The sequence below is a fragment of the Campylobacter concisus genome, assembly GCF_902460675.1.
Lineage (GTDB): Bacteria > Campylobacterota > Campylobacteria > Campylobacterales > Campylobacteraceae > Campylobacter_A > Campylobacter_A concisus_AJ.
Genome location: NZ_CABPUQ010000001.1, coordinates 1,322,693 through 1,380,363 on the forward strand (window position 1 = coordinate 1,322,693; position 57,671 = coordinate 1,380,363).

The 57,671-nt window shown below is 40.2% G+C and carries 49 protein-coding genes, 2 tRNA genes and 3 rRNA genes; 19 read left to right on the forward strand and 35 right to left on the reverse strand.

Annotation, left to right across the window (positions count from 1 at the left end):
- Nucleotides 1–271: 271 nt before the first annotated feature.
- From rrf to F3G88_RS06475, 10 genes are all read right to left on the reverse strand, one after another.
- Nucleotides 272–390, reverse strand: a 5S ribosomal RNA gene (gene rrf / locus F3G88_RS06430).
- 132 nt (nt 391–522) lie between these two features.
- Nucleotides 523–3,426, reverse strand: a 23S ribosomal RNA gene (locus tag F3G88_RS06435).
- 325 nt (nt 3,427–3,751) lie between these two features.
- Nucleotides 3,752–3,827, reverse strand: a tRNA-Ala gene (locus F3G88_RS06440).
- Nucleotides 3,828–3,839: 12 nt separating this feature from the next.
- Nucleotides 3,840–3,916: transfer RNA gene (locus F3G88_RS06445), tRNA-Ile, on the reverse strand.
- 94 nt (nt 3,917–4,010) lie between these two features.
- A 16S ribosomal RNA gene (locus F3G88_RS06450) occupies nt 4,011–5,521 on the reverse strand.
- The 16S, 23S and 5S rRNA genes sit together here with 2 tRNA genes alongside, the layout of an rRNA operon.
- A gap of 335 nt (nt 5,522–5,856) precedes the next feature.
- Nucleotides 5,857–7,197 (reverse strand): DUF945 family protein, encoded by a 1,341-nt coding sequence (locus tag F3G88_RS06455; RefSeq protein ID WP_103574312.1) that lies wholly within the window; start codon nt 7,195–7,197, stop codon nt 5,857–5,859.
- Nucleotides 7,194–7,760, reverse strand: a complete 567-nt coding sequence (locus F3G88_RS06460) for a DedA family protein (RefSeq protein WP_180999972.1) — start codon at nt 7,758–7,760, stop codon at nt 7,194–7,196. Before F3G88_RS06460 ends, F3G88_RS06455 begins: the two co-directional genes overlap by 4 nt.
- Nucleotides 7,760–8,356 carry a lipid-binding SYLF domain-containing protein gene (locus F3G88_RS06465; RefSeq protein WP_149715677.1) on the reverse strand — a complete coding sequence of 199 codons (597 nt, stop codon included), beginning with the start codon at nt 8,354–8,356 and terminating at the stop codon, nt 7,760–7,762. The genes F3G88_RS06460 and F3G88_RS06465 overlap by 1 nt, the downstream gene beginning before the upstream one ends.
- Nucleotides 8,357–8,365: 9 nt before the next feature.
- Complete coding sequence (gene rny / locus F3G88_RS06470) at nt 8,366–9,919, reverse strand: ribonuclease Y (RefSeq protein WP_149715678.1); 1,554 nt, start codon at nt 9,917–9,919, stop codon at nt 8,366–8,368.
- Nucleotides 9,840–10,484, reverse strand: a complete 645-nt coding sequence (locus F3G88_RS06475) for a 5-formyltetrahydrofolate cyclo-ligase (protein ID WP_149715679.1) — start codon at nt 10,482–10,484, stop codon at nt 9,840–9,842. The genes rny and F3G88_RS06475 overlap by 80 nt, the downstream gene beginning before the upstream one ends.
- A 49-nt stretch (nt 10,485–10,533) precedes the next feature.
- On the opposite strand from F3G88_RS06475, the gene F3G88_RS06480 reads away from it, so the two are divergent.
- The 5 genes from F3G88_RS06480 to F3G88_RS06500 are packed head-to-tail and all read left to right on the forward strand — an operon-like array spanning nt 10,534 to nt 14,806.
- On the forward strand, nt 10,534–11,169 hold the full coding sequence (locus F3G88_RS06480) for a TlpA family protein disulfide reductase (RefSeq protein WP_149715680.1): 636 nt from the start codon (nt 10,534–10,536) through the stop codon (nt 11,167–11,169).
- Entirely contained in the window at nt 11,169–12,035 is an 867-nt protein-coding gene (gene ftsY / locus F3G88_RS06485; protein ID WP_149705532.1) for a signal recognition particle-docking protein FtsY, read from the forward strand. The genes F3G88_RS06480 and ftsY overlap by 1 nt, the downstream gene beginning before the upstream one ends.
- On the forward strand, nt 12,028–12,390 hold the full coding sequence (locus F3G88_RS06490; RefSeq protein WP_107929358.1) for a VanZ family protein: 363 nt from the start codon (nt 12,028–12,030) through the stop codon (nt 12,388–12,390). Before ftsY ends, F3G88_RS06490 begins: the two co-directional genes overlap by 8 nt.
- Nucleotides 12,365–13,705, forward strand: coding sequence for a DNA repair protein RadA (radA, locus tag F3G88_RS06495; RefSeq protein ID WP_107929359.1), 1,341 nt, complete (start codon nt 12,365–12,367; stop codon nt 13,703–13,705). Before F3G88_RS06490 ends, radA begins: the two co-directional genes overlap by 26 nt.
- A 57-nt stretch (nt 13,706–13,762) precedes the next feature.
- Nucleotides 13,763–14,806: a Cj0814 family flagellar-dependent secreted protein gene (locus F3G88_RS06500; RefSeq protein ID WP_149715681.1), complete on the forward strand. Its 1,044-nt coding sequence runs from the start codon at nt 13,763–13,765 to the stop codon at nt 14,804–14,806.
- Nucleotides 14,807–14,841: 35 nt separating this feature from the next.
- On the opposite strand, the gene F3G88_RS06505 is transcribed toward F3G88_RS06500, so the two are convergent.
- The 4 genes from F3G88_RS06505 to fliL all read right to left on the reverse strand — a co-directional run bounded on the left by F3G88_RS06505 (nt 14,842) and on the right by fliL (nt 17,487).
- Nucleotides 14,842–15,654 carry a cell surface protein gene (locus F3G88_RS06505; RefSeq protein ID WP_149715682.1) on the reverse strand — a complete coding sequence of 271 codons (813 nt, stop codon included), beginning with the start codon at nt 15,652–15,654 and terminating at the stop codon, nt 14,842–14,844.
- Nucleotides 15,655–15,664: 10 nt separating this feature from the next.
- A complete protein-coding gene (locus F3G88_RS10475; RefSeq protein WP_149715683.1) occupies nt 15,665–16,468 on the reverse strand; it encodes a Cj0814-related protein in 804 nt (267 codons plus the stop codon).
- A gap of 141 nt (nt 16,469–16,609) precedes the next feature.
- Nucleotides 16,610–16,954, reverse strand: a complete 345-nt coding sequence (gene acpS / locus F3G88_RS06515; RefSeq protein ID WP_149715684.1) for a holo-ACP synthase — start codon at nt 16,952–16,954, stop codon at nt 16,610–16,612.
- On the reverse strand, nt 16,951–17,487 hold the full coding sequence (gene fliL / locus F3G88_RS06520) for a flagellar basal body-associated protein FliL (RefSeq protein WP_002942267.1): 537 nt from the start codon (nt 17,485–17,487) through the stop codon (nt 16,951–16,953). The genes acpS and fliL overlap by 4 nt, the downstream gene beginning before the upstream one ends.
- Before the next feature lie 58 nt (nt 17,488–17,545).
- Between fliL and ybaK the strand changes: the two genes are divergently transcribed.
- Nucleotides 17,546–18,028: a Cys-tRNA(Pro) deacylase gene (ybaK, locus tag F3G88_RS06525; RefSeq protein WP_107805035.1), complete on the forward strand. Its 483-nt coding sequence runs from the start codon at nt 17,546–17,548 to the stop codon at nt 18,026–18,028.
- Here the strand turns inward: ybaK and F3G88_RS06530 are convergent.
- Both F3G88_RS06530 and F3G88_RS06535 read right to left on the reverse strand, forming a co-directional pair.
- Nucleotides 18,017–19,003, reverse strand: a complete 987-nt coding sequence (locus tag F3G88_RS06530; RefSeq protein ID WP_149715685.1) for an SAM-dependent methyltransferase — start codon at nt 19,001–19,003, stop codon at nt 18,017–18,019. The two genes, ybaK and F3G88_RS06530, sit on opposite strands and share 12 nt — an antisense overlap.
- Nucleotides 19,000–19,608, reverse strand: coding sequence for a trimeric intracellular cation channel family protein (locus F3G88_RS06535; protein ID WP_107715132.1), 609 nt, complete (start codon nt 19,606–19,608; stop codon nt 19,000–19,002). The genes F3G88_RS06530 and F3G88_RS06535 overlap by 4 nt, the downstream gene beginning before the upstream one ends.
- 117 nt (nt 19,609–19,725) lie before the next feature.
- On the opposite strand from F3G88_RS06535, the gene F3G88_RS06540 reads away from it, so the two are divergent.
- Entirely contained in the window at nt 19,726–20,391 is a 666-nt protein-coding gene (locus tag F3G88_RS06540) for a lipid-binding SYLF domain-containing protein (RefSeq protein WP_149715686.1), read from the forward strand.
- A 106-nt stretch (nt 20,392–20,497) separates the two neighbouring features.
- Here the strand turns inward: F3G88_RS06540 and F3G88_RS06545 are convergent, their stop codons facing one another.
- Nucleotides 20,498–20,707: a hypothetical protein gene (locus F3G88_RS06545; protein WP_002942234.1), complete on the reverse strand. Its 210-nt coding sequence runs from the start codon at nt 20,705–20,707 to the stop codon at nt 20,498–20,500.
- Nucleotides 20,708–20,857: 150 nt separating this feature from the next.
- Between F3G88_RS06545 and F3G88_RS06550 the strand changes: the two genes are divergently transcribed.
- From F3G88_RS06550 to modD, 10 genes are all read left to right on the forward strand, one after another.
- A complete protein-coding gene (locus F3G88_RS06550; protein ID WP_103574295.1) occupies nt 20,858–21,304 on the forward strand; it encodes a Fur family transcriptional regulator in 447 nt (148 codons plus the stop codon).
- 102 nt (nt 21,305–21,406) lie between these two features.
- Entirely contained in the window at nt 21,407–21,730 is a 324-nt protein-coding gene (locus F3G88_RS06555; RefSeq protein WP_002942231.1) for an HMA2 domain-containing protein, read from the forward strand.
- Nucleotides 21,723–22,373: a ferritin-like domain-containing protein gene (locus F3G88_RS06560; protein WP_149715687.1), complete on the forward strand. Its 651-nt coding sequence runs from the start codon at nt 21,723–21,725 to the stop codon at nt 22,371–22,373. Before F3G88_RS06555 ends, F3G88_RS06560 begins: the two co-directional genes overlap by 8 nt.
- 31 nt (nt 22,374–22,404) lie before the next feature.
- Entirely contained in the window at nt 22,405–22,716 is a 312-nt protein-coding gene (locus tag F3G88_RS06565) for a hypothetical protein (RefSeq protein ID WP_223228741.1), read from the forward strand.
- 9 nt (nt 22,717–22,725) lie between these two features.
- Nucleotides 22,726–23,040 carry a magnetosome protein MamC family protein gene (locus F3G88_RS06570; RefSeq protein WP_012001863.1) on the forward strand — a complete coding sequence of 105 codons (315 nt, stop codon included), beginning with the start codon at nt 22,726–22,728 and terminating at the stop codon, nt 23,038–23,040.
- Complete coding sequence (locus tag F3G88_RS06575) at nt 23,040–23,360, forward strand: YtxH domain-containing protein (RefSeq protein ID WP_188117463.1); 321 nt, start codon at nt 23,040–23,042, stop codon at nt 23,358–23,360. Before F3G88_RS06570 ends, F3G88_RS06575 begins: the two co-directional genes overlap by 1 nt.
- Nucleotides 23,329–25,419, forward strand: coding sequence for a heavy metal translocating P-type ATPase (locus tag F3G88_RS06580; RefSeq protein ID WP_411160865.1), 2,091 nt, complete (start codon nt 23,329–23,331; stop codon nt 25,417–25,419). The genes F3G88_RS06575 and F3G88_RS06580 overlap by 32 nt, the downstream gene beginning before the upstream one ends.
- A gap of 14 nt (nt 25,420–25,433) precedes the next feature.
- Entirely contained in the window at nt 25,434–26,897 is a 1,464-nt protein-coding gene (locus F3G88_RS06585; protein WP_149715688.1) for an alanine/glycine:cation symporter family protein, read from the forward strand.
- A gap of 11 nt (nt 26,898–26,908) precedes the next feature.
- The gene (locus F3G88_RS06590; protein ID WP_149715689.1) at nt 26,909–27,166 is read left to right on the forward strand and encodes a helicase; all 258 of its coding nucleotides are present in this window, start codon (nt 26,909–26,911) and stop codon (nt 27,164–27,166) included.
- A 1-nt stretch (nt 27,167) separates the two neighbouring features.
- The gene (gene modD, locus F3G88_RS06595; RefSeq protein WP_149715690.1) at nt 27,168–28,001 is read left to right on the forward strand and encodes a ModD protein; all 834 of its coding nucleotides are present in this window, start codon (nt 27,168–27,170) and stop codon (nt 27,999–28,001) included.
- Nucleotides 28,002–28,817: 816 nt separating this feature from the next.
- On the opposite strand, the gene F3G88_RS10855 is transcribed toward modD, so the two are convergent.
- The 7 genes from F3G88_RS10855 to F3G88_RS06630 all read right to left on the reverse strand — a co-directional run bounded on the left by F3G88_RS10855 (nt 28,818) and on the right by F3G88_RS06630 (nt 37,324).
- Nucleotides 28,818–30,785, reverse strand: a complete 1,968-nt coding sequence (locus F3G88_RS10855; protein WP_149715691.1) for a methyl-accepting chemotaxis protein — start codon at nt 30,783–30,785, stop codon at nt 28,818–28,820.
- Nucleotides 30,786–31,063: 278 nt separating this feature from the next.
- Nucleotides 31,064–33,631 carry a molybdopterin-dependent oxidoreductase gene (locus tag F3G88_RS06605; RefSeq protein ID WP_149715692.1) on the reverse strand — a complete coding sequence of 856 codons (2,568 nt, stop codon included), beginning with the start codon at nt 33,629–33,631 and terminating at the stop codon, nt 31,064–31,066.
- A gap of 9 nt (nt 33,632–33,640) precedes the next feature.
- The gene (locus F3G88_RS06610) at nt 33,641–34,216 is read right to left on the reverse strand and encodes a cytochrome c (RefSeq protein ID WP_002942837.1); all 576 of its coding nucleotides are present in this window, start codon (nt 34,214–34,216) and stop codon (nt 33,641–33,643) included.
- A 100-nt stretch (nt 34,217–34,316) separates the two neighbouring features.
- A complete protein-coding gene (locus F3G88_RS06615; protein ID WP_149715693.1) occupies nt 34,317–34,739 on the reverse strand; it encodes an EamA family transporter in 423 nt (140 codons plus the stop codon).
- A 51-nt stretch (nt 34,740–34,790) separates the two neighbouring features.
- Entirely contained in the window at nt 34,791–35,714 is a 924-nt protein-coding gene (locus F3G88_RS06620) for a Dyp-type peroxidase (protein WP_149715694.1), read from the reverse strand.
- Nucleotides 35,715–35,737: 23 nt separating this feature from the next.
- Nucleotides 35,738–36,433: a DUF4230 domain-containing protein gene (locus tag F3G88_RS06625; RefSeq protein WP_103596562.1), complete on the reverse strand. Its 696-nt coding sequence runs from the start codon at nt 36,431–36,433 to the stop codon at nt 35,738–35,740.
- A gap of 57 nt (nt 36,434–36,490) precedes the next feature.
- Nucleotides 36,491–37,324 (reverse strand): MBL fold metallo-hydrolase, encoded by an 834-nt coding sequence (locus F3G88_RS06630; protein WP_149715695.1) that lies wholly within the window; start codon nt 37,322–37,324, stop codon nt 36,491–36,493.
- Nucleotides 37,325–37,624: 300 nt separating this feature from the next.
- On the opposite strand from F3G88_RS06630, the gene F3G88_RS06635 reads away from it, so the two are divergent.
- The gene (locus F3G88_RS06635; protein WP_149715696.1) at nt 37,625–40,816 is read left to right on the forward strand and encodes a S8 family peptidase; all 3,192 of its coding nucleotides are present in this window, start codon (nt 37,625–37,627) and stop codon (nt 40,814–40,816) included.
- 42 nt (nt 40,817–40,858) lie between these two features.
- On the opposite strand, the gene ilvA is transcribed toward F3G88_RS06635, so the two are convergent.
- From ilvA to F3G88_RS06665, 6 genes are read right to left on the reverse strand one after another with little or no spacing between them, the layout of a single operon-like run.
- Nucleotides 40,859–42,070 (reverse strand): threonine ammonia-lyase, encoded by a 1,212-nt coding sequence (gene ilvA, locus F3G88_RS06640; protein WP_009293964.1) that lies wholly within the window; start codon nt 42,068–42,070, stop codon nt 40,859–40,861.
- Between the two features lie 14 nt (nt 42,071–42,084).
- Nucleotides 42,085–43,194 (reverse strand): tRNA (uridine(54)-C5)-methyltransferase TrmA, encoded by a 1,110-nt coding sequence (gene trmA / locus F3G88_RS06645; RefSeq protein WP_149715697.1) that lies wholly within the window; start codon nt 43,192–43,194, stop codon nt 42,085–42,087.
- A 2-nt stretch (nt 43,195–43,196) separates the two neighbouring features.
- Nucleotides 43,197–44,900, reverse strand: a complete 1,704-nt coding sequence (locus F3G88_RS06650; protein WP_021093054.1) for a Na+/H+ antiporter NhaC family protein — start codon at nt 44,898–44,900, stop codon at nt 43,197–43,199.
- Between the two features lie 9 nt (nt 44,901–44,909).
- Nucleotides 44,910–45,656 carry an SDR family NAD(P)-dependent oxidoreductase gene (locus F3G88_RS06655; protein WP_103587367.1) on the reverse strand — a complete coding sequence of 249 codons (747 nt, stop codon included), beginning with the start codon at nt 45,654–45,656 and terminating at the stop codon, nt 44,910–44,912.
- Between the two features lie 8 nt (nt 45,657–45,664).
- Entirely contained in the window at nt 45,665–46,876 is a 1,212-nt protein-coding gene (locus tag F3G88_RS06660; protein ID WP_149715698.1) for an ankyrin repeat domain-containing protein, read from the reverse strand.
- A gap of 36 nt (nt 46,877–46,912) precedes the next feature.
- Nucleotides 46,913–49,498, reverse strand: a complete 2,586-nt coding sequence (locus F3G88_RS06665) for a bifunctional aconitate hydratase 2/2-methylisocitrate dehydratase (RefSeq protein WP_149715699.1) — start codon at nt 49,496–49,498, stop codon at nt 46,913–46,915.
- 122 nt (nt 49,499–49,620) lie between these two features.
- Here F3G88_RS06665 and F3G88_RS06670 point away from each other — a divergent pair, with 122 nt between their 5' ends.
- On the forward strand, nt 49,621–50,079 hold the full coding sequence (locus F3G88_RS06670) for a methylated-DNA--[protein]-cysteine S-methyltransferase (protein WP_048809828.1): 459 nt from the start codon (nt 49,621–49,623) through the stop codon (nt 50,077–50,079).
- A gap of 36 nt (nt 50,080–50,115) precedes the next feature.
- Here the strand turns inward: F3G88_RS06670 and F3G88_RS06675 are convergent, their stop codons facing one another.
- Genes F3G88_RS06675 through F3G88_RS06695 form a run of 5 tightly spaced genes read right to left on the reverse strand, consistent with a single transcriptional unit; the run spans nt 50,116 to nt 57,234 of the window.
- Nucleotides 50,116–53,211: a type I restriction endonuclease subunit R gene (locus tag F3G88_RS06675; protein ID WP_149715700.1), complete on the reverse strand. Its 3,096-nt coding sequence runs from the start codon at nt 53,209–53,211 to the stop codon at nt 50,116–50,118.
- A 10-nt stretch (nt 53,212–53,221) separates the two neighbouring features.
- The gene (locus tag F3G88_RS06680; RefSeq protein WP_149715701.1) at nt 53,222–54,478 is read right to left on the reverse strand and encodes a restriction endonuclease subunit S; all 1,257 of its coding nucleotides are present in this window, start codon (nt 54,476–54,478) and stop codon (nt 53,222–53,224) included.
- Nucleotides 54,475–54,660: a hypothetical protein gene (locus F3G88_RS06685; RefSeq protein ID WP_149715702.1), complete on the reverse strand. Its 186-nt coding sequence runs from the start codon at nt 54,658–54,660 to the stop codon at nt 54,475–54,477. Before F3G88_RS06685 ends, F3G88_RS06680 begins: the two co-directional genes overlap by 4 nt.
- Complete coding sequence (locus tag F3G88_RS06690; RefSeq protein ID WP_149715703.1) at nt 54,657–56,210, reverse strand: type I restriction-modification system subunit M; 1,554 nt, start codon at nt 56,208–56,210, stop codon at nt 54,657–54,659. Before F3G88_RS06690 ends, F3G88_RS06685 begins: the two co-directional genes overlap by 4 nt.
- 10 nt (nt 56,211–56,220) lie before the next feature.
- Nucleotides 56,221–57,234, reverse strand: coding sequence for a bifunctional 3,4-dihydroxy-2-butanone 4-phosphate synthase/GTP cyclohydrolase II (locus F3G88_RS06695; protein ID WP_149715704.1), 1,014 nt, complete (start codon nt 57,232–57,234; stop codon nt 56,221–56,223).
- Between the last annotated feature and the right edge of the window lie 437 nt (nt 57,235–57,671).

Below are 57,671 nucleotides of genomic sequence, written 5' to 3' on the forward strand. Positions count from 1 at the left end.
CTTAACTAAACAAGCCACTTTATATCGCATTCGACCTTATAGTACTAAGTAGTTTAAGCTTTGGGTTTTCAAACTTCATAACTCATTTAATAAAGAATAAAAACATTGTTAAAATTCCAAAAAAATTTATATCAAATTTTATCAAGACATATACATTGGGGCTTTAATATAAAAAAATTAATCATTCATAACACTTATTTTGCACTCAACAGAAAGTAACAATAATAAAAACTAGGATTAAAAATATAAGAACCAAGCAGATAAACAACAAAGCCCGCAACGACCTACTTTTCCAACATCCCAGTAAGGGAGAGTATCATCAGCCAGGACGAGCTTAGCTTCTTGGTTCGAGATGGAGCAAGGCGTTTCCTCGTCTGTATAGTCACGGGCAGTGTTAAATAAAAGATATATTAGCAAATCTCTTATTTAACACTACTAGATAAAGTTAAAAGTCATAAACAAAGTTTTATAAAAACATATCTTATTAAGTTTTTACCCTTAACAAGGAAGTGATGCTTATTAAAAGATAAGCAGACGAGCTATTAGTACTGGTCAGCTAAAGGACTTTCATCCATTACACACCCAGCCTATCAAACACATAGTCTATATGAGCTCTTAAAAGAAGATTCATCTTGGAGTTGGCTTCCTGCTTAGATGCTTTCAGCAGTTATCACATCCCAACATAGCTACCGAGCGGTGCCCTTGGCAGGACAACTCGTACACCAGTGGTTGGTTCGACCCGGTCCTCTCGTACTAGGGTCAACTCTCCTCAATCTTCTTGCGCCCACGGCAGATAGGGACCGAACTGTCTCACGACGTTCTGAACCCAGCTCGCGTACCGCTTTAAATGGCGAACAGCCATACCCTTGGGACCTGCTCCAGCCCCAGGATGCGATGAGCCGACATCGAGGTGCCAAACCTCCCCGTCGATGTGAGCTCTTGGGGGAGATCAGCCTGTTATCCCCGGGGTACCTTTTATCCTTTGAGCGATGGCCCTTCCACACAGAACCACCGGATCACTAAGACCGACTTTCGTCTCTGCTTGACGTGTATGTCTCGCAGTTAAGCTGGCTTATACCTTTATACTCTACGAACGATTTCCAACCGTTCTGAGCCAACCTTTGTAAGCCTCCGTTACATTTTGGGAGGCGACCGCCCCAGTCAAACTACCCACCAGACATTGTCCTACTTGAGGATAACTCAAGCTAGTTAGCTATCAGAATAAAAAAGAGCGGTATCTCAACAATGGCTCACCATAAACTGGCGTCTATGGATCAAAGCCTCCCGCCTATCCTGCACATTTTTATCCCAATAGCAGTGTCAAGCTGTAGTAAAGGTCCACGGGGTCTTTCCGTCTTGCCGCGGGTAGGAGGAATTTTCACCTCCACTACAATTTCACTGGATCCCTCTTCGAGACAGCTCCCATCTCGTTACGCCATTCATGCAGGTCGATATTTAATCGACAAGGAATTTCGCTACCTTAGGACCGTTATAGTTACGGCCGCCGTTTACTCGGGCTTCGATCAAACGCTTCGCAGAGCTAACGTCATCAATTAACCTTCGAGCACCGGGCAGGCGTCACACCCTATACATCCTCTTACGAGTTAGCAGAGTGCTGTGTTTTTGGTAAACAGTCGGGAGGGACTCTTTGTTGTAACCTTCAATGCTTACGGAGTAAATCCTTCACAAAGTTAGGCACACCTTATACCGAAGATACGGTGCTATTTTGCAGAGTTCCTTGAAGAGAGTTCTTCCACGCGCCTTAGAATACTCATCCCACCCACCTGTGTCGGTTTACGGTACGGGCAACTATAACTAAACTTAGAAACTTTTCTTGGCTCGACAGTATCAAGAATATACGATCTATTCCGAAGAATTTCACGCACCCACTTGCCTCAGCTTAAAGGAATTCGGATTTGCCTGAATTCCAACCTACACACATGGACCAGCTATTCCATCAGCTGGCTCCTCTAACTCTAAGCGTCCTTCCATCGCACATTATAGTTGGCATTGGAATATTAACCAATTTTCCATCGCATACCCCTTTCGGACTTTGCTTAGGACCCGGCTAACCCTACGATGACGAGCATCGCGTAGGAAACCTTGGGTTTACGGCGTTGGGGATTCTCACCCCAATTATCGCTACTCATGCCTGCATGCTCACTTGTATTCGCTCCAGCACTCCTTACCGGTATACCTTCAACGCAAATACAACGCTCTCCTACCACTTAGTAAAACTAAGTCTAAAGCTTCGGTACTCATTTTAGCCCCGTTATATTTTCCGCGCAGAATCACTAGACCAGTGAGCTATTACGCTTTCTTTAAAGGATGGCTGCTTCTAAGCCAACCTCCTGGTTGTTTAAGTAACTCCACATCGTTTTCCACTTAAATGAGATTTAGGGACCTTAGCTGTTAGTCTGGGTTGTTCCCCTCTCGACGACGGATTTTATCACTCGCCGCCTGACTGCCATGATTACACACTAGGTATTCGGAGTTTGATAGGGTTTGGTACATTGGTGTATGCCCTAGCCCATTCAGTGCTCTACCCCCTAGTGTTACTACATGACGCTATACCTAAATATATTTCGGAGAGAACCAGCTATCACGATGTTTGATTGGCCTTTCACCCCTATCCACAAGTCATCCCATAGCTTTTCAACGCTAGCGGGTTCGGTCCTCCACCGGCTCTTACACCGGTTTCAACCTGCTCATGGATAGATCACATCGTTTCGGGTCTGCAACGTCTGACTAAATGCCCTATTAAGACTCGCTTTCGCTACGGCTCCGGGTTTCCTTAACCTTGCCAGACATCACAACTCGCAGGCTCATTATGCAAAAGGCAGTCCATCACCCTGATAAATCATAGGGCTCTGAATGATTGTAAGCAAATGGTTTCAGGTTCTATTTCACTCTGATCACCTCAGTTCTTTTCACCTTTCCCTCACGGTACTTGTGCACTATCGGTCTAGTAGTAGTATTTAGGGTTGGATAGTGGTCTACCCAGCTTCAGACAGAATATCACGTGTTCCGCCCTACTCAGGATACTGCTAAGTAAAACAAAGCTTTCATATACGGGGGTATCACCCTCTGTGCCTAACCTTTCCAGGTCGTTCTATTAGCTAAGTTTAGTCTATATTGCAGTCCTACAACCCCACTAGTAAACTAGTGGTTTGCCCTCTTACGCGTTCGCTCGCCGCTACTAGCGTAATCTCTTTTGATTTCTTTTCCTGAGGGTACTAAGATGTTTCAATTCCCCTCGTTTGCTCCGTTATACGGTAACTAATATCTCTATTAGTTGGGTTGCCCCATTCAGAAATTCCCGGATCAAAGCCCCTTGACGGCTCCCCGAGACTTATCGCAGCCTGGCACGTCTTTCATCGCCTCTACTAGCCAAGGCATCCACCACTTGCTCTTTGTAGCTTACCTTTTCTATATTAGATTATTCTAATTCGCATCACTTCCTTGTTAAAGATAACTTTATGTTACTACATTTAAATTCTAGCTCTCAAGACGGAAAGCATTGACTACTATTTAGATAAGTTTTAAATCCTAAATAGATTGTGATGTCAAACTTTTGCAATAAATGCAAAGAAAATAGAAATTTAAATCTTTAACAAGTCCTGTAAAATTGTTTTTAAAACTTGCTTGTGACTATTAACAATATTAATTAAAAGAACATTTAGACAAAAGTCTAATTAGAAAGTTTAAATTTAAACTTTCTAATTAGACTTAATGTAGTTAAACTATTTTATGGTGGAGAATAGCGGGATCGAACCGCTGACCTCCTGCGTGCAAAGCAGGCGCTCTCCCAGCTGAGCTAATTCCCCAATTAAATTCTCTGGTGGGCCTAACAAGACTTGAACTTGTGACCTCACCCTTATCAGGGGTGCACTCTAACCAGCTGAGCTATAGGCCCCTATAGGTCTATCAATCTTTCAAAACTAAACAAGGATGATTGAGAATATCTTTCTTATAGATATCTTGTGAGAGAATATCTATATGTACTCTAGAAAGGAGGTGATCCAACCGCAGGTTCTCCTACGGTTACCTTGTTACGACTTCACCCCAGTCGCTGATTCCACTGTGGACGGTAACTAATTTAGTATTCCGGCTTCGAGTGAAATCAACTCCCATGGTGTGACGGGCGGTGAGTACAAGACCCGGGAACGTATTCACCGTAGCATGGCTGATCTACGATTACTAGCGATTCCGGCTTCATGGAGTCGAGTTGCAGACTCCAATCCGAACTGGGACATATTTTATAGATTTGCTCCATCTCGCGATATTGCTTCTCATTGTATATGCCATTGTAGCACGTGTGTCGCCCCGGACATAAGGGCCATGATGACTTGACGTCGTCCACACCTTCCTCCTCCTTACGAAGGCAGTCTCATTAGAGTGCTCAGCCGAACTGTTAGCAACTAATGACGTGGGTTGCGCTCGTTGCGGGACTTAACCCAACATCTCACGACACGAGCTGACGACAGCCGTGCAGCACCTGTCTTAACATTTCTGCAAGCAGACACTCTTCTATCTCTAGATGATTTGTTAGATATCAAGTCCGGGTAAGGTTCTTCGCGTATCTTCGAATTAAACCACATGCTCCACCGCTTGTGCGGGTCCCCGTCTATTCCTTTGAGTTTTAATCTTGCGACCGTACTCCCCAGGCGGTATACTTAATCCGTTAGGTGCATTACTGCCAAGACTAGCTTAGCAACAACTAGTATACATCGTTTAGGGCGTGGACTACCAGGGTATCTAATCCTGTTTGCTCCCCACGCTTTCACGCATTAGCGTCAGTTGAGTTCCAGCAGATCGCCTTCGCAATGGGTATTCCTGGTGATCTCTACGGATTTTACCCCTACACCACCAATTCCATCTGCCTCTCCCTCACTCTAGATTATCAGTTTCCCAAGCAGTTCTATGGTTAAGCCATAGGATTTCACAAGAGACTTGATAATCCGCCTACGCGTCCTTTACGCCCAGTGATTCCGAGTAACGCTTGCACCCTCCGTATTACCGCGGCTGCTGGCACGGAGTTAGCCGGTGCTTATTCGTTAGGTACCGTCATTGTTCTTCCCTAACAAAAGGAGTTTACGCTCCGAAAAGTGTCATCCTCCACGCGGCGTTGCTGCTTCAGGGTTTCCCCCATTGAGCAATATTCCCTACTGCTGCCTCCCGTAGGAGTCTGGACCGTGTCTCAGTTCCAGTGTGACTGATCATCCTCTCAGACCAGTTATGCGTCATAGCCTTGGTGAGCCATTACCTCACCAACTAGCTGATACAATATAGCCTCATCCTACACCGAAAAACTTTCCCTATCTAACTTATGCTAGAGAGGTGTATAGAGTATTAGCAGTCGTTTCCAACTGTTGTCCTCTAGTGTAGGGCAGATTAGCTATACATTACTCACCCGTGCGCCACTAACTCATAAGAGCAAGCTCTTACTTGTCCGTTCGACTTGCATGTATTAGGCACGCCGCCAGCGTTCACTCTGAGCCAGGATCAAACTCTCCATATTAACCTTCTTTAGCGTAAAGCAAAGCTTTACTAAGAAGCAACACTAAAGACTAAGATTGCTAATGTAATCTAGTAATTAATGTTTTTACTAAAATTGCTTTTAGTATTTATTATGAAGTTTTTAATCAAAAAAACTTTTAGTTTTTATATTAGTTTGTCTAATCTATTATTTAAGCATAATAGACTGGCTCAATCGATCACTTGTTTAGATTTCAAAGATTGACTAATAGTTTAACAATTGTAAGTTAAAAGAACTTTCTGCTCTGCGTTCTGCAAAACAGAAAGTAAAGTATATAGAAGTGATGCTTAAAAGCAGATAAAAATCAGGCTATTTTTTTAAAAGCCCATAAATAAATTTTGAAGTCCAACCTTTTCATTAAAAATGATATCTTTTTTATTTGGATCGTACTTAAATTTACTTACTACTTTTTTACCATCTTCTTTCAAGTATCCAGCAGATATAAGCGTTGGCTCGATAAGAGTCATCTCAGGAAAGAGTGTATCAAAAAATTTAGCCAAACTCTCATCCACGCTTAGCTCACCATTAAGTGATAGCTTATCAAAGATCGCAAGCTGACTTTCTCCGCTTTTAAAGCCATTGATAGCAGCATCTAGTTTTAAATTTATCGCATTATTGCCATTTTTAAAGCTTAATCTATCCACTTTCACACTTGGGTTTTTCTCTAAAATTTGACCCATTACTTCGTCCAAATTTAACCCAGCAAAGATACTCTCATTTGTATCAACATTTACATTACTTAGTCTATCAAGTATATTATTTATAGTTGGCACGTTGATATTTGCTATTTTGCTATCTAGGATAAAGTCTGTAAATTTCACTTTATTAACAGCAACCGCGCCTATCTTCACCACGTCATTTGAGCTACCAAGATCATTTGAGACTTCAAATTTCGAGCTATACTCAAGATCATCTAAAGCGACATTGCCATCCTTTTCATCTAATAATGCTAGTTTTTTGATCTTAGCTTTTGCTATGTAAGGGGCTAGTTTGCTCTCAAATATCTTTGAAATTTCAACTGGCACAGTGTAGCTTGTATCTATATCGACGCCTTCAAGATTAACTTCTGCTTTATTTTCTTCGTTAAGGTCTTTTAATGAAACTTTCTCAAGACCCAAGTTTGCGCTATTTACATTATCTTTTGCATCCAGTTTCAAGCCAAATTTCACATCCTTTGTATGAACGTTCATAGTTTGCTTGTCACTAAAGTCAATGTCACTAAATTTAACTTTTACATCTTTATCGCCACTTACGCTAGCCTTTGTTTTAGCCGTTGCGACGACGTTTGACCCAAGAAATGAAGCTACGATATTTTTTATCGCTTCATTTTGTATAGAAATTTTTGAGTCGATATCAAAGCCATTTACAAATGCAAGCACTGAGTGAGAAATCTCATTTTCTACCTTGAAATTTAGATCCTCATCTACATCTTTGCCAGCCAAATTTTTCAAAAAATCTTTTGAAACGATAAGATCAAACGATCCTTTTGAGCCAAAAAAGCCTTTTTGATAGCTATTTTCTGAAACTTTAAAGCCATTTACATCATTTAGTCTATCAACTATCCTTTGATAGTTCTCCTCAACCTTGTTTGAGGCAAAATAAACAGCGCCTGTGACGATCACGATAACTACGATTAGAGCAGATATCACCTTTTTCATGCTTTTCTCCTTTTTGTAATGTGTTGTAAAAACAACCAGATACCTAATAACAAGCCAACCATGGCAAGTGGCATGATATAGCCATGCTCGCCAAGATAATTGCTCACACTCATAAAATAATCCCCTGCTTTATAACTTGCAAGACCAACGATCACCGCCCAAAGCACCGAGGAGATCAAATTTATAACACTAAATTTATAAAAAGAGTATTTTGTAAGTCCAAGCGCGATAGGCACCAAAGTTTTGACGCCATAGATAAATTTCTTGATAAATATTATCTTATCGCCGTGCTTTTTTGCCAAAATTCCAGCATAGACAAGCTTTCTTTTGTGATTTTTCACATAAGGCATAAGTGAGCTTTTGTTAAACCTTGCGACGTAAAAGATCAAAGTATCGCCGATCGTGTTTGCCACGGCAGCGACGATTATGCTAAGAGTGATGTCCATTTTGCCTGCAAAGCTTAATATTCCAGCAGCGATAAGCGCAACCATGCCACCACCAAGGCTGTAAAAAAACAGCACAACGTAGCCATAAGTTGAGATTGAGTTTATAATATCTTGCATCATTGCCCCAAAAGTTTAGAAGCTGAAGATATTAGTTGCTCGTATGCGTAGCCACTTTGTTTTAAAATTTCATCCTTTGCGCTAATGACTGCTCCGCCAAAGCTAGCTCCAGCGAAAAATCCATCATTTGCGGCATACGCATAGATGTCGCTTGAAAATTTAAAATCGCTTACTTTATTATAATTGCGCCCGATATCGCCAAATGCCACTGAAAGCTTCGTATCAAGCGTGATCTTAGCGTCTTTTATGTCGTAGATGATGCTATCTTTAAATATAAAAAGCACAAGCGAGCTATCTTCATAACCAAGCTGTATGCCGATGCTGCCGCCACTTATACTAACTGGCAAAATTTCACTTGGAGAGTTGATGTTGCCAACGACCATGATGCCATCTCCGCCCATGCCACCAACTACAAAACCAACCTTTTTAACACTTGGAAAGATGATCGTCGCTTTTGACTGCTCGATAAGCTCTTTTATAGGAGCGTTTCTAGCGCCTCTCATCGTCGTTATAAACGAATTTGCCGAGTCTAGCACAAGCTCCTCGCTAGCAAAGACAAATGAGAAAAACATTATTAATGATAAAAGAAATTTCATATCTTGCCGTTATTTCGCAAAATCAACAGCGCGAATCTCTCTGATGACGCTTACTTTTATCTCACCAGGATACTGCACCTTACTCTCGATCTCTTGAGCGATCTCTTTTGCTACAAGCACTGCCTCATCGTCGTTTATAAGTTTAGCATTTGCGATGACGCGGATCTCACGGCCAGCGTTGATCGCATAAGCTTGTTTGATACCCTCTTTGCTTTTTGCGATGTTTTCGATCTCTTCGACACGTTTTAAGAAGCTCTCAAGCACCTCACGTCTTGCTCCTGGACGAGCTGCACTTAGTGCATCAGCCGCGCAAACAGCAGCACTTTCTATACTTGTCGCCTCTTCGTGACCGTGGTGAGCATAGATCGCATTGATGACAACTGGATGCTCCTTGTAGCGTTTGCAAATTTCAGCTCCAAGATCAACGTGGCTGCCCTCGTACTCGTGAGTTAGCGCCTTGCCGATGTCGTGAAGTATGCCAGCCCTTTTTGCTAGCTTTTCATCTCCGCCGCACTCTGCTGCGATGATGCCAGCAAGATGAGCTACTTCAAGGCTGTGAGCAAGGGCGTTTTGACCGTAGCTTGCTCTAAATTTAAGCTTGCCTATTAGTTTTACTATCTCTGGATGAATTTTATTTAGACCAAGGTCCATGACGATGTTCTCGCCCTCTTCTTGTATGCTTTGCTCAAATTCTTCAGTCACTTTTTTGTGCAGATCTTCTATCCTCGCAGGCTGAATTCTACCATCCTCCACCAAAAGCTCGATAACTCTTGTTGCGATCGCACGTCTGTAAAGGTTAAAGCTACTTAGTATGATCGCGTGTGGGGTATCGTCGATGATGATATCAACGCCAAGGACCATTTCAAGGGTCTTGATATTACGTCCTTCTTTGCCGATGATCCTGCCTTTTAGCTCATCGCTTTTGATATTTACGACATTTATCAGACGTTCAGCCGCAAATTCTCCGGCAAATCTTGACGTAGCCTGCGCCAAGATGTAATTAACCCTCTTTTTAGCCTCTCTTTTTGCCTCTTCTTCGTACTTTCTAACGATGTGAGCGATGTCTGCGCGTGACTTCTCCTCGACCTTTTTAAGCACAACCTCTTTTGCCTCTTCCTCCGTTAAGCCAGCAGCGTGCTCAAGCACCCTTATCGCCTCTTCTACTTTGTTTTGATAAGTCGCTTTTAAATTTAAACCCTCTTCGTAAGTGACCTTCGCATCTTGCTTCTCTTTTTCAAAAAGCTCTTTGCTCTCATTTAAAAGCTCTTGCTCATTTAGCAAAATTTTCTCTTTTTTGGTTAGCTCATCAAATTTACTTGCATACTCTTTTTGAAGCTTTGTCGTCTTGTCGTCATATCTTTTTTTAGCCTCAAATTCAGCCTCTTGCACTGAAATTTTAGAGTTTTTAAGCGTTAGCTCAGCTTCATACTCGATGGCTTTTGCCTTTGCTTTTGCTTGCTCTAAAAATATGTTGTAGTTTGCATCATTTATCTTTTTTGCATAAAGATACCCTGCTCCAACGCCCACCACACCGGCTCCTAAGCCTATTAAAACCTCTATCATTTATTCCTCTTTTTATATAATTTTTACTTGGGGTTATATAAAAGTCTCCCACTGCATCGTGCGCCTGCGAGAGCACATCTTTGGTGTAGAAGTCTTTTACCTCTAAGAAAACTATCAGTTTTGGCTTAATGGGCAAAGTGTCAAAAAATCTATCGTAAAATCCTTTTCCGTGCCCTATCCTTGCCATAGCTCCATCAACCCCAATCGCTGGAACTACCGCCATATCGAGTTTAACATTATTCATTTTTTTGCCAGATGGCTGCCTGACATTAAATTTATAAGTTATAAATGGCAGTCGCAATCTTACCATCTCTAAGCTAAGACCTACCATAAAAGGGGCAAAAATTTCACATTTATGTGATAAATTTCGTCTTATTTTAAGCACATCGACTTCGTAGTTAAGCGGCAGGTAAAAGAGCACCTTTTTAGAATTTGTGTAATTTATCAAATTTAAAAGCGTTTTTGCTGCCTTATGATGTGTGCATTTTGCTCTAAATTTAGTAAGCTTTATCAAATTTGCTCTTGCTTTTTTTCTAAATTCGTTTTTTTCTAAATTAACGCTCATTTTATGCTCTTTCTTGTATAATCCTGAAACATTTTTCAAAAGGAAATTTATGACACTAAAACGCGCAATTATAACATCACTTTGTCTTTTTGCATTTTTCGGATGCGGTGACGACTCTAACAAAAAGAGCGAGCAAAACACTAGCGAACCAGCTGTGCAAAGTAAAAATTTAGAAGAAAATGCCAGCAAAGATGAAAATTTAAGCAAAGATACGCTCACTCCAAAAATGAATGAGAGTACACAAAGCGACGAAATAAAAGAGATAAGCCTAAAACTGCTTAACGGCACAACTATGCAGATCACAAAAAGAAGCAACGGCTTTGACGTAAAAGATGGCAAAAAAGCGACACTTTATGTATTTTTCGCTACTTGGTGCCCACCTTGCAAGGCTGAGATACCATCTTTAAACAACCTAAGTGAGAAATTTAAAAACGAGCTAAACATCGTTGCTGTCTTGCTTGAAGACAAGAGCGAGGACGAAGTTAAAGAATTTGCTCAAAAATATAAGATCAAATACGACATCGCAGTTGGCGAGGGAAATTTCTTATTTGAAAAGGCGATGGGCGGCATCAAAGGACTCCCTGCATCTGCACTCTTTAAAGCAAATGGCGACTACGCTCAAGGCTACATCGGTCTTGTGCCTGAAGAGATGCTTGAAACTGACATAAATAGGGCCATAAAATAATGCTTGAGTTTTTAAAAAGAGGCTTTGAAAAGACCTTTGGAGCGATAAGCTCGGCTAAAAAGTCAAAAAAGATCGACAAAGAGAGCTTAGAAGAAATTTTACTAGAGGCTGACGTGGCTTACGAGATCGTGGAGGAGATTTTATACTACTTGCCGCCGCAAGATGAAGTGAGCAGAGCTGATCTTAGACGCGTTATGAGTAGCTATTTTATCTACGAAAATGAGCGCGTGATAGAGCCTGACAAGCCATTTGTCGATCTCATCCTTGGCGTAAATGGCGCTGGCAAGACGACAACCATCGCAAAGCTAGCAAATTTATATAAAAATAATGGCAAAAGCGTCATTTTGGGCGCTTGCGATACATTTAGAGCTGGGGCGATCGAACAGCTGCGCCAATGGTCGATCAGACTAAATGTGCCAATAGTCGCCACCCAGCAAGGACATGATCCTTCAGCTGTTGCCTACGATACGATCAGCTCGGCCCTTGCAAAAGGCATCGACTGCGTCATCTTAGACACGGCTGGCAGGCTTCAAAACCAGACAAATTTAGCAAACGAGCTTGATAAGATCGTTCGTATCAGCAAAAAAGCCTACGAAAAGGCGCCTCACCGCAAGATACTCATCCTTGATGGCACGCAGGGCAACGCTGGCGTCGCGCAAGCAAAGGCATTTAACGATATCGTCGCGCTTGATGGCGTCATCATCACAAAGCTTGATGGCACCGCAAAGGGCGGAGCGCTATTTGGCGTGGCAAGGGAGCTTGAGCTACCTATATTTTATATAGGCGTTGGCGAGAGCATGGACGATATCATCAAATTTAACCCAGACGAGTTTTTAGACGAGCTGATGGACGCCATTTTTGAGTAGGGTAAAATTTCTTAGTAAAATTTGCTTTTTCGCTGCTCTTTTGGCGATTGATTTTCTTGCATTTACTCCAAAAAGTCCTGCAATCATCGAAAATTCGTGGGACAAAGCAAACCATTTTTTAGCCTTTTTCGTCCTTTATATACTGCTCTACCTTGGCTATGAGTTTAAAATTTTAAAAAATTTAGCCCTACTTTTAGCCTTTGGAGTGCAAATAGAGCTCGTTCAGGCACTTTTACCAAACAGGAGCTTTAGCCTGCTTGACATCGTAGCAGACATGATCGGAGCGGCCTTTGGAGTGATGATAATTGAAATTTTAAAAAGGATATATTATGGCAAAAGCAAAGCCAGTTTTTGAGTGTCAAGCCTGCGGTAATCAACAGGCAAAGTGGCTGGGCAAATGCCCACAATGTGGGGCTTGGGATAGCTTTGTCGAGCTTAGCCAGCAAGAGATAAAGATAAGTAAAGAGATAGCAAAAAGCAGCAGCACACCTAGCAAAGCCATAAGCATAGACGAAGTTGAAATTCAAAATTTTACGAGATTTAGCACCAAAGATAGCGAGCTAGACATTGTTCTTGGTGGCGGCGTAGTCGAGGGTTCGCTTGTGCTTATAGGCGGCAGCCCAGGCATCGGCAAATCAACCCTGCTTCTAAAAATCGGCTCAAATTTAGCAAAAGATGGCAAAAAAACGCTCTATGTAAGCGGCGAAGAGAGCCAAAGCCAGATAAAAATGAGAGCTGACAGGCTAAATGCGGTGGATAAAAATTTATACCTGCTAACTGAAATTTGCCTAGAAGATATCCTGCTAGAAGTGCAAAAGAGCGACTACAAGGTGCTTGTGATAGACTCCATACAAACGCTTTATAGCCAAAACATAACCTCCGCGCCAGGCTCGATCACGCAAGTTCGTGAGATCACGTTTGAGCTAATGAGACTTGCAAAGAGCCAAAATATCTGCGTTTTTATCATCGGTCACATAACCAAAGAGGGCTCGATCGCAGGTCCTAGAGTGCTTGAGCACATGGTCGATGTGGTGCTTTATTTCGAGGGCGACGCGAGTAGAGAGCTGAGGATTTTGCGTGGGTTTAAAAACCGCTTTGGCTCGACGAGCGAGGTTGGTATATTTGAGATGAGTCAGCAAGGGCTCGTGAGCGCAAATGAGATTTCGAGTAAATTTTTCACACGTGGCGGGGCGATGAGTGGCAGTGCGATCACTATCATAATGGAAGGCTCAAGGGCGCTTAGCATCGAAATTCAGGCGCTTGTTTGCGAGAGCGCCTATCCAAAGCGAAGCTCGACTGGCTTTGAGAGAAACCGCCTAGATATGCTGCTAGCCCTACTTGAGCGAAAACTTGAAATTCCACTTGGGCACTACGACGTCTTTATAAATGTTTCAGGCGGCGTTAAGATAAGCGAGACTGCAGCCGATCTAGCCGTCATCGCAGCGATAATAAGCAGCTTCAAAAACCGCCCTATCAGCAAGGACAGCGTCTTCATCGGCGAGCTAAGTCTAAACGGCGAGATAAGAGAAATTTTCAACCTCGATCAGCGACTAAAAGAGGCAAAAACGCAGAAATTTAAAAACGCCATCATCCCAAACAAACCGCTTGACACGCAAGGCCTAAAGTGCTTTTACGCCAAAGACATCACCCAAGTGCTTGAGTGGATGTAGATTTACTCTGGAACAAATCATGCTTGCTTTTTGACAGATAATATCAAGGAGCAAGCCATGAATGATATTAGCATCTTAAGCACAAATGTAAATTCATACACCAAGCAACAACACAAACAAGATAGATCTACAAATTTTAGTGATCTTATAAAGCAAAGTGTTAAAGAAGAGAGTAACAAGCCAAACCAAGAGCCAGCTAAATTTAACTATATCTCTTCTTCACAAAATAGCCTCATCTCTTTAAATTTCAGTGATCTTCAAGCTTATGGCTACACAGTAGATAAGGCAGGCTTTATGGGAGCTGACTTTAACAAAGCTGCAGGTTTGCCGCAAGACTTTAAAATCCACAAAAGCACACTTGATGAGATAGTTAGATACAACAACAAAACATATCTCTTCACGCAAGATAGAAGCAAGGCTGCCTTTGAAAAGATAGACGTAGCTGATACTACAAAGCACTACTATAAACTTTTTAAAAGCATTGTAGGCGATGAAAAAGATAGATATAGTAAAGCTGATCTAGCAAATTTACCAAAAGGCTTTAGCCTAGATACCAATCAAAAAACCTTTGGTAAAAATGCAAATTTCTTAAAAGATGTCAGCCTAATATCCGTTACAAATGTATATAAAACATTTGATCAAGTTAGTGAAGCAAAGAGCGTTAGAGATGAACTTAGAGGCTTTGGAGTAAGCCACGAGGTCTATGAGCTAAATTTTAGCAAAGAGCATCTTGATGCAAAAGCTAGTGATGAATATACATTTAATCCTGACATGTCAGTATATCAATCAGATGATACTTACAGCAGTGCTGGTGTGTTTGTGGGATTTTTAAAGAGCTTTAGTCCTATCGCTAGTGATAGTGGCGAGACAAAGCTTAGCGTAGAGGCAAGCTCTTACTCAAAGCTAATGAGTGAGCAAAGCTTGGCTGATAATATAGTGCCTCTCTCAAGGCTTTTAAAAAATGAGAAGATGATCAAATTTATTTTAGAAGAGCTACTAAAGAGAAATTTACTCACTTCAAAAGATGGCAAAAGTGCTGGTGAGATAGTAGATAGTGTGCTAGCTCATGCCACAAAGCTTCAAAATGAGACAAAAGTTTAAATAGATAAATTTAAAAGGTGGCTATCTTTAACCAGTTAAGCCATCTTATTTAAAATTTGCTTCTTATCTATCTTTTGCATAAGCTCCAAGACATCTATGCCTCTTTTTTCTTTAAATTTTAAAAGTTCTCTTGTATAGAGAAATTTTTGATCCTTGTTTATATCATAGGTCTCATACTTCTTCTTAATCTGCATAGGTTTAAATTTCTTCTCGCTTTGCTCTTTGGCAAAATTTGCATTGTATTCTTGTTCTTCTTTGTGTAGTTTAGCTAGAAATTCTTTATGCTCTTTTGTAGTTTTTTCTACGTCTTCTTTATAAAGCTTTTTAAACTCTTCTATGTTTAGATCAGCTCGGCTAAGTAGAGCAGAGCCTTTTTTACTTGACATCGCATCATCAGGCAGCGATCGCATAAAATTCTCTAGTTCCGTTTCTTCTTCTTTTGTGCCAAGACCAATCATAAAGCCATTTATTGTTGGCTTGCCATCAACAGAGTTTGTAAGTAGCCAATCCATATAGCTTTGTAACTCTCCAACTCTAAATTCTTCCATAGTTTCTGGAGGATATTTTGATGCTAAAGCTCTTCTTTCTTTCATGGGGTAATCAGATAGCATATTATCTATTCGATTTATAGTATCTGTTATCCAGCCCTCTTTACTTTGGTCTATATCAATAAATTCTTTTACATTATCAGTCCAGGGTCTAAACATATACTTTGAGTAATCAAATTTCTCTTCGCTGACGCTTTTGTCTTTCTTACCTTCTTTGTTTATATTTTCTGTTGTATTTTCTTTTTGGATAGTGGTTTCTTGTATCGGTGTGTTGCTAAGTCCGTTTATGCTAGTTATCATTTCAGTCCCCCTATGCTGTCTTATCCACTTTAAGCTTTGCCACTTTTTCTAAAATCTCAAACATACTCTTGCCACTATCAAATTCACTCTTTATAAATTTATAAAGCTCCTTAAATCTCTCATCGGCTTCAAGCTTATAGGTTTGAGACTTTTTAGTAACTTGTATAGGTGTAAATTTCTTCTCTTTCTTCTCTTCTTTGTTTTGTGTTTCAAGATCGTTGATAGAATTTATAGTCTCTTTTGCTAGCTCATCATCAAGCTCTAAACCAAAGCGCTCCTTTAGTGCAAATTTAGCCCATTTGCCCTTGAACTCATCAACACTCATATCGCTATCAAGCAGTTCAGCTGTTTTGCTACCACCAAAAGCTATAAAAGAGAGGATTTTTTTATTTGCAAACTGGTCTATAAAATCATCAACACTAAGCTTTTTACTATTTAATGGATCTTTAAAAATGCCCTTTGGCTCAAACGCTGGATTTCTCTCAAGCCCTAAAGCACCGCTATCATCTATAAATTTCTTTAGCTCATCTATCTCATCTTTTGAAAAAGAGTCGTCATAGCCCATTAGCTTGCCAAGTATGCTTACTCTTGCCTCTCCTTCGCCTTTTACAAAGCCAGTGAGTGAGTGATCATATCTGTCGTATTCTCTTGCTCTTTCTTTATCATCTAGCCTTGCATACTTAGGAAATGTCATGCCATGACCCATATCGTTACTAAGTATCTCGTTTATATCGTTAAATTTAAAGCCCATCTCTCTTGCTATATTTTCTCTTGAGAGATAGTTAGGGGTTGAAAGATTATTAGAAATTTGCATTTTACTATCCTTAGTTCTTATGATCACCAAAGCGTTACATCAAATTTCGTCTTTTTTGTAAAAAAGTTTATATAAGTATTTATTTGCAAATTAGGCTTTATATCAAAAAAGTAGCTAAAAGTTAGAAAAAACAGACAAATTTCACACTATCATCACTGCAGCTACGGCAAATCCGCCGTCGTGAGTTATACTAAGGCTTGCTTCTTTGATATTAAAATTTGTATAAATTCTTGGGCTAAATTTTATCTTTGGTGCGTTTCTTGCGTCTTTGCTGAGCATAATGTCTAAAAAGCCACACTCTTTGCTGATGCCCACACCAAGAGCTTTGCTAGCTGCTTCTTTGGCTGCCCAAAATCCAGCCAAAGTCGTATCATTTTTTGCTAGCGCGATCTCATCATCGCTTAAAAATCTCTTTAAAAAAAGCTCGCCGTGACGAGCCTTCAGTCTTGAAATTCTATCTATCTTAACGATATCGATGCCTATCATTGCACCACGAAATCAGTAAAAAATATGTTTTTGATGTAGCCATCATTTAGCACTTCATTTAGCTTGCCGACGATCTCGTCTTTTAGCCTATCCTTGCCCTTTGCAGTGCTTACTTCTTCGTAAGTTTTAGAAGAGAGCGTTCTTATGATGATATCTCTTAAAAGTGCTTTTTTCTTATCAAGCTCGGCAGTTAGTAGCTCGTCGCTTTGCTCTAAATCGATCTTAGTTTTAAGAAATCTTGATCCATTTTCACTAAGTAAATTTACGACAAACTGATCAAGCGGATATATCGGTCCCATGTTCGAATAGTCGTTGCCACCGCGTTTTGCTTTGTTTTGAGCGGGTGCTGGTTGAGTTTGAGTCTGAGCTGGTGTTTGCGCCATATTTGCCTCTTTTGGCTCGTCTGAACTAAGCATCAAAAACGCCACTAGCCCTCCGATAACTAGCAATAAAACAAATATCGCGATGATGATTATCATCAAAGCGCCATTGCCACCTTTTTTTGCTTTTTTCTCTTCAACTTCTTCAGCCATCTTTCCTCCTTTAAGTTTTGGCTATAATTATACAAAAAATTCACAAAAATGAGAAAAGATGATACATAAAACCAACGCCGCTAGGCTTTTAGACAAGCTAAAAATAGAGTATGAGATACTTGAATACGAAGTCGATCTAAACGACCTTTCAGCCGTTCACGTCGCAGCTAGCACCAAGCAAGATATAAAGCAAATTTACAAAACGATCGTCTGCCAGTGCGAGCCTAAAAATTTTGTCGTTGCCTGCTTGCAAGGCGATCTGGAGCTTGATCTAAAGGCACTTGCTCATGCGTGCGTGGCCAAGCGCTGCGAGCTTATAAATTTAAAAGACCTAGAAAAGATCACCGGCTACATCAGAGGCGGCTGCTCGCCACTTGCTATGAAAAAGCACTTTGCGACCTTCATCGATGAGAGAGCAAAAGAGCAAGAGTACGTGCTAGTAAGCGCTGGAGTAAGAGGCAAGCAGATAAAGATAGCTCCAAATGACCTTTTAAAGGCTTGCGAAGCGGATTACGCTGATATCGCCAGGCTAGCCCTTTAAAAACTCTATAAATTTAAACTTCTCGCCTAAAAACTCGGGCGAGAGTAGAAATTTTGCCTGTTTTGTGGCGTTTTCGTAGGCTTGCTTGCTGCCTTTTTCAAGTACCAAAGATAAAATTTCATCCACGCCAAAGTCGCAAACCAAAGCATCATTTTGTTTTTTAAATTTAAGCATCAAAAAGCCAGCCAGAGAGAAAGCCTCTTTTACCTGCTTAAAACAAAGGCTATAAGTTAGATCTGAGCTTTTAAAATATGGCGCAAGGTTTGAAATTTCAAACAAAGAAAAAACTTGATGGTCTTTAAAAACTCTTAAGCTAAATTCATTTTTTGGCTCAAATTCGCCGTAGTCAAAGCTTAAAAATCTAATTTTTTTTGCCGCATTTGCAAGCTGAAGCGCAAATTTAGCGTAGCTGGTTGAAATTTCGCCCTTTTTTATGCCAAATTTCTTTGCAAGGGCTAGCAAATTTTGATCCGCCTTTTGCCAGTGAAATTTTAGGTCACTATCCACAAAAAGCATATTTTCTCCCTCTATCACCTCGCAGCTAAACGCGTCAAGTAGCTCATTTGAGATGACAAAAATTTCATCAAACGAGCACTCATCTAAATTTTCATAGTGTTTTATTTTTATCTCATTACCAAAGCGATTTTTAAAGGTTTCAAGCTGTTTTTTGCGTAAAATTTCATGAGGTTCTATGATGATAAACTCTAAATTTGACAAAATTTCTGGCTCAAGCGTAAAGACACCTTGCGCGAAATCAGCCAGCATATCGCCTGAGTTTGCACCGATCTCCACAACCTTGCAAGAGCTAGAAATTTCGCCATTTTTAAGTAGTTTTAAGAAGTAGTTTGCAAGGCAAGCGCCAAAGAGGTAGCCGACACTTACATTTGTGTAAAAATCGCCCTTCTTGCCGATATCCACGCCAAATTTATAGTAGTTTTTATTGACCCAGATATCAAAAAACTCGCTAAATTTCATAGATCAGGCAGCTTCCAGCCTCTGTAAAATGCGAACATCCTGACCGTTATACCAGCAGCTAGCAGCAACATAGTAAAAAATATGTTGGTAAGGCCCAGATGATAGAGGATAAAGTAGGCAAGCCCCACGCCAAGGCTTATCGTGCCGTAAAGTCCGGTGCGTAAAAACCATGGGACTTCGTTTAGCAAGATATCTCTTAAGATACCGCCGCCAACGCCGTTAAAAAAGGCGATCATCATGACGCCAAAGATATTATAGCTATACTCGATGGCAACCATCGCACCGACAATAGAAAAGCAGATAACGTCGATCGCATCGGCAAAAATAAAGACAAATTTCTTCTCCAAGCCCTCTCTTTTTATATGTAAATTTGTGATCCTGGATGCGACAAGCATAAAGATGACGACGCTTACTGGCATGTAGTGAGTGAATGAATAAACTGCCCTGCCAACGAGCATATCACGCATAATACCACCTCCAAGTGCGGTCAAAAATGCGGACAAAAAGACGCCAAGCCAGTCGCACTCCCTCTTTACTGCAAACAAAAAGCCACTAAGCGCAGCTGATGCGATACCAACGTACTCCACAAAAAGTATTAAGCTCATATTTTTTCCTTAAAAATGGGCATTTTATAATGAAATCTCATAAAAGTTCATTAATAAATTTTTAAATAATAGTTTATTTTAGGCTATAATAACGAAAATTTTAAATAAGGATATTTGATGAAAAAAATTCTAACTTTGCTCTTTTTGATCGACTCATTTTTTGCGTTAAATTTAAACGCTGATGTGATTCAAAACCAAAAATTAAAAAATGCGATAAACATTTTAAACGCTTTTGGCACTAGAAATTTAAAACCAAATACCAAATTTACAGGCATCAAAGCCATCGCTATCATCCCAGACGTAACAAAAGCAGGTGCTATCATCACTGGCTCAAAAGGCAAAGGGATATTTATCGCTAAAAACGACAATGGCGAGTGGTCAAGCCCATTTTTTGTAAATTACACATCTGGCAGCATCGGCCTTCAGCTAGGATATAGCTCGGCTGATATGATCATTTTGTTTAAAAACTCGGAAGCCTACGCAAGCTTGTTTAACGCAAAAGATACAATCAGTCTAAAAGCAGAAGCAACTGGTGGCGTTGGCAACGAAGTGGCTATAGCTAGTGATTTGCCTGAAATTTCAGCATTTGTCGAGGAGCGTGGCAAGACAAGTGGAGCTTTTGTTGGCGTTAGCCTAGATGTGGCAAGACTTAAGATAAATGCGCAAGATACAAACGACTACTACGAGAGAATGTATGACTTTGAAGATATCTACAACAACAGCCCAAAAGCTAGCAAATACACAATCAAATTTAAAGAGATAATCTCAAAATACTTCTTATAATAACCTCATATCTTGGCTCTTATAGAAGAGTCAAGCTCTTTTTTACATTTTAAAGATTTTAGAAATTTAGTTTATAAATTTAGCAAGATTATGGCTTAGCCTTTTGCTAAACCATAAATAGTGATACAAAGCGTTTTTTAGGGATTGGAGAAAATTGAGTCATATATTCAAACGCCTCTTCGTAGTCGCCGTCTGTATATTGCGCGACTTGCTCGATAAGCTCGTAAAGCTCTTCGTCATCCATCGAGTCAAAGCTGCCTCTATTTTCCAAAACCTCTAACAAAACGGCGTCTAATTCTAGCTCGTCGTAAGTCATTTCGTTCCTTAATTCTGATTTAAAAAATGCGAAACTATACCAAAAGAAGCTTATAAAATACTTTACTTAGAATTTGTAATAAATTTTATGCATTTTTTAGTAGAAAAGTTGTAAAATCTTTACATTCATTATCAATTTGATAGGGATTTTGTGGAAGACTTTGAACTATTTTACAAGCATTTTAACGAGTTTTTAAAAGCTTTTGGTCAAAAAGGCTCTGAGATAAAAGAGCAAATTTTGCGTGTGCTTTTTGCAAGCAAGTCACATCTAAATGCTCAAGAAATTTGTCAAAAAATTTATGAAACTTACAAAAATGAAATTTCAATGACTTCTATATATACCTTTTTAAATTTTCTTGAAGAGCACCATCTGGCAAATAGTTTTGAGCAAAATGGTGTTAAAAATTACGAGTTAAATTTAAAATCCTCTCACGATCATCTGATCTGCGAAAATTGCGGAAAGGTGGTTGATTTTGAAGATGAGATGATAGAGCAAAGGCAGGAGCAAATTTGTATCCAAAGTTCATTTAGCGCAGAGTCTCACAAGATGATACTTTATGGAATTTGTAGCGATTGCCAAGCAAAAAATGGGGTTTAAATTTATCATTTCATTTTGCTTTTTGATAATGAAAGACAAAAAAATTTCAGATTGATTTAAGTTACAGATTAGATAATACGCAGACAAAATAAAAGGATGAAAATGGATATAAAAACACAAACTTTAGCACAAGTTGCAAGCTATTTTTCGATGATAGCTCACACAAATGGCAGACTAAGAGTAAGGGTTAGCCCAAAGATCAAAGAGCTAAGTAGTAGCGTAAATTTAGCTAGTTTAGATGATATGATCGCTCAGATAAATGGCATAAAAAATGTTAAATTTAACAAGATAATCGGCTCTGTAACGATCGAATACGACCATGAAATTTTCCCTAAAAATCTCTGGGAGGATCTCTTAAAAGGGCAAAATTTAGAAGAAATTTCAGCTAAAGTAAATGAAGTAGCAAGAGAAGTAAAATATGCTTAATGAGCTTTTAAACGCCTCTTATACGAGCGAAAAAAACGCACTTAGGCTATATGAAGGTCTAGCTTCATTTGGCGAAGTATTTGATCAAATCGCAAGCGTGAGAAAAAATGCTATCGTCTTGATAGAAAAATTTGCAAGTGCGCATGAGTATGAGCTTGTTTGCGAAAATGAAGCTATTTTTTTGCCAGCAAAAAATAAAGAAGATGCGCTAATAGAGGCACTAAACTATGAAAATGAGCTAAACAAAATGTATGAAAAATTTTGTGAAAGCTTAGATGATGAGGAGTTAAAAGATCTATTTTTTAGACTTTGGGCTACTTCAAATAACGAATACATAGCCTCTTTAAAGCACTGCTTAAAAGAAATTTATAGTGGAGCTGGAGCAAAAAATGAGCTAAATTTAAATGAAATTTCACAAAATTTTGAGCAAAATGGCATAACAAATATTTTAGAAAGCTATCAAAATGACTTTAATGAGATAACTAAAAGCTTGCAAAATATCGCAAGTGGTAAGGCTGATAAAAGCGAGTTGGCAAAGATCACAAACAACCCAAATTTCTCGTTTTTTAGCGGGCTTGCGCTTGGGGCATTAGGCATTTCAGTAGTTAGCAAAAATTTAAATAAGGATGGAGAAGATGAATAATTTACAAAATCAAACAAAGAAAGGATTTAAAATGGCATTACCATTTTTAGCAGGTTTAGCAGTAGGCGGTTTAGCAGTAGTTGCTTGGAGTAAAAGAGATAAGATCAAAGAGTGCGCAAAAGACGGCTTAGACAAAGGCAAAGAGGCTGCAAAAGATCTTTATAAAAAAGGCAAAAATGTCGCAAAAGATGCAAAAGACTTTATGGTAAAAGAAGAGAAAAAAGCAAAACGTGGCGCTAAAAAAGTAGAAAAAGAGGTTGAAAAAGTGGTTAAAAAAACAAGAAAACCACGCGCTAAAAAGCCAGCAGCTCCAAAAGCTATCACACCAAACGATATAGCTTAAGGATAGAGAATGCAAGAAAATAATCTTTTTACGCTTTCAAACACAAGGCTTCCGTTTGATCACTTCATCAGCGGAGCCTTAATCGCTGGCATGGGTGCGGCTGCACTTGGCTTTAACGACTATCTAAACAACAGAGCAACTAAAAAAGATGTCGCTAAGAAGATAGTAAAATACGCTGTAACTGGCGGTTTTGTAGGTGCTGTTGGCATTCACGCTTCAAATTTGATAGCGCAAAAAAAATATCTAAACGCAGCAGCTTTCACAGCAGCTGGCATCGGCGGTCTTTTGATAGCTGAAGAACTAATAAAATTGGAGAGTAAATAATGAATAACCCTTACATCAATGAAGAAAACGCAAACGAAGTAGCAGCAAATAACACAGCAGCAACTCAGCCAAGTGCAGTTGATAATGCGATAAACAATGCAGCAAAAGATCTGCCATTTGTACCTGAAAATTTTAACGCAGCTGGCTTTGTAAAAGGCCTACTTTTAGGCGGCATAGCAGCTTATGTGCTAACTAATCCAAAAGCACAAGAGTGCGTATTTAAAGCGATCATCAGAGGTGGCGAGCTAATAAACGCTGGTATAGAAGAACTAAAAGAGCGTTTTGAAGATGTCAAAGCTGAACTTGACTCACAAAAATAAGGTCACTCTAGCTCATAAGAGCAAAAACAGAGCGAGGTTTATTTGCGAGAGCCTAAACGCTAGAAGCGATGTCAGCGCTATCGAGGCTGCGATCTCAGAGCGAACCGATGCAAGAAGCGTGCGTGTAAATAAATACGCAAAAAGCATCGTCGTCGAGTTTGATAAGAGCTATGAGAAAATTTTAGATTTTATAAAGAGCTATGATTTTCCAACCAAGCCAAAAGATGAGAGCCTGCCTAGCAAAGCAAATATCTACAAAGCTGCTGCTGCACTTGGCGTAACGCCGTTTATGAGTAACAAAACTCTAAAATCAGCCGTAACTCTTTACGCAACAGCTCCAAATTTAATAGAAGGTGCAAAAGAGCTAAGGTACGATGGCATCACCTCAAAAGTGCTTGAGGCAACTGCTATTGGCACTAGCCTTGCAATGGGCGATCATTTGGCTGCAAATAGCACAAATTTGATGATAAATATCGGCGAATACATGGAAGAAAGTGCTAGCCACAGAAGTGATGATCTAATAAAAGAGCTAGCCAAACCAAACATCGAAGAGGTATGGGTCGAGCGAAATTTAAACAGTGAAAAGACGCTTGAAAAGGTAAAAACCGAAAATTTAAAAAAGGGCGACATCGTAGTCGTGGGAGCTGGCGAGACGATAGGCGTTGATGGCTACATCGTCGAGGGTAATGCTGATGTCAATCAAGTCTCAATGACTGGAGAAGCCGAGCCTGTGGCAAAAGCTAGAGGCGACCGCGTCATAAGCGGCACTGTTGTCGATGAGGGCAGGATCAAAATTTGGGCTGAAAACGTAGGTAACGACACCGCAACCGCAAGGATCAAAAAGTACATCCAAAGCTCGCTCAATGAAAAGTCAGCTATCGGCGTAAAAGCTCTAAAACTAGCTGATAAACTTGTGCCAGTCACGCTCTCTCTTGCTGGGCTTTCGTATGTTATAAATAAAAATATGAACAGCGTTGCAAGCGTGCTTCAAGCTGACTACTCTTGCGCGCTTAAGCTTGCTACGCCAGTTGCGTTTAAGTCAAGCATCTCGAAAGCCGGCAGAAACGGCATCCTCATAAAAGGTGCAAAGGCGATCGAGGCTCTAAGCTCGGTTGATACCTTTGTCTTTGACAAAACCGGCACTCTAACTCATGGACGCCTAAGCGTGGTTGAAATTTACTCTTTTAAAGATGGATTTTCAGAGGCTGATATCTTAAATTTAACAGCAAGTGCCGAGGAGCACTACTTCCACCCAGTAGCTGAAGCGATAGTTGAGGCTGCAAACAAGCGTGGATTTAGCCACATTCACCACGACGAGGTCGAATTTATCGTGGCTCACGGTGTAAAAACAGCGATGCACGGCAAAGAGGTGGTCATCGGCAGTAGGCACTTCTTAGAAGATGATGAGATGATAAGTTTTAAAGCTCACGAAACGCTCATAAACAAGGCTTTGCAAAGCGGTCTAACCTTGCTTTACGTGGGATACGACAAAGAGCTTGTTGGCGTCATAGCCATGAAAGATGATATGAGAGCAAACGCTAAAGATATGGTGGAAAAACTGCGAAGTCTTGGCGTCAAAGAGGTCGTCATGCTAAGTGGCGACATCAAGAGTAAGGCTGAAGAGGTAGCGCGCGAGCTAGGGCTTGATAGAGTATATGCTGAGTGCTTACCAACGGACAAAGCAGCGATCATCGAAGAGCTAAAAAATGAAGGCAAAAAGGTCGCCTTTGTCGGAGATGGCATAAATGACGCGCCAAGTCTAACAAAAGCAAATGTTGGCATAAGCATGCACAAAGGTGCAGATATTGCTAAAGCAACGGCTGATATAAGCCTTTTAAAAGATGACATTATGAGCGTGGCGCTTGCAAAAGAGCTCGCAAATAAGACGATGAAGCTAATAAGCTCAAATTTCCGCTCAACCGTTGGCGTAAATACAGCCATACTAAGTGCCGCAACGCTTGGCATGCTAAATCCAATAGCAACTGCTATGCTTCACAATGGCACGACGATCTGGCTTTTACTCAACTCAATGAAGGGCGTGAAGATCAAGTCAAAATAAATTTGAAAGGATAGATGGTGTTTGAGAATTTCTTAAACTTTTTAAACGGCAAAATGGATGTAGCCAACGACTTTTTATATGGATATTTTTTGGTTATCATCCTTGTAGCTTCAGGAATTTACTTTAGCTACCTTACCCGTTTTGTGCAGTTTAGGATGTTCTTTGAAGCTTGCAGAGTTCTGGTAGAGAAAAAGGATAAGTACAACAAGCACCATCTAACGCCGTTTCAAGCGCTGATGATCTCGACTGCTTCACGTGTCGGCATCGGCAACATCGCTGGAATTTCAGCTGCCATCGTCGCAGGTGGTCCAGGGGCACTTTTTTGGATGTGTTTGATGGCGTTTTTAGGCTCAGCTTCAGCCTTTATCGAGAGCACTTTGGCTCAAATTTATAAAACTAAAGATGTCTTTGGCTTTAAAGGCGGACCGGCTTATTACATCAAAAACGGGCTTGGCATAAAGTGGCTTGGCTCTTTGTTTGCCATCATTCTTATCATCACCTATGCTTATGGTTTTAATGGGCTTCAAAGCTACACCATGACCTCTGCTTTTGAAATTTATTACGACAAGGCTGGCAGCAACGTGAGCTTTGCACAAAGCGGCTTGCCTATTGGTATCGGCCTTATTTTAACAGCATTTACGGCTGTGATGTTTTTTAGCAAGAGCCACATCATCGGCAAAGTTAGCTCATACATCGTGCCTTTCATGGCGCTTACTTACATCTTGCTAGCTTTCATCGCGATCGTTTTAAATTTCAAAGAAATTCCAGCCGTCATCAAAATGATCATAGAAAGCGCTTTTGATTTTAAAGCGATATTTGGCGGATTTGCTGGAAGCGTGATCGTAATAGGCATAAAAAGAGGACTTTTCTCAAACGAGGCCGGCATGGGCTCAGCCCCAAATGCAGCGGCTGCGGCGCACACAAGCCACCCAGTCAAACAAGGCCTAGTTCAGGCTATGGCGGTCTTTATCGATATGACGATATGTATCGCTTCTGGTATGATCGTGCTATTTTCGCAGGCCTACCTCACAAAGCAAACTGGCTCAAGCGGCGAGCTACTAACGGCGCTCCCACTCGTTCAAGCAGCGATGAAAGAGTATTTTGGCGACTTTGGGCTACACTTTACGACCCTTGCAGTAGTGCTATTTGCCATCACTTCACTCATCGGCAACTATTACTACGCGCAAGCAAATATGAAATTTCTAACAAAAAGCAAAAATTTAACGCTAGCATTTAAGATCACAGCAGTGATTATGATATTTATAGGCGCTCAAATGAACTTAAAGCTCGCTTGGAATATCGCTGATATCACGATGGCAGCCATGGCTACGATAAATATCATCGCCATTTTCTTATTATCAAAAGTGGTGATAATAGCAGTTAAAGACTACGAAGCTCAAAGAAAAGCCGGACTAAATCCAGAGTTTGACCCAGAGAGCCTTGGCATCAAAAACACAAGCTGCTGGAAGAGAGATTAACGGAGGAAAATTTGAAAAACGATATAAAAATAAGCGGTCAATTACTTGACATAAACACCCACAGAAAGATAGCGAAGGTCGGCATGAGCGTCACTTTGGCATCTGTTTGCCTAAGCGCACTTTTTATGAAAAATAGTTCTGTTAAAAAATTCCACGTAGTTTCTGGCATCGCATTTACATGCTTTGCGCTTTACCACGCTGGACTTTACGATAACGGCATCTTTAAAAAGATGATCGTAAAAGCAAAAACCGCTTCAAAAAAGGCGTAACATGAGACTAAGCGACGCTGAAATTTTAGACTACATCAATGAGGACCTACCCTACTTTGACCTCACAACGTCGCTTCAAAGTATCGATAAAAAAGCCTCGCTTGAAATTTACTCGCGTGATGAAATTTGCGTTAGCTGCGTAGATGTGGCAGCAAGCATAGCAAGGCTACTTGGCTGCGAGAGCGAAATTTTTGTCAAAAACTCTCAAATTTGCAGGGCTGGCGATGTTATCATAAAAATTTATGGTAGCTACGAAGATGTGCATAAGGCTTGGAAACTAGCCCAAGTCGCGCTAGAATACGCTAGCGCCATCGCAACATACACAAACAAAATGGTAAAAGCTGCAAAAAGCGTCAATGAAAAATGCGAAGTCTTAGCAACCAGAAAGAGCTTCCCATTTGCAAAGAAATTTTGCGTAAAAGCCGTGCTTGAAGGTGGTGGTGGCATGCATAGACTGGGGCTTAGTGATAGCGTTCTTTTCTTTAAAAACCACATAAAAGCTTATGCTAGTTTTGATGAATTTATCTCGCATTTGTCAGAATTTAAAGCCAAAATGGTCGAGCGAAAGATCTGCGTTGAGGCTGAAATTTTAGAAGAAGCAAGCAAGCTTTTAAAGGCAAAATGCGACGTCGTGCAGTGTGACAAATTTAGCCCAGAGCTTATCAAAAAAGTGCTAGCTTTAAGAGATGAAATTTCGCCAAATACCATGATCCTAGCAGCTGGCGGTGTAAATTTAGCAAATGCAAAAGAATTTGCGGCTGCCGACGCCATCGTCACTTCAGCCATGTACTCAAAAGGCGTTGCTGACATCAGCGCAAGACTTGAAATTTTGTAAAATTTTACATATAAAAATACATATAATTTATATATAAAATAATAAATATCTCTAAAATTTTAAAATTTATGAGCGTGTATATCACATCACCAAATTTAAACTTGCTAGAGTTTTAAATCGCATGCAGTGCTTCAGCACCATTGCATGCCACTTCTAACGTCGTCGGGGTTAGGGGATTGTTAAGGGGGAAGGGAGCGACTTCGTAATTCAAGCCTCTTCCCCCTTAACAAAGAAGCAAAACTTTAAATTTCCAAAAATCTTTTTTTCAAATTTTAAAATTCCATTCACTCGCAAGAATTGACTACTAAAATTTGGCTTCGCTTATCGCTTAGCTCAAATTTTAGAGCCGAAATTATTTGTTTATGAAAATTTAAAATTTGCTTGAGTTTTTAATCGCATGCAGTGCGCCAGCACTATCGCATGCCACCTCTAACGTGCGAGGGGTTTAGGGGATTTAAAGGGGGATAAGGGGACGGCTTCGTAATTCAAGTTCCTTTGTCCCCCTTTTGGATAAAAGAGTTTATAAATTTAATAAAGCTTTTTTGCAAATTTTAAAACTTTACTCACTCGCCTTAGCAACTTACTAAATTTAGGGCTCATAGCCATTCGCCACTAAATTTAGAAGCGTGATATGCTCGTTCATAAATTTTAAAATTTGGTAGATATTTTTGTAAGTTGAATTTAGATTTTATAAACGACGCCAAAGATTAAATTTAAAAAGATAATTTATCAACACCCAACCCAGCTTAAACCAGGTTGGAGTTTATTAAATTCAGTAGTTTGCATTAAACAAATTTAAGTTTGTTTATTAAGAAGCTAAAACCTCTTCTTCCTAACATCCTCAACTATAGCTTTAGCCATCTCATCTACTTCTGATGTGACTTCGTTTGCTTGGTTTGCAATCACCACATTTTCTTTTGTTAGGTGATCTATTTGAGCAACTGATTGATTTATCATGTTTATGCCTTCGCTTTGCTCTTTTATTGATTCACTCATCTCATTTATTGATTGAGCTAATACATTTGTATTTGCTTCTATCTCACCAAGTGATTTTTGAGTTCTTTCAGCTAGTTTTCTAACTTCATCAGCAACAACGGCAAATCCTCTACCATGCTCTCCTGCTCTAGCTGCTTCTATTGCAGCATTAAGTGCTAGAAGGTTTGTTTGATCTGCTATATCTCTAATGATAGTTATGATGTTTTTAATTTCATCACTTTGTCTTATAACATCAGCTGTCTTTTGAGAGATGGCATTCATTGAGCTAGACATTTGCTCAACTGCAGCTGCACTTTCTTGTAAGCTATTTGCTTGAGTGTTTGCTGAGCTTGCTACTTTTGATACTGAGCTAGCTAGAAGTTTAGCTTTTTCTTCTAGTACTTGAGCTTGGTTTAGATTGTCATTTAGCATTTTAGATATTTCTATGCCTAGTGAGTTTATACCACTTGCTATCTTACCATCATCATCAAGTCTTTTTGTAAAGTCTTGGTTTTTATAAGTGTTTAGTAGATCAAGTACATCTTTACCATTACTTGATATTGCATTTTTAAGAGCAAGTTGTAGATCTTTAAATGTGCTTTTTAGTTGATTTAGAGCTGGGTTGTTTGTATCAGCTTCTAAGCTTGCTTCATAGTTGCCATCTTTTATCTCATTTACGAAGGTGTTGGCTTTTTGGATGAAGGTATTCTCTTTTTCTTTAGCTGTTTGTATCTTTTGGATGTTGTCGTTTATGAGAGAAGACATAACGCAAATTTCATCCTTGCCCTTTAGCTCCACAAGCTGCGCTGAGCTTTTTTCGTTGTTTAGATATAAGAAAAACTCACTTAATCCATTTTTAACACTATCGATACCTGAGATGATATTTTTACCAACAACAAGCGAGATAAAGACAAGTGCTACGATAAAACAGGCGAGCATGATAGCCATAAATAACACAAGGTTGCTGGCCTCGTCTTTGTCGTGTATGGCTAGCTCTTTCATATCATTTAGCAAGTAAAGCTCGTAGTTTCTGAGGCTATCGATCAAATTTGTGATAGTTTTAAACCAGCTAGCCGCCTCGATCTTTCTGGCTGTCTCATCTGGAGTGGCGATAGCATCTTTGATGATCTCATCTATTTGCTTAAATTCATTGCTTTGCAAGATATCTTTTTGCAGGCTGTCTGCGTATTTGCCGCTATTAAATTTGACATAGTCGTTTAAAAGCTTTTTGATGTTTGCGTCGTGCGAGATCAAATTTACATATGTGTTTTTGTCGATCTCATCTTTGATAAAGGCGACGTTCATTATCGCTCTTGTGATGCCGTAGTACTCTTTGATCTTTGAAATACTAAAAATCCTAGCCACATCATCTTTTATAGCTGGCTCAGCGTCTTTTGAGAGAGAATTTAAAAAGACAAGCGTGTTTTCTATCATACCGCTATATTCGCCAAGGAGGTTAAATTTCTCTTTTTTATCGACCTTTGCCCTTATGCCACTAAGTACTCTTAACACCTCATCTTTGTTTGAAAGCTCTTTCACGATCCCATCGACCTTAGCTCTTTGCTCTTTTAAATTTTTCTCAGAGTCTTTGCCGTTTGCTATGAAAGCTGCGCTATAACCACGCTCTTTTTGAAGCTCATGGATAAATTCGCCCTGCTTTATGATATCTTCGCTCATTGAAAGGTTTGAAATAGCTTCACTTCTGCTGTTTAAAACGCCTTTTAAGATGTAAACACTAGTCACGCTTAGACAAAGCAAACTCACAAAAACGATGAGTAATATTTTAGATTTTATACTTAGATTATTCATTTTATTTTTCTATCCCTCGATCAAAAACCACTATCCAGTGGCATTTTTTGGTATTTTGGGGCGGATTGTATAATTTTTATTATTAAATAAAACTTGAAACCAGAAATTACCTTTAAGCAATATTTAATAAATTTTGGCTTGCAAATGCCGTATTTTAGGGATTTTATCTAATTATTAATTACAAATAAATAATAAAAATTAATCAAAATTATTTAATTTGTTTCATAAATTTGTCAAATTTTATATAAAAAGCAGGAGATCACTCCCCTGCTTTGAGATTATTTAGAAAATTTTAGCTCAGAAAACGCTGTAAGTTTTGGTGCTTCATCGCCTTGATATTTTCTGATATTTACAAGAGCTGTGTGGCTGATGTTGCCATTTGCTAGCTTACTTGTTGGGATATCTATGGTTAGCACATTTGCAGAGCCGTTTTTGCAGATGCCACTGTCAAAGCCGTCATACCAAGCGCCCTCAGCTAGTTTTACGACGCCCTCTTTGATGTTTTTAGTCACATAGGCACCTGCTAGCACCTCGCCACGAGCGTTAAATACACACACCAAATCGCCTGTTTTTACGCCAAGCTCTTTTGCGTCATTTTCGTTTATCCACACTGGTTCGCGATTAGCGATAGCATACTTCTCACGAAGTGAAGTTTGGCTTAGCTGTGAGTGCAAGCGGTCAGTTGGGTGAGAGCTTATCATGTGGTATTTTGCTGGTTTATCTTTCATGCCTAGCCATTCGATCGGCTCAAACCAAGTTGGGTGCGCTTTGCAGTCGTCATAGCCCATTTTCTCGATCGTATCTGAGTAAATTTCGATAAGACCGCTAGGCGTTCCAAGAGCGTTTAGCACAGGATCTTCTCTAAATTCGCCAAGTCTTACCCAACTATCACTATCTTGAGATGAGGCAAATGTGACTGGTTTGTTTTCATTCCAAAACTCTTCAAATGGCTTCATATCGCTTGCAAGCTCTGGCACAGCCTTGACCTGAGCGTAGGCTGCGTCATAGTACTCTTTGATCCAGTCAAACTCATCTTTGCCGTTATCTGTATAGGCAACGACTAAATTTTTAGCATAAGCCTTGCAAAGATCAGTGAAAATTTGATAGTCATCTTTTGCTTCGCGGTATTTTTCAACGACTTGTTTCATTGGTACGATGTTCATGTTTGAATAATCACCTGTCATCGTGATGTCGTTTCTCTCATACTCTGTGGTGACTGGAAAGACGATATCAGCCATCTTTGCTGTAGGTGTCCAGTAGGCTTCGTGAACGACTACTGTTCTTGGCTTTCTCCACGCTTTCAAATTTGTATTAGTATCTTGGTGATGCACAAGCGGGTTGCCGCCGACCCAGTAGATAAAGTCGATGTCTGGGTAGGTGATCTTTTTGCCGTCATGATCTATCACTTTGCCAGGGTGAAGCAACGCATCAGCGATACGAGCTACTGGGAAAGCGTAGTCAGTTGCTTTTTGTAGCCAGCTTTGACCTGTTCCCGCTACTGCGGCTGCTTTTGCGACGAAGCGACCGCGTTTGTCAAATTCGCCCGTATCAGTGCCGATAAACTCGCCTTTATCGTTAAATTTACCCACACTTGCGCTATTTACGCCGCCGATGACTGCACCCTTGCATGTTGGTGCGCCGCCGTTTGAGTAGTGGTAGCTTAAGCCAAATCCCCCGCCAGGTAGGCCTATCTGACCGATCATAGCTGCAAGTGTCACCATCGCCCAGTGTGGCTGCTCGCCGTGATGAGCGCGCTGCATGCCCCAGCCACTCATTAGCATTGTGCGGTTGCTTACAAATGTATCAGCTAGCTCTTTTAAAGTATCTTTGTCGATGCCACAAATTTTGCTCGCCCACTCTAAATTTTTAGGAGTGTTGTCTGTCTTGCCAAGTAGATATGGGAGGAATTTATCAAAGCCATAAGTGTAGTTTTCGATAAATTCTTTATCGTATTTGCCACTTTCATATAGGTAGTGCATCATGCCTAGCATCATCGCTGTGTCGGTGTTTGGCACTGGAGCGATCCACTGAGCTTTATCGAAGTATTGTGCTGTTTCAGATCTGATAGGATCGATCACGATCACTTTGATATCTTTTTTATTTTTTAGCTCTTCAAAGTATTTAAAGCCCTGCTCATCAGTCGCTGTCCAAGCTATGCGAAGTGTCGCAAGTGGGTTTGCGCCCCAGATGACTACGACTTTTGAATTTTCAAGCACCACTGGCCAGCTAGTTTGCTGCTCATAGACCTCGATACTACCTACAACGTGAGGCATGATGATCTGGCTAGCACCTGTTGAGTAGTCGCCAAGTGAGCCAACAAAACCGCCACTAAGGTTCATAAATCTATGAAGTAAAATTCTTGAGTTATGCACATTGCCGCTTGATTTCCAGCCGTAGCTACCTGCAAAAACGCTTTGTAAGCCCTTTTGCGCTCTTGTTTTTTTAAGCTCTTTAGCAACTAGCTTGATCGCGTCCTCATAAGGCACCTCGACCCACTCATCTATGCCACGAAGCTCTGGTTTTGGGCTATCTGGATTTTCAAGGTAGCTCTTTCTTACCATTGTGTGTTTGATACGACTTTTATAGATCATATCTGGTGTGTAGTGCTGAAGTGGGTTGTAAATTTCACTTGTCTTTTGGATAGGCTCTGACTTTACAGCGATGCCGTTTTTAGTTGTCACTTTTAGCATGCCCCAGTGAGCAGCTGTAAGAGTTTCGCCATTTTTTACAACGCCCTTTTTAACCTCATCAGCAAACAAATTTGAAGCTGTTACACCTGAAAGCAAAGGTGTAGCTGCAAGTGCTGTTGCACCTTTTTTTAGAAAATCTCGTCTATTCTCGTTCATTTTTTCTCCTTATTTGCCTAAATTTACGTCAGATGAGTGTTTTTGTAGGTACTCTATAACTAGCCACTCGTCTTTTTTTTCTATTGCGGTTCTGCCGATCATTGATTTTAGAAGTGACGGCCACTGGTTTGCGTTAAAGTGCGTAGTTTGAGGCAACGCATGGCAAACACCACAGCTCTCTTTATACATCTTATCAGCTTTTGCAAACATCGCATTTACATCAGTGCTAAAGCCATCTTTTTGAACAAAAACTGTTGTTTCTACCTCGTTCCATTTTCCGTTTTTGCCCTCTTTTATCACTTTGATATCAAAAGGTGCAGTTTTAGCAAATGCTACTGAGATGATCCTCGCGCCATCAGCAAAATAAACTACGTTGCTAACGGCTGGGTTTTGATAGCCTTTTACTTTGATCTGCGCTCTGTCGCCACTTGTTTGCAAAATTTCAACTGCGTTGGTTGGTAGCAGCCTGCCTATGCTTTTAGCTGAGTTTGCGTCAGCATATACGTCCTTTACGACATCTGTGTAGTTCATACCTGCACCAAATGCAGCACAAGCCACGATGGCTGAAAGAATGATTTTTTTCATATTTCTCCCCTTTAAAAATGAATTTCTCTAAATTTTAGGAGCTTTTTGATTAATTACAAATTAAAATTAAAAATATATTTTAAGAATAATGCAGAAAATTTTATTTAAAAATGAGTAAAAATACGCCAGACACGATAAGACAAATGGCTAAAATTTCTTTTAAATTTAGCCTCTCACCAAGAAAGACAACAGCCAAAATGATAGCCAGCACAACGCTAAATTTATCAACCAGTGCCACTTGATAGACCTTGCCCGCTTGCATCGCTTTAAAATACATAAGCCAAGATAGCCCAGTAGCCATGCCACTTAGTATGAGAAAGAGCCAGTTTTTAGGGCTTAGTGAGCTTAGTGGCTGCCATTTTTTAGCCACGCTTAGAAGTAAAATAAGCATAAAAACGACAATGACCGTTCTTATAAATGTCGCAAAATCGCTGTCGATGTCCTTTACGCCAAGTTTTGCAAAGATCGCAGTAAGCGCAGCAAATATAGCCGAAAGAGCTGCGTAGATAAACCACTCTGGCATCTTTATCCTCTTAAATTTAAAGGGGCAAATTTGCTTCGCCCCAAGCTAAATTTATCCCTCGTAATCACCAAGCATATCAAGCGTAGGAGCAAAAAATAGCGCACCAGTCACTGGCGTGCTAAAGTCAAGCAGCCTATCTGAGTTGCCTTTTGGCTCGCCGATAAACATCTTTTTAAGCATAAGCTCAACCGTTGAAAACGTGCTCGCATAAGCGATGAAGTAAGTGCCGGTTTTGCTACCTTCAGTAAATGGCATATTGCCACGCACGACCTTTTTATCGTCGCCGACATTTGCAGCAGCTGAGTGTGAATTCGTAGGTTTTACGCTCTCGTCCATCTCGATGTCATACTCTTTTGAGCGGCCTATAACCTTTTCTTGCTCGCTCACGCTTGTGGCGTTCCACTCTTTCATTTTGTGGAAGTATTTTTGAACAAAAACGTAGCTACCACCTTTAAATTTAGCATCCTCTTTGCCGACTTTTGCAAAAAGATCTCTATCTTCGCCATCAGGGTTTTCAGTGCCATCGACAAAGCCGATGATCGCCCTGCCGTCGTGATACTTAAAGCCTTGAGTCTCATCTGTAAGCTCTGCAAATTTAAACAAAACTTCTTTGATATTTTGCGCCATGTCAAAGCAGTCAGCCGCATTTAGCGCGCGGATGTGGATGTGGATATCGCCTTTTGTGCTAACGGCTTCGTGCTTGTCGCCTTTTATCGCTTTAAAATTTACAAGCTCTTTTGGCAATTCTTTTGAAATTTCAAGCTTCTTCCAAGCATCATGTCCCACGCCAAGGACGCAGTTTACATTTTCATTTGCACCAAATCTAACTTTAGCAGTCTTGTTTAAATTTACAATCAAAACACAAAGCTTAGCAAAGCCCTCTTTACATGCCTTTTTGTCGCCCTTTAAAACCCATGTTTGAAAGACTGTGTTATTGCCTGGTGCTTGTGTGACCTCTTGTGAATTTACACTCATTTTTTCTCCTTTAAATTTTGTTTTTATGCGATATTTTCTAAATTTAATTGCTCGTTGATCTGCTCGTCACTATCGTCAAAGACAAACTCAACCTTGTTTGCGCCAAAGCTCTTAGCTATCGCCTCAAGCGTGTCACGAGCTGATTTATGAATTTTACTTTGAAGCTGCGAGATAAGGCGAACGCTCATCTTTTTGACTTCGTTTCTAGCCTCTTCTATTAGCCTATTTTTATCTTCTTCTGTAAATGTGCTACCAAAAAAGCCATTTAGCGAGTCAGGCAGCAAAAATGGTATAAATTTGCCATTTTTTTCATCGTAAAATTTCATATCTGCGATTGAAAATTTATACTTACATGGAGGCATTTTTATCTTGTAGCTAGAGTTTGCGATCTGCATGATCTCAAGTCTAGGACTAGTTAGATCGTAGATGAAATTTATCTCAAACTCAAATATCATCGAAAGCTTCTTCTCGCTTACTAGCCACCTTAGATACTCTTTGCCAAAATTTCCAAACGCATGATCTGTCTTTGTGACGATCTCTTTGCTATAGACCTGAAAGACAGATAACTCTCCGATGCTTTTAAGCTGCGAAATTTCAGTGCTGACTGAGACATTTTCGCTACCATCTTTTGCCTTTTTTAGCGCCTTGTTTGACCTATAAAATGCAAATGCCAAAATAGCTAGCAAGATAGCTAATATCAAATTTGCGTATTCGCTCATATTTTCTCCTTTAAAGCCCGCATTTTATCCTAAATTTGTAAAGCAAAAGAAATTTACTCACTCAGGCAAGGTGATGGGGCTATTGTAAGGCATGTGAGCGCCTACTATCTTTGTAGTCTCGTCCTCCAAGCCATCAAGCACCTTTTCTCTCGTTTTGGCAGCTTGGGCTGGATCTATATCATAAGTGATAGATATGCTCGGCTCGACCTCTTGCACTGCTAGGACGTGAAGAAGGTCAGCTATAAAGATGATCTTGTCGTTATCTGACTCAAAGCTTATCATGTTGTGCCCTGGAGTGTGGCCGTAGGCTGGGATAGCTCTGATCTTTAGTGCCCCGTCAAATAGCGGCTTTTTATGGTCAAAAAAGCTCTTATCATCCTTGTAAAGCGATAAAATTTCTTTTGTCCTCTCGTCTTTGCCCTTCATCCAGTAGTCCCACTCCTTTTCATCTATAAAAAGCTTGGCGTTTTTAAATGTCTTTTTGCCGCCATCTATGAGCCCACCTATGTGATCAGGATGAGCGTGCGTAATGATGACGTAGGTTAGATCCTCTGGCTTTATATTGCCAAAAGTTTGCAGATCATACTTTAAAATTTCCAAGCTATCTTCATAGCCGCTATCTATGAGCGCTGTGTAGTCCTCGCACTTTGCAAACATTACGTTGTGTTTGTTTGGTAAATTTTTAGTATTTGCCACAAGCTCTTTTTGCGCCTCATCTTTGGCTATTAGCTTATCTACTGGCGCATCAGTCGTCTTTAGTGAAAATACATAAAGCTTGCATCCGCCCATAGCTCCTATCCATACTTGATCGTTTTGCTTGCTAACCACCTCATCATCGGCACAAAAAGCTAAAGTGCAAAACAACGCAAGGCTCAATAAACTCTTTTTCATATCTCATCCTTGAATAAATTTGCGAAATTTTAGTCCTGTAAATTTAATGAAAAATAATAATCCTTTAAAAAAATATATAAATAATAGTTTTAAAAATGGAGATAAAAAAAATTATATTTAAATAACTAATTTTAGATTAAGTCTTTTATAAAAATATCTTACTAAATGTAAAAATAGCGTAAATGACGTATATTTTCGTAAATTTAGCCTACGATTTTTCATTAAATTATTATTATTTTAATTAATAATTTATTTTAAGAATTTTAGAATTGGTTTAAAATTTTATGTAAAGGACGAGATATGAAAAGATCCGTTTCAAGCAAAAAGTGCATCCTTTTAAGCGTTGCTTGCTGCACTCTTTTGCTTGCTAATCAACTAAGTGCCAGTGAGCAAAACAGGGGCAAATTTGGCGATATAAAAAGCTGGCAAAGCGATGAATACAAAGCTGACTGGGGTTTAGTGAGTATGAACGCAGCCGTTGCGTATGCTCTTGGAGCAACTGGCAAAGGAGTAACGCTTGGTGTGATGGACTCTGGAGTGCTACTTAGCCATCCAGAATTTAGTGATGGCAGGGTAAGTGCGCTAAAAGTCTCTGGTAGCTACTATAAAGATGGTCAAAGATACCCTGATACTGAGTATGGCAACTCACCTCTTCTTAAAAAAGGTAGCGGAGATAAAAATAAAAAAGACTTTGGTGACTTTAAAAAAGATGAGGAATTTAGCATAGATGGTGACTGGATAGCTGGAGTAAATGACTCTCACGGCACTCACGTAGCTGGCAGCATAGCTGCTTCAAGAGATGGCGTTGGCATGCACGGCGTAGCATTTGACTCAAGGCTTATAATGGGCAATACTGGCGGCACTGACGGTATGACATATGGTCCAAATCAAGACTACAACTTCTTTTTAAAATCCTACGAGGGACTAGCAAAGAGTGGAGCTAGAGCGATAAATAACAGCTGGGGTTCAAACCGCAAATTTTACAAAGCCTATGAAGGTGCTACTGGATATGATGGTGGCAACAACCTAGATATAAAAGATCTTGATGCTGCCTATAAAAGCTACTATCCATTTGTAGTAAATGGCAAAAATTTCTTAGATGCAGCCTATGAGGTCGCTACAAGATATGGCGTCATCCAAATTTTTACTGCTGGTAATAGAGACGGGATGAAAGAGTCATATACAAGAGCGATGCTCCCATACTTTAGACCTGATGCTGAGAAGTACTGGCTAAATGTCACTGGTCAGCTAGAGGGCGACACGCAGCGCTACAACACACCTGGTCACTCAAAATGGTGGAGCGTGGCAGCACCTGCAAAGCCTATATACTCAACCGTCGTTGATCTAAAAACTGGCAAAGCAGACTACGGCACAAAAGGCGGCACATCAATGGCAGCTCCACACGTCACTGGCGCGCTTGGTGTCATCATGCAAAGATATCCATATATGAATAACGCTCAGATAAGAGAGGTACTACTAACTACTGCAAGGCAGATTCATGATGATTTCAAAGAGCCAGCTGATACAAGAAAAATTTCAGGCTTTACCGCTGCGCTTGGAGTGCCTGATGAGCGCTGGGGCTGGGGCGTAGTGGATCTATATAAGGCGATGTTTGGACCAGGTCAGCTTCTAGGAGTGTTTGATGTAAATTTGAATAGTGATGATATCTACTCAAATAATATAAGCGATGTGGCTATCAAATTTAGAAAAACAGAAGATGATGCAGAGGCTAAAATCTGGACCGAGTGCAAGGCTGAGCTAGAGAAAATAGCAAATTTAACACCAGAGCAAAAAGCCGAACTTGAGATAGGTAACGCTAGAGAAAGAGCAAGAGAGCTAAGGGCAAGTGAGGGCTACGAAGGTACTCTTATAAAAAGAGGTCAAGGCACACTAAGCCTAGCAGGAGATAACTCTTACACTGGCAAGACCATAATAAAAGGCGGCAAGATCACAGCTCTTAATCAATCTCTAAAATCAAGCGACGTGATAGTAGAAAATGGCGGCGCACTAGAAATTGTAAGAGAAATGAGCGTGCCAAAGGTTAGTAGAAATAAATTTACCTTGCAACTATCTTTAGGAGAAGTGACCAAAAAAAGCTCAAATGACGTAGTAAAAGCCACTATCAAATCAGGCGGTAGCTACATCGTCTCAAACGGCGCTTCAAATTTGGATCTAAACTTTGAAAAAAGCTCATTTATAAACATAAGTGAGCCAAGCTTAGAGGTCATGCAAAGGCTCTATAACGACAGCACAAAATCAAAGACATTTACAGCAACTGGAAATTTCAAAGGCTATGATGATACCCTTTCAAAAGAGTATGCATTTTTTGATCTTGGCAAAAACTATAGTGATGACAAGCTAGAGCTTACTCTTAAAAAATCAAAAAATACAATGACAAGCATCGCAGCTAATGACAACCAAAAGAAAGTTGCACAGCTCATAGAAAGCACAGCAAGTCAGCCAGCGCTACTTCCTTCGCCATTTAGAAGCAGGCCAGCAGTTATCACAAGCGATCTTTATAGACACTTCATCTACACTACACCAAAAGAGGCAAAACAAACTCTAAAAACATTTGCAAATGAGGCAAATTTAGCTCAGCACAATGCATTTTTACTAGAAAGCATCATGCTTAAAAATGCAGTTATCAACCACGAATCTGACCCATTTGGCATAAGAGCAAGCGACTCAAATGGTATGAAATTTTGGTCAAATACCATGTTTGACGCTATGAAATTTAATGACATAAAAGCAAACTCTATGACACAACTTTTTGGATTTGACGGCAGTGTAAATGACGCATTTGTACTTGGCGGTGTTTTTGGTGCTAGCACAGAAAAAATAAAAGAAGACGGCGATGATGCCTATAAGGCAAAAGGCAAAAGCATCGGCATATACGGCAAAAGTGAGATCGCTAGCACGAAACTAGACCTTGGAGTACTATACACGGATGCTAAGCGCAAAACTCAAAATGGTGCAACAATCGCAAGCTTTTACTCAAACGATCATATAAAAAGCAAAGAAAAAGCGCTTAATGCTTATGCAAATTTAGCCCTAACTAGCTTTAATACAGAAAATTTCTCACTAAATCCTTATGTGGGTGCAAGCTATCTACGCATGAAAACTGATAGCACAAGCCAAAATGTAGGAATTTTCAAAATGGATGTTGATGAAAAAACTAGAAATTTAGGCATTTTTAGCCTTGGTCTAAACCCTAGCGTACCATTTACTCTAGGTAGCACCAAGATGAAATTTGAAGCTGATCTAGCATACAACAGACTAGTTGGCGATACAAAACCAACTATCGGCGTAAATGTCGCAAATGCTGGATATCTAGAGCTAGAGGGCAAAGAGGTTAAAAACCTTGGCACAGCTAGCCTTGGCATAAAAGCAAATGTCTATAAAAATGTAAATTTAGGCCTTTCTTACACTGGAGCTTTTGCTAAAGATGTAAGATCAAACAGCGTAAATGCTAAATTTGAGATATTGTTTTAGTTAGAAATGCTCGCTACTTTAAAAGGTAGCGAGCTTTTGAATTTAGAAGAGTTGAGTGAAAGAAAAGCCGTTTTTATTAAGCGTATCTTTGATCTTTTCTTGATGCTCAAGACCCTTTGTCTCAAGCGTGATCGTGATGCTAGCATCGCCGTAGTCAAGCTTAGTAGAGAAGCGGTCGTAGTCGATCTTAACGATGTTTGCATTTGCTGATTTTAGGCTATCAGTTAGGCTCATGAGCGCTCCTGGCTTATCCACAAGCGTGATTTGCAAGGTCATCTTGCGGTGTGACTTGATAAGACCCTTTTCGATGATGATAGAAAGCACCTGCACATCGATATTTCCACCACTTAGAACCACGCCTATCTTTGCGCCTTTTTTAAATTTGATCTTATCATGCATAAGTGCTGCCACACCAGCTGCGCCAGCTCCCTCAACCACGATCTTTTGCGTCTCTAGCAAGAACAAAATCGCAGTTGCGATCTCCTCATCATCGACCTGCACAAACTCATCCACGCACTCAACGATATTTTTAAGCGTTATCTCGCTCGCATCACGCACAGCGATGCCATCAGCTATAGTGCGAACTGACTTTGAGTTTATGCTCTTTTTAGCGCCGTAGCTATTAAACATAGCTGGAGCGCCCTTTGCGCCGACACAAACGACCTTGGTTTTTGGATTGACTTGTTTTATACAGCTTGCCACACCGCTAGCTAAACCGCCGCCGCCAACTGGCACTACAACCATATCAAGGTCGCTTATCTCATCAAGCATCTCAAGACCCACAGTGCCCTGCCCTGCCATGACGTACTCATCGTTAAATGGATGAACAAAGGTCATATCTTTTTCTTTGGCGTAATTTACTGCAAATTCATACGCCTCATCAAAGTTATCACCTTTTAAGATCACTTCAGCACCAAGATCCTTTGTGCCAGCTACCTTTAGAAGCGGGGTTGATTCTGGCATTACGATGCAAGCATGCACGCCAAATTCTTTTGCGCTTATCGCCACACCTTGAGCGTGATTGCCAGCGCTTGCAGCCACGACGCCACGTTTTCGCTCCTCCTCACTTAGGCTAGCTATTTTATTGTACGCGCCCCTTATCTTATATGCGCCAGTTCGCTGTAAATTTTCTTCTTTCAAATAGACATTTGCGCCCAAAATTTTGCTAAGTTTTGCACTTAGCGCAAACGGTGTTTTATTTACAAAGTGACCGATCGTTATCTTTGCTTGGATTATTTTGTTTAATGAAACCATTTTCAACTTTCCTTTTAAAATTTATCTTTTGCCTCTAGTAGCACGCCACACTCGATGTGATGAGTGTTGGCAAACTGATCAAAGAGCGCGAATTTTATCACTTTATGGCTTTTAGTAAGCTCATTTAAATTTTCTTTTAGCGTCTCTGGATTGCACGAGATGTAGATGATGTTTTTGAAATTTCTAATGAAATTTACGACACTTTCACTTAGTCCAGCGCGTGGCGGATCGACAAGGACGTGTGAGAAGTTAAAATCGCTTAATTTTATATCTTTTAGCCTGTTAAATTCCCTAACACCAGCAAATGCGCCCATCAGCTCATCAGCATCCATTCGTAAAAATTTGATATTTTCTGCTCCATTTAGCTCGCAGTTTTTAAGAGCATTTGCGATCGAGCTTTTTGAAATTTCAGTGGCAAGGACATTTTTAAATTTAAACGAAAGTGGGATAGTAAAATTTCCATGTCCGCAGTAAAGCTCCAGCAGGTCAGCACCAGCCTGCACGCACTCTTTTGCCCAAGCTATCATCTTCTCATTTACCGCCTTATTTGGCTGTATAAAGGCATTTTCGCTTAGGCTAAATTTATAAATTTGCCCATCAACATTTAGCTCATCAAATAAATTTAGCTCGTCACTTAGCAGCTTTTGGCCGCGAGATCTAGCTAAGATCATAACATCAAGCTTGCTAGCTAGAATTTTCATCGCCGCCTCAAACTCACCATCAAGCTTTTTATGATAAAGAAGCGTGACTAAAGTGCCACTTTTACAGGCGATAAACTCCACTCCAAAGAGCTTTGTGCGTGAAATTTCATCATTTTGTAAATTTTCAAGTAGCCTTGGCATTAGATGTGAAATTTGCTCGCAAACCTTTGGGCACTCATCTATAAAGACCCTTTTGCCCTTCTCGCTTGCGTGCATCGTGTAGCTAAGCTTGCTGCCCTCGTGCCAGATACCAAACTCAGCCCTCGTGCGGTAGTGTTTTGGGCTTGAGCTAAAAACATCAAATTTGCCATCATAAAATGGGGAGAAATTTTGCTTAATAAGATCAGTTTTAAATGAAATTTGCTCACTATAAGGGGTAAAAAGAGTGCATGATCCGCACTCTTTTAGGTATTTGCAGTCCAAATTTAAGCCGCTTTCTCTTCGACTTTTTTGCCTACAAATCTAACCAAAGCCCAGATCGCTAAAAATCCGCAAGGAAGTGCGATCCAAACGCTAAGACCAAGTGCGACAGGCAAGTAGCCAACAAGCACACAAACCGCGCAAACGCTAAGTGCATAGATCATCTGTGTTGAGACGTGATCGATGTGGCTACATCCTGCGCCCATTGATGAAAGTATCGTAGTATCAGAAATCGGCGAGCAGTGATCACCAAAGATAGCACCCGTTAGAACGCTTGAGATATTTACGATCATATAAGCATGCATCGCGTCACCATCTAAGCCGTAGTTTTTGCCGACTGCATAAGCTAGCGGGATAGCTAGAGGCATCAAAATGCCCATCGTGCCATAGCTGGTGCCAGTTGAGAAGCTGATAAATGAGCCAAGGATGAAAACAGCCACTGGCAGGATAAATTTAGGCGTTGAGTCACTTAGTAGATCAACCAAATATCTTGAAGTGCCAAGCTCTTTGATAACCGCGCTAAGGCTCCATGCAAGAAGCAAGATAACAACTGTGATGATCATAGTTTTCCAACCCTTTACCCATGTGCTAATAGCCTCTTTTACATCAAAAATTTTGCGCCAAACGCCCATGACGATAGCTACTATACTAGCAAGGAGTGCTGCTTGAAATAGCGATGTAGCAGAGTCTGCTGCACCAAAAGTATCTTTAAATGTTGAAAACGAAAGCGGATTTGCAAGTGCATTTTTAAGAGTATCGCCCTCAAGCGCAGCAAGACCACTAAAATAAAAGCTAGTAAATGCGCCGATAACTAGCACAAGAAGCGGCACGATAGCATTTGAAGCACTTAGTTTTACGCCCTCTTTTGGCTCAAGAGTCTTATCTTCAAGGTCTTGAATTTGAGTTTTACCTGAGTGAAGCTCACCCTTTCTAGCGCGTCTTTCAGCTGCTAGCATAGGACCATACTCACGCTGCATCAAGGCAGTGCAAACGATGAAAAATAAGATAAAGAGGTTGTAAAATCTATATGGAATGGTCTCGATAAATATAGAATAAGCGTTTATGCCAGTCTCACCGATAAGCTCGTAGCCCTTTTCGATGAGCGAAACCTCAAGTCCGACCCATGTAGAGATGATAGCGATACCAGCGATCGGTGCTGCAGTAGCGTCGATGATAAAGGCTAGCTTTTCGCGGCTGATTTTAAATTTATCGCTTATTGGTCTCATGATAGGACCAACGATAAGGGCGTTTGCATAGTCATCGAAAAATACAAAGATACCCATAAGCCAAGTTGAAATTTGAGCTGAGACGCCAGTTTTTGCCTTTTTGCTAAGCCAAAGAGCAACCGCCTTTGTGCCGCCCATCTTTGTGATAAGTGCGACCACGCCGCCTATACAAAGCACTTGAAGCAAGATGCCAGCATCGGTGCTATCAGCCATCGACTCAACCACTCTTGAAACGATGCCTGTAAAGCCTTTGATGATGCCCATAAAGACATTTTCATTAACGATATTTATAAGAAAAGTTCCGCTAAAAACACCGATAAATAGCGACAAGATGACATCTTTTGTGATAAAAGCAAGCGCTATGGCCACAACTGGCGGTATAAGCGTGAAGACGCCGTAAATTTGTGCGTTTCTTTTGGCGACTTCTGGATCAACTCCAAAAAGCGCGACACTAAAAAATAGTAACAATAAAATTTGTCTCACATAAACTCCTTAAAATTTTTCTATCGCAAGTCCAGCCCAAGTCTGCGTATTTGCCATGACTTCGACCCTGTTTATATTGACACTTCCAGGCATATTTAGACAATTTACCAAAATAGTCGCTATATCCTCAGACGTGATGAAATTTGTATTTTCATAAAGACTATCCGCCTTTGCCTTATCTCCTCTAAATCTAACCTCGCTAAATTCAGTCTTACAAAGCCCTGGCTCAATGTTTGTTACCCTTATATTTGTGCCAACTAGATCGTTTCTTAAATTTAGACTAAACTGCTTTACAAAGGCCTTTGTAGCGCCATAAACGTTGCTGCCAGGATATGGCCACGAGCCAGCTGTTGAGCCTAGGTTAAAGATATAGCCCTTTTCTTGCTTGTAAAGTAGCGGCAAAACGGCCTTTGTCGAGTAGATGAGACCCTTTACGTTGGTGTCTATCATCGCCTCAAAGTCCTCTACCTTCGCATCTATCGTCTTTTCTAGTCCAAGCGCCATGCCAGCGTTATTTACAAGCACTTCGATGTCTTTAAATTTATCAGGCAGGCTCTCTACCGCCTTAAAAACAGCCTTTTTATCACGTATGTCAGCTACGATGATGTGTGTGTTACCAAGCTCACTTGCTAGCTTTTTTAGTCTATCTTCGCGCCTTGCAAGAGCGACTATCTTGTAGCCCTCTTTTGAGAGTCTTCTAGCGATCGCCTCGCCAAAGCCAGATGTCGCACCTGTCACAAAAGCTGTCTTTTTCATATCTCTTCCTAATTAAAATTTGGCTTTAAACCAAGCTCTTCTAAAAATTTAATATTTTTTTCGTTTTTATCTTTAATAGCATAATCAAGCGCGTTAAATCCCGCATCATCAGTGGCGTTTATATCAGCGCCGTTATCTATCAAAAGCTTTAAAATTCCTGGCGTCGCGTGAGCCGCTGCATGCATAAAAACGCTTCTGTTTGTATGCTCTAGGCCGCACGTATCCTCTACTTGCATCATGCCTAAATTTATCATATTCATCTTAGACTGCTCGTCGATGTAGCTCTCATTTGCATTGGCTCCACTCTTTAATAAAAGCTCGCAAAGAGGCGCATCCTCAAACTGCACAGCATAAAAAAGCGCACTTTTTCCAAAGAAATTTTTGTGATTTACGTCAGCTCTATTTTTAAGCAAAATTTTTACATTTTCTAAATTTTTAAGAGCAAAAAATAGCGGCGTCTCATCGCCTAAATTTACATCCGCTCCGCGCCTGATGATCTCTTCTATCATCTCGCTACTTTTGTCATTTAGCAGTGCGATGTCAAGTAAATTTGTAAGCTCTGCGGTGGTGAAATTTTTTGAGTAGAGTAAATTTGCAAGCTCGTCTTGGCTTAGCTTTTGAGCCATCATCTTTTGCTCAGAAGTTAGAGCCTTAGCCTTATTTACCTTTTTGCCGACACTAAAGCTTAAAAACTCATTTATCACGCTAGTTGCGTAGTAAGCGGCACTTGCACTATCAACGCCCAAAGCCTCGTAAAATTTAACTAGCGGAGTTTGAGCGTTTTTATAGGCTTCGCTGAATTTTTTATATTTTAAGAAGTTAAACAAGCTCTCATTCGCCCAGTACCTAAAATACTCCATCTGAGCATCTTTTTGAGCCTCAGCTATCTCTGGCTTTGCAAGCTCTTTTTGATAGATATCAGGGGCAAATGAAGCTTTTAGCAATATCCATCTAAATTTATTTAAATTTTCTCTATAAACGCCCTCGCCAACGCAGCTTTGAGACTCACTTCTCACAGCCACACTCGCATCAAAAAGCTCTTTTACCTCTTTTAAATTTAAAAGCGAGCCATCACAATAAAATAGCCCCTCATTCGCGTAAGCAAGCTCGTTTGGAGTAGTTTTAAAGATCTCTTTTTTAGCAAGGTCACTGCACTCTAGTGCGTGTAAATTTACAAAAAGAAAACTGCTAAAAAAGAGAAAAAAAGCTACTTTTTTCATCAAAGCTCCTTAAAATTTCGCGATATTGTAACAAATTTATATACTAAACTCGCTTATTTCATTAAAATTTAGGTATTTATAAATTTGATCTTTGTTTAAACTAAGGCTATCTTTTACTATCTTTTTATACTCACTAACGCTTGGCAAACGCCCTAGTAGCGCGCATACAGCAGCTAGCTCAGCACTTCCTAGATAGACCTTTGCGCCCATGCCCATTCTGTTGTCAAAATTTCTAGTCGATGTCGAAAAAACAACGGCATTGTCATTAACCCTTGCTTGATTTCCCATGCAAAGCGAGCAGCCTGGCACCTCTGTCCTAGCATTTAGCCTCTTAAATATCTCATAAACGCCCTCATCTTCAAGCGTCTTTTTATCCATCTTTGTTGGCGGTGCGATCCAAAGCCTAGTAGTGAGCTTGCTCTCACGCTCTAAAATTCTAGCAAGCGCCCTGTAATGCCCGATATTTGTCATACAGCTACCCACAAAGACTTCGTCGATATCGTGTGCTCTTTTGCTATCAGCTAAAATTTCACTTAGCGTTGCCACGTCGTCTGGGTCGTTTGGACAGGCGAGGATCGGCCCATCTATCTGTGATAAATCAATCTCTAAAATTTCAGCGTAGCATGCATCCTTGTCGGCCCTTAAAAGGGTTGGATTTTCAAGCCATTTTTGCATTTTTTCTTTTCGTCTAAGCAGCGTTTCATGGCTCTCATAGCCTGCTTTTATCATCGCGTCTATTAACGCAACGTTTGAGCGAACGTACTCTGCGACGCTTTCAACGCTTAAATTTACCACGCAAGCCGCTGCCGAGCGCTCAGCCGAAGCGTCACTTAGCTCAAATGCCTGCTCCACTTTTAGGCTCTCAAGCCCCTCGATCTCTAAAATTTTACCCGCAAAAATGTTCTTTTTATTCTTCTTTTCAACGCTTAAAAGCTCTTTTTTGATAGCAAAATAAGGTATCGCATTGACTAGATCACGAAGCGTCACGCCCTCTTTTAGCTCGCCTTTAAATTTGATTAAAACTGACTCTGGCATATTTAGCGGCATCATTCCAAGCACCGCTGCAAACGCCACTAGGCCGCTGCCAGCAGGGAAGCTAATGCCAATAGGAAATCTCGTGTGACTATCGCCACCCGTGCCAACGCTGTCAGGCAAGACCATGCGGTTTAGCCACGAGTGGATGACGCCGTCACCTGGTTTTAGGCTAACGCCGCCACGTAAATTTATAAATTTAGGCAAGCTCTCGTGCATCACAAGGTCGCTTGGCTTTGGATAAGCAGCCGTGTGGCAAAAGCTTTGCAAGACAAAATCCGCCCCAAAACTAAGGCTAGCAAGCTCTTTTATCTCATCTCTAGTCATCGGCCCAGTGGTGTCTTGCGAGCCAACGGTCAAAATTTCAGGCTCGACGTAGGCCCCAGCTCTCACGCCAGCCTTACCGCAAGCCTTGCCGACCATCTTTTGAGCGAGCGTATAGCCACCGCCTAGCTCTTTTGGCTGCTCTGGCTTTATGAAAATTTGCTCCTCGCCAAGCCCCAAGACCTCTCTGGCCTTTTTGGTGACCTGCCTACCTATCATCAGCGGTATCCTGCCGCCTGCTCTTATCTCGTCGCTTAGGGTGTTTGGGCTAAGTTTAAAGTTTGCCACGAGCTTTTTTTCATTGCCTGAAAGCTTGTAAATTTCGCCTTTAAATGGCCAAATTTCTATCTCATCGCCCATTTCTAGCTCATTTACGTTTGCAACTATCGGCAGTGCGCCGCTATCTTCGGCGGTGTTAAAAAATATCGGAGCTATGGTCGTGCCGATCACGATACCGCCTGTTTTTTTGTTTGGCACGCCCTCTATCTCATCGCCAAGGTGCCACTGGATAGAGTTTATACCGCTCTTTCTACTGCTGCCAGTGCCGACCACGTCGCCAACATACGCCACGCTCTTACCGCGACTTTTTAGCTCTTTTAAAACCTCCAAACCCTCAGGCATCTTTTTAACGAGCATCGCCTTTGCGTGAAGCGGTATATCAGCCCTTGTGTATGCCTCGCTTGCTGGGCTTAGATCATCAGTATTTGTCTCGCCAGGCACCTTAAAAACCACAGCCTTTATGCACTCATCAAGTGGCTTTTTGTGTGCAAACCACTCGGCATTTGCCCAAGAAACAAGCACCTCTTTTGCAAATTTATTACTGCTTGCTAGCTTTGCTATCTCGTCAAAATGCTCATGCACCAAAATGATGTTTTTTAGCTCATTTGCCGCAGCTTGCGCGATAGTTTCGTCGCTATTTTTTAGCGCTCGCACTAAAATTTCTACATTGTATCCGCCAAGCATCTTGCCTAAAATTTTAATGGCACGAACCGCATCAAGGCCGTCTATTTTAAGACCTTCTATCGCCTCGCCAAGAAATTCTGCCTTTATCTTTGCCGCGTCATCAACGCCAGGATTTACGCGATTTGTGAGCAAATTTATAAGAAATTTTAGCTCGTTTTGCGCCTTTTCATCGCCACTAGAGCTGCCAGCAAATCTCATTAGCTCGCAAATTTCGCTTGTTTGCTTGGCGTTTAGCGCAAGCGGTGGCACGCCCTCTTTTTCTCGCTCACTCACGTGTTTTTCGTAGTCGGTAAAAAAGCTCATAAATTTCCTTTGTGATTTTGCTCGTTTTTAGTCTAAAATCGCTGATTTTGCTTGCATTTTATCAAAAAGCAAAACAATCTAAAGTAAAATTTGCCCAAAATTTCAAATTTCAAGGAGCAAATGTGTCAAAAGCCTACCTAAAATCACCCATTGGAATTTTAGAGATCGTTGCTAGTGAAAATGGAATTTGTGAGATAAATTTTGTAGATAAATTTGAAAAAATAGCGGTAAAAGATGAAAATTTAAAGCTTTGTTTAGATGAACTGGAGGCCTATTTTAAGGGCGAACTTAAAAAATTTAGCGTTAGACTTGATGTAAAAACGACCAAATTTAGAGCTAAAATTTATGACGTTTTACAAAAAGTGCCATACGGCGAAACGACCACCTACGCAGCTCTAGCACTTGCTGCAGGTCATAAAAACGCTTACCGAGCAGTGGGATCCGCCAATGCCAAAAACCCAGTGCCTATCATCGTCCCTTGCCACAGAGTGCTCTCTCACAGCGGGCTTGGTGGCTACTCAGGCGGCGAGGGCTTGCCAACTAAAATTTGGCTACTAGAACACGAAGCAAAGCATAAATAAGCCAAATGCAATATAAATTTTGCTTAAAAGCGCCTCTTAAACCGACGAGCCAACCTCTTTAAATTTATCAACAAAATGCGATATCTCGTCGATGACTTTTTGCCTGATTATTGGATAGTTTTTATTTAAAGGGCTGATCTTAGGCAGTATCTCGCCTATTTGCGTTCCACTTTGACTAACAAAGCCACTCTTTAACGACGAACTTATAAACCTTCTTGCGCCAGCCTCATCTAAATTTAAAGAAGCGATAAGCTCGTCCGCCTCTTTTTTCATCACAACTTTTGCAAATTTAAAAAACTCTTCTATCACGCTGGCTCGGTCTTTAAATTTATCCAAGTCACTTTGGTTTATAAAATCAACTATCAACCCCTCTTTTGAGCGGTTTTCCAAGCTCGAGCGGATGATGCGACGCACCTCATCAGTAAGGGCTGCTTTATCTTTTATCTTTTTATTATGTTCAAATATCAAACCCAAAATATAGTCTAAATTTATCTCCTGAGACTTTAGTAGATCAACCTCAAATACCACATCATCCCAGTTTATCCTCTCTTTTTCCTTCTCTTCTCCAGCCTTTTCTTTTCTTAGCCACTCTCTTATATCATTATATGTCCCACGGTAGTCTTGCAAAGCCCTTGCGTTTGGCACTTTTATGCTTTGCATCTCTTTGATTTGTTCATCACTTAAGCCAAATTTATCCCTAAACTCAAAAACTGCTTTTTCATCGTCTAAATTTACCTCTTGCAAAGCCCTTAGAGCCACGAATTCATCGTAGTTTTGCAAAGCATTTTCCACCCTTAGATACTCTCCAAAAAGCTTTACAAATTCTTTCTTATCCTTTTGCGTCTCTATCTTAGTAGGATCAGGGAATTTCGCCTCTAGCTCGCTTACTACATCTACAAAGCCCCTTCTTGCCTCGCCAGATACCGCATCTGTAAAGCCATCCATATACTCTTTATAGCTTTTTTCGAGTATGACGCTTTTGGTGCTTCCTTTACCAAAAAGAGTTATAGCATCTTCTGTCGCTTTTTCTAAGTCTCTAAATGTCACGATGTTGCCAAAAGTTTTTGTGGCACCGTAAATTCTATTTGTCCTAGAGTATGCTTGTATGAGCCCGTGATAGCGTAAATTTTTATCCACAAAGAGCGTATTTAGACAAGGCGCGTCAAATCCTGTCAAAAACATACCCACAACTAGGAGTAGATCGATCTCTTGCTTCTTTGTGCGCTCGCTTAGATCTCGGTAGTAGTCCTGAAACGACCCGCCATCAACGCTAAAATTTGTCTTAAAGTAAGCATTGTAGTCATTTATCGCGCCGCTTAAAAACTCTTTTGAGCTAACATCCATCGCCTCTGGCTCAAAGCCCTCATCAGCTATCTCGCCAACCATATCTTGCTCTTCATTTTGCGAAAAAGAAAATATCGTCGCTATCTTCAAAGCTCGCTCTTTGTTGCTTTGTAAATTTTTAAACGCTTCATAATAAAGCTTTGCTGCATCTACCGAGCTTACTGCAAACATAGCGTTAAAGCCCTTGCCACTTGCGTTTAAGCGGTGAGTTTTTTGATGAAATTTCTCTAGAACATACTCTGAAATTTCTTTGATACGCTCAGGGTGCAAAAATGCACTTTTATTCTCAGCCGCACTTAGCTTTAGCTCGTCTTTTTCTGTCTCTATGCTCTTAAATTTAGGCACGACGTTGTTATAATCAACCTTAAATTTAAGCACCTTCTCATCTCTAATTGCATCAACTATCACATATTCATGAAGCGAGCTTCCAAAGACACTTTGCGTAGTCTCTGCTCCGATGGCATTTTGAGGAAATATCGGCGTTCCAGTAAAGCCAAACTGATAAAATTTCTTAAATTTCTTCTTTAAATTTTTCTGCGCTTCGCCAAACTGAGACCTGTGGCACTCGTCAAATATAAAAACAACCTCTTTTTGATATATACTTAGATCATCTTCGTTTTTCATCAGATTGTTTAGCTTTTGTATAGTTGTTACGATGATCTTTCCGTCATCTTTTTGAGTGTTTCGCTTTAGCTCTGCTGAGCTAACTGAGCCATTCACGCTATCTTTTGAAAATTTTTGATACTCCTTCATAGTCTGATAGTCAAGGTCTTTTCTATCCACCACGAAAAAGACTTTATCTATAAATTCAAGCTGCGTAGCAAGCCTAGCCGCCTTAAAGCTAGTTAGCGTCTTGCCAGATCCTGTCGTATGCCATATAAAGCCGCCACCCTCTGGCTTTGCGTAGCATTTAGCATTGTGCGAGCTATTTATCTTCCAAAGTATGCGCTCAGCCGCTGCTATCTGATAAGGACGCATTATAAGCAAGGTGTTATTTGTATCAAAGATGCAGTATTTGCTTAGTATGCTAAGAAGTGTATTTTTCGCCAAAAATGTAGCTGTAAAGTCCTTTATATCTTTTATGGCTTCGTTTTTTGAATTTGCCCAGTTTATAGTAAAGTCAAAGCTGGTTTTATCCCGCTTGGTTGTGTTTGCAAAGTATCTTGTATCTGTGCCATTTGAGATGATAAAAATTTGCAAATATTTAAAGAGAGAATTTGATGAGTTAAAGCTCTCTTTGGAGTAGCGATGTATTTGATTAAAAGCTTCTCTTATCGCCACGCCTCGCTTTTTAAGCTCTATTTGCACGAGCGGCAAGCCATTAACAAGTATAGTGACATCATATCTGTTGTGCGATGAGCCAGTTTGTTCAAACTGATTTATCACCTGCAAGCTGTTTTTCGCGATATCTTTTTTATCGATAAGGCAGATATTTTGTATATGCCCATCTTCAAAAGTAAAGTCGTAGATATGATCATCTTGTATCTTGCGTGTCTTTTCCACTATGCCATCGTTTGGCTTGTCGATATACTCTTCAACTAGCCTTTTCCACTCTGACGGGCTAAATTTAACGTTATTTAGCCTCTCTAACTGCTCTTTTAAATTTAGTAAAAGTACTGTTTGAGAATTTATATCTTTTTTATACTCATAGCCTTGTTTTACAAGGTCGGCTATAAGTTCATCCTCCATATCCGCTTCGCTTTGGTAGCTTGAAGACTGAGGCAATCTCTCATATTTATCTAAAACTATAAAATTTTCAGACTCAAGTATGGTTTTACTCTCTATCATTTTTACGCCCTTATGCTCTCATTTTTGGTTTGAAATTTAAAAGTAGCTCTCTGTAATGCTCATACTGCTTGCGCCTTAGCTCTATCTCTCGTGGCAAACCCTCAGTTATAGAATTTACAAGCGTATCAAATTTATCTAATATCTCAACGACTTTTTGCTGTGTTTGAAGTGAGGGAATAGGAAATTTTACTTTTTTAAGTTTAGCCATATCAACTGATGGAAAAGAACTAGAATTTGTATTTTGTTTGCACCATTCACAAATTTTAAAGAAATAATAAAAGACAAACTTGATATCAAGTTTGTCTTTTAGCAATTCACGTATTGTAAAAGACGTGAATTGCTGATTCATTAAAAATGAATCAGCGATTGCGAGCGCGTGCTCGCCAATAGTCGCGGTAGTCGCGACAATAATTGAATTTTTAGGGATCAATTTACCTCCCTTAACGGCTTGAGGTGTTATTTTTTGTATGGACTCAGATAAAATTCTACCATTTTCACGTATATCCTCCATTCTATACCAAGATATAGTTCCATTTTCCCAAAAATCTTTATTTGCTTTTGAAGGTGTATAGCCATTTTTCATAATAAAAATATTGTCTATAATGTCCCATTCAATTTCACTTTGATCTTCGTTAAAATTTAAAAGAAAGTCGCGGTAAAATTCATACTGCTTTTTCCTAGCTGTAAGCTCTGCTGTAAGCTCTGCTGTAAGAAGCGTGAAAGAGTCCAAGATACGGACTATTTCACGCTGCACTTCCATCGGAGGCACAGGGAGTTTAAAATTTTTCAAGATAGTATTATTTAGGTTATTTATTGTAGATGAAGTTAAAACTTTTTCTAAATATACTTTAAAAGTGCTACTAGACATAATAAAAAATAAAAATCTGGCATTTATAACCTGTTTAGCTCTTATTATAGACATAAAGCCGCCAGCAAAGCAATCGGTATCTTCAAAACAATATGCGACTTTACCCACATGCTCCTTACTTCCGCTTGCAACACATATCAAAATATCCTTTTGCATTAAATTCTTTTGACTAGAGTTACAAGGTAGTTCTTTAATTTGTTTTAAATCATTAAAATTTAAAGTGAAATCAAGATTAATATTATTGGCTCTTAAAATTTTAAATCCATGCTCATGGTCACCATTGATCTCCAAATTTTTATCATATGTAACACCACGAACAATATCCGCAATCTCCCCAAGCTCTCTAAATTCAACCCCATCAGGACAAAGCTCATTTATCAGATCAAAAATTTTACTCATTTCAAGCCTTTTAAAATTTTGCTCGGCTTCGCGAGTGAAATTTCGGAGCCATCGCTCGCATTGCTACGCAATATGCTCCACTCACTCGCAAAGGGACGGACATCAAGCAGTTGATGTCCTGCTTGCCCCCTTTGCTCACCATCAGGACAAAGCTCATTTATAAGATCAAAAATTTTACTCATCTCTCGCCGTCCAGCTCTATCTGTGCGATGATATCATCTATCTGCGAGCGTAAATTTGATATCTTAGCCACGGTCTCTTTTATCTGTAAATTTAGCTCATTTATATCTATCTTTTCGCGTGTATCTTTTGGCTCGACATAGGAGCTAACTGCTAGGTTGTAGTCATTTTGGGCGATAGTGTCATTATCCACCGATGTAGCCACGTGAGCGATCTCTTCTTTGCTAGCAAAAATTTCTACTATCTTTTTAATGTGCTCATTTGTTAAAACGTTATTGTTTGTTCTTTTTTCAAAAAACTCACTAGCGTCGATAAACTGCGTTTTGTTTTCACTTTTGTGCTTTGAGAGCACAAGGATATTTACAGCGATCGATGTGCCGTAGAAGAGATTTGGCGCTAGGGCGATGATGGTTTCGACGAAATTTTCTTTTACTAGATACTCACGTATCTTCTTTTCTGCGCCACCTCTATAAAAAATGCCAGGAAAGCTAACGATAGCAGCTCGCCCCTTGGCTGAAAGATAGCTAAGGGCATGCATGATAAAGGCAAAGTCTGCCTTGCTTTTAGGTGCTAGCACGCCAGCTGGGGCAAATCTAGCATCATTTATAAGTGTCGGATCATCGCTACCGATCCAGTTTATAGAGTAAGGAGGGTTTGAGACGATGGCGTCAAATGGCTTATCATCCTGAAGCTTTGGGTCTAAAAGCGTATCGCCAAGCTCGATGTGAAATTTAGAGAAATTTATGTTATGCAAAAACATATTCATACGGGCAAGGTTAAATGTCGTGTGATTGATCTCTTGTCCGAAAAAGCCCTGCTCTACCTCATGCTTGTCAAATCTCTTTTTAGCTTGCAAAAGTAGTGAGCCTGAGCCACAAGCTGGATCGTAAATTTTATTTACACTTTCTTGTCCGTGCATGGCTAGCTCAGAGATGAGCTTTGAGACATTTTGCGGAGTGAAAAACTCGCCACCTGACTTGCCGGCATTTGCAGCGTAGTTTGAGATGAGAAACTCATAAGCATCGCCAAAAAGATCGATGTGGTTATCCTTAAAGTCACCAAAGTCAAGCCCAGCAACTCCGTTTAAAACAGCAGCAAGCCTTCTGTTTTTATCTGAGACGCTATTGCCAAGTCTGTTGCTTGTCGTATCAAAGTCAGCAAAAAGACCTTTGATGTCTTGCTCTGACTCAAACCCAGCGGCTGAGCCTTCGATACTTTTAAAAATTTGATCTAGATCGGTATTTAAATTTGCATTATTCGAGGCATTTTTTACGACATTTTTAAAAAGCTGGCTAGGATAGATGAAGTAGCCCTTTTCTTCTATAATGACCCTTTTTTGCTCGTCATCTATCTCATCATCGCCCATGCGAGCATAGTCTAGGCTCTCATCCCCGGCCTCTATGTAGTCGGTAAAATTTTCGCTGATAAATCTATAAAACAAAGTTCCGAGGACATACTGCTTAAAGTCCCATCCATCAACAGCACCCCTTACTTCATTTGCGATGCTCCAAATTTGATTTTGTAAGGCTCTGCGTTGTGCCTCTTCGCTCATTTTATCTCCTTTAAATTTCCTTATAGCCGACTATATTTAGCCCAAAACCAGCTAAGCTTACAAATTCTTTATTTTTATTTGAGCTAAGAAGCTCGATATCTTTTACACCAAAGTGATTTAAAATTTGTGCTCCGATGCCGTAGTCTTTGCTAGTGTTTGAGTTGTCACTATCTAAAAAGATCAAAATTCCACCATTTTGGCTTAGAAATTTGATAGTTTTTAAAAGCTCGTCATATTTTGGACTGCTCAAAAGCTCGTGATCGGCAAGGATCTTTTGAAATTTAACATTTGCCTTGCTCTTTGGCTCACCAAAAAGATAAGCTGAGTGGATTTTGCCTTTGTGATCGGTGATATCATATCTTATAGCTGCGCAGTCTGCGATCTTGACGTTGCTTTTTTCGCCAACTCTTATGAGGCTTTCATGGCTTAGTCTATACTCAACAAGATCAGATACGCTGATCATATTTAGCCCAAATTTCTCGCAAAACTCCTCTAGATAGTCGCATCTTGCCATTGTGCCATCTTCTTTTACGATCTCACATATTGAAGCCATTGGAGTGACACCAGCAAGCTTGCAAAGATCGACCGAGCCCTCGGTGTGGCCTGTGCGAACTAGCACGCCGCCATTTTTTGCGATGAGTGGGAAAATGTGTCCAGGGCGCACAAAGTCCTCAGGCTTTGAGCTAGCATCGGCAGCAAGCCTGATCGTCATATCGCGCTCATATGCGCTAACGCCCGTTGTTGCGTCTTTTGCGTCGATCGTAACCGTAAAAGCTGTCTCATGGCTTGAAGTGTTTTTAGCTACCATTAGCGGCAGATCAAGCCTTTTTGCGTTTGCCTCATCCATCGCAAGACAGAGCACGCCCTTTGCGTGAGTGATAGCGAAATTTACCTTTTGCATGTCGCTACTAGCTGCTGAAAATACTAGATCGCCCTCGTTTTCGCGGTCCTCGTCATCGACCATAACGACCATTTTGCCATTTTTTATATCTTCAATCGCTCTTAATACATTTTCAAGTGCCATAATTGTCCTTTTATAAATTTTTACGATTATATTGATATTTTGATAACTAAGAGATAAAAATAATATTTTTTCTTTGCCGGTAATCACTTGTGAGAAAAAATAGAATTTACACCAAAATTTAAGCTTTTGAGACTAAATTTAACTATTTAGTAGGATAAATTTATCCCATAAAAGCATAAAAATTAAATGTATATTTCGTGATAAAACAAATTTTGACTTTAAATTAAAATATGCCTTAGACAAAGACAAATTGCTATTTTAGTTCGCTAATGACGATATGAAAGATAATTGAAATTTACATTAAATAAAAAAGTATAGTTTGATAAGTAGGTTTAAAAATTTAAATATTTTTATTTAAAAACGCGAGCTAAATTAGGCTCTCATCGTTATTTTAGCTATAAAAGTAAAAAAATTTTAATAGAGAAAATATATTCAAT

Excerpts from the sequence above, each read along its gene's own strand:
- fliL (WP_002942267.1), bottom strand. The coding sequence starts at position 17,487 with ATGGCTGAAGAAGTTGAAGAGAAAAAAGCAAAAAAAGGTGGCAATGGC.
- F3G88_RS06540 (WP_149715686.1), top strand. The coding sequence starts at position 19,726 with ATGAAAAAAATTCTAACTTTGCTCTTTTTGATCGACTCATTTTTTGCG.
- F3G88_RS10855 (WP_149715691.1), bottom strand. The coding sequence starts at position 30,785 with ATGAATAATCTAAGTATAAAATCTAAAATATTACTCATCGTTTTTGTG.
- F3G88_RS06625 (WP_103596562.1), bottom strand. The coding sequence starts at position 36,433 with ATGAGCGAATACGCAAATTTGATATTAGCTATCTTGCTAGCTATTTTG.
- acpS (WP_149715684.1), bottom strand. The coding sequence starts at position 16,954 with ATGATAGGCATCGATATCGTTAAGATAGATAGAATTTCAAGACTGAAG.
- F3G88_RS06620 (WP_149715694.1), bottom strand. The coding sequence starts at position 35,714 with ATGAGTGTAAATTCACAAGAGGTCACACAAGCACCAGGCAATAACACA.
- F3G88_RS06635 (WP_149715696.1), top strand. The coding sequence starts at position 37,625 with ATGAAAAGATCCGTTTCAAGCAAAAAGTGCATCCTTTTAAGCGTTGCT.
- F3G88_RS06535 (WP_107715132.1), bottom strand. The coding sequence starts at position 19,608 with ATGAGCTTAATACTTTTTGTGGAGTACGTTGGTATCGCATCAGCTGCG.
- F3G88_RS06680 (WP_149715701.1), bottom strand. The coding sequence starts at position 54,478 with ATGAGTAAAATTTTTGATCTGATAAATGAGCTTTGTCCTGATGGGGTT.
- F3G88_RS06575 (WP_188117463.1), top strand. The coding sequence starts at position 23,040 with ATGAATAACCCTTACATCAATGAAGAAAACGCAAACGAAGTAGCAGCA.
- F3G88_RS06530 (WP_149715685.1), bottom strand. The coding sequence starts at position 19,003 with ATGAAATTTAGCGAGTTTTTTGATATCTGGGTCAATAAAAACTACTAT.
- F3G88_RS06605 (WP_149715692.1), bottom strand. The coding sequence starts at position 33,631 with ATGAACGAGAATAGACGAGATTTTCTAAAAAAAGGTGCAACAGCACTT.
- F3G88_RS06655 (WP_103587367.1), bottom strand. The coding sequence starts at position 45,656 with ATGAAAAAGACAGCTTTTGTGACAGGTGCGACATCTGGCTTTGGCGAG.
- ftsY (WP_149705532.1), top strand. The coding sequence starts at position 11,169 with ATGCTTGAGTTTTTAAAAAGAGGCTTTGAAAAGACCTTTGGAGCGATA.
- radA (WP_107929359.1), top strand. The coding sequence starts at position 12,365 with ATGGCAAAAGCAAAGCCAGTTTTTGAGTGTCAAGCCTGCGGTAATCAA.
- F3G88_RS06460 (WP_180999972.1), bottom strand. The coding sequence starts at position 7,760 with ATGCAAGATATTATAAACTCAATCTCAACTTATGGCTACGTTGTGCTG.
- F3G88_RS06665 (WP_149715699.1), bottom strand. The coding sequence starts at position 49,498 with ATGAGCTTTTTTACCGACTACGAAAAACACGTGAGTGAGCGAGAAAAA.
- F3G88_RS06505 (WP_149715682.1), bottom strand. The coding sequence starts at position 15,654 with ATGATAACTAGCATAAACGGACTTAGCAACACACCGATACAAGAAACC.
- F3G88_RS06465 (WP_149715677.1), bottom strand. The coding sequence starts at position 8,356 with ATGAAATTTCTTTTATCATTAATAATGTTTTTCTCATTTGTCTTTGCT.
- F3G88_RS06545 (WP_002942234.1), bottom strand. The coding sequence starts at position 20,707 with ATGACTTACGACGAGCTAGAATTAGACGCCGTTTTGTTAGAGGTTTTG.
- F3G88_RS10475 (WP_149715683.1), bottom strand. The coding sequence starts at position 16,468 with ATGCAAATTTCTAATAATCTTTCAACCCCTAACTATCTCTCAAGAGAA.
- F3G88_RS06630 (WP_149715695.1), bottom strand. The coding sequence starts at position 37,324 with ATGAAAAAGAGTTTATTGAGCCTTGCGTTGTTTTGCACTTTAGCTTTT.
- F3G88_RS06690 (WP_149715703.1), bottom strand. The coding sequence starts at position 56,210 with ATGAGCGAAGAGGCACAACGCAGAGCCTTACAAAATCAAATTTGGAGC.
- F3G88_RS06455 (WP_103574312.1), bottom strand. The coding sequence starts at position 7,197 with ATGAAAAAGGTGATATCTGCTCTAATCGTAGTTATCGTGATCGTCACA.
- rny (WP_149715678.1), bottom strand. The coding sequence starts at position 9,919 with ATGATAGAGGTTTTAATAGGCTTAGGAGCCGGTGTGGTGGGCGTTGGA.
- ybaK (WP_107805035.1), top strand. The coding sequence starts at position 17,546 with ATGATACATAAAACCAACGCCGCTAGGCTTTTAGACAAGCTAAAAATA.
- modD (WP_149715690.1), top strand. The coding sequence starts at position 27,168 with ATGAGACTAAGCGACGCTGAAATTTTAGACTACATCAATGAGGACCTA.
- F3G88_RS06565 (WP_223228741.1), top strand. The coding sequence starts at position 22,405 with ATGGCATTACCATTTTTAGCAGGTTTAGCAGTAGGCGGTTTAGCAGTA.
- F3G88_RS06580 (WP_411160865.1), top strand. The coding sequence starts at position 23,329 with ATGTCAAAGCTGAACTTGACTCACAAAAATAAGGTCACTCTAGCTCAT.
- ilvA (WP_009293964.1), bottom strand. The coding sequence starts at position 42,070 with ATGGTTTCATTAAACAAAATAATCCAAGCAAAGATAACGATCGGTCAC.
- F3G88_RS06675 (WP_149715700.1), bottom strand. The coding sequence starts at position 53,211 with ATGATAGAGAGTAAAACCATACTTGAGTCTGAAAATTTTATAGTTTTA.
- F3G88_RS06685 (WP_149715702.1), bottom strand. The coding sequence starts at position 54,660 with ATGAGTAAAATTTTTGATCTTATAAATGAGCTTTGTCCTGATGGTGAG.
- F3G88_RS06475 (WP_149715679.1), bottom strand. The coding sequence starts at position 10,484 with ATGAGCGTTAATTTAGAAAAAAACGAATTTAGAAAAAAAGCAAGAGCA.
- F3G88_RS06570 (WP_012001863.1), top strand. The coding sequence starts at position 22,726 with ATGCAAGAAAATAATCTTTTTACGCTTTCAAACACAAGGCTTCCGTTT.
- F3G88_RS06555 (WP_002942231.1), top strand. The coding sequence starts at position 21,407 with ATGGATATAAAAACACAAACTTTAGCACAAGTTGCAAGCTATTTTTCG.
- F3G88_RS06585 (WP_149715688.1), top strand. The coding sequence starts at position 25,434 with ATGGTGTTTGAGAATTTCTTAAACTTTTTAAACGGCAAAATGGATGTA.
- F3G88_RS06500 (WP_149715681.1), top strand. The coding sequence starts at position 13,763 with ATGAATGATATTAGCATCTTAAGCACAAATGTAAATTCATACACCAAG.
- F3G88_RS06660 (WP_149715698.1), bottom strand. The coding sequence starts at position 46,876 with ATGAAAAAAGTAGCTTTTTTTCTCTTTTTTAGCAGTTTTCTTTTTGTA.
- F3G88_RS06610 (WP_002942837.1), bottom strand. The coding sequence starts at position 34,216 with ATGAAAAAAATCATTCTTTCAGCCATCGTGGCTTGTGCTGCATTTGGT.
- F3G88_RS06615 (WP_149715693.1), bottom strand. The coding sequence starts at position 34,739 with ATGCCAGAGTGGTTTATCTACGCAGCTCTTTCGGCTATATTTGCTGCG.
- F3G88_RS06560 (WP_149715687.1), top strand. The coding sequence starts at position 21,723 with ATGCTTAATGAGCTTTTAAACGCCTCTTATACGAGCGAAAAAAACGCA.
- F3G88_RS06695 (WP_149715704.1), bottom strand. The coding sequence starts at position 57,234 with ATGGCACTTGAAAATGTATTAAGAGCGATTGAAGATATAAAAAATGGC.
- F3G88_RS06480 (WP_149715680.1), top strand. The coding sequence starts at position 10,534 with ATGACACTAAAACGCGCAATTATAACATCACTTTGTCTTTTTGCATTT.